This window comes from Bacillus cereus group sp. BfR-BA-01355 (assembly GCF_022663675.1).
Classification (GTDB): Bacteria; Bacillota; Bacilli; order Bacillales; family Bacillaceae_G; genus Bacillus_A; species Bacillus_A thuringiensis_S.
The window spans coordinates 1-57,671 of sequence record NZ_JAKUFY010000028.1 but is presented as its reverse complement, the minus strand read 5'-3'; the positions used below and the strand labels follow the sequence as shown (position 1 = coordinate 57,671).

The following is a 57,671-nucleotide window of genomic DNA, read 5'->3' as shown; positions in this document are numbered from 1 at the left end:
ATACAAACCTTTTACATTCAAAATTCGGAATTACACTATAAGTATGTAAACCTTGTTATTTTAGCAAGGCTTTTCAATTTTCAGCAGGGATTTTTTGCAATTTGTTGTATTTCATAGTTATATAGAAATATAACTACATGTTTAGAAAGGAAATGATTATGACAGAACTTAAAGATCGATTACAAGTAGCTGATATAGAAAAATGGGATTTAACAGACATTTACCATACAATTGAAGATTGGGAAAGTGATTTTCATAAAATTGAAGTATTAACGAAGGAATTACACGAGTTTAATGGCAATATTCACGATGGTAATAGTTTATTAGCTTATTTAACGAAGAGTGAAGAAATTTCTAGCATAATATCTTTAATGTTCGCTTATGCACGATTACAATCTGACCTTGATACACGCGATACTGACGCGCAATCTCTTGTCGATAAAGTATCACAATTACACGTGAAAGTAAGTGCAGCTAAATCTTTCTTTTCCCCCTTCTTACTTAGCATAGACGAAAGCACATTACATTCTTACATAGAAGAAACAGAAGGCTTACAATATTATAAAGAAGACTTGTTTGAATTATACCGTTATAAAAAACACGTATTGAATAAGGACCAAGAAGAAATTTTATCACAGATGGGTGAAGCTCTTTCTTCTCCACAGCACACATTTGGTATGTTAAACAATGCAGATATATTATTTGGTGAAGTGACGACTGACGATGGAGAAAAAGTGAACTTAACACGCGGAATGTATGCAAAGTTAATAGAAGATACGAATCGTGAAAAGCGTAAAGAAGCTTATAAAGCATATTACAAACCATATGTTCAGTTAAAGAATTCCATCGCATCTACTTTATCCGCTGCTATTAAAAATAATGTTACTGTTTCGAAGCTAAGAAACTATCCATCAGCGCTAGAGAAATCATTATTTGGCGATATGGTTCCGAAAGAAGTATATGAAAACTTAATTGATACAACGAAAAAAAACATTCAAACATTACATACATACAATGAAATTCGAAAAGAAAAATTAAACGTAGATGAACTAAGACAATACGACTTAGGCGTCGATTTAGTAGAAGGTGCAAAACAAGACATCCCATATAGTGAAGCATTTGACATTATGATTGCATCACTAGCTCCTTTAGGAGAAGAATATATTGAGACATTAAAAAGTTTTAAAGATAAACGATATATAGACGTAAGAGAAACACCAGGAAAACGTTCTGGTGCTTATAACTTTGGTGTATACGGTGTTCATCCTTTCATTCTTTTAAATCATCACGATGATTTAAACAGCCTGTTCACTCTTACTCATGAATGCGGTCACGGTATGCATACGCACTATTCACATGGATACCAACCAAGAATTTCTGCACATTATTCTATCTTTGTCGCAGAAGTCGCTTCTACAGTAAATGAAGTGTTATTAATTCACTATTTATTAAAAGAAGCAAAAGAAACGAACGTGCGTAATCATTTAGTTAACCATTTTATTGAGAAATTTAAAGGTACTTTCTTTACACAAATTATGTTTGCAGAATTTGAAAAAATTACACATGAAATGGCTGAACAAGGTAAACCATTAAATGCACAAGTATTCAGTGAAATTTATGAAAAGCTATTTAAAGAATATAACGGTGATTCACTTGTATTTGATGAAGAAGTAAAATACGGATGGGCTAGAATCCCTCATTTCTACCGCCCGTTTTACGTATACAAATATGCAACTGGATTCGCATCTGCCATTCAAATCGCTGATAAACTATTAAGTGGTGATCCGAATGCTCAGAAAAATTATATTGAATTCCTGAAAGGTGGAAGTTCTGATTATCCACTAAACCTATTGAAAAAAGCTGGTGTTGATTTAACTACGCCAGAACCGATTGAAAGTGCATTGAAACAATTCACTCAACTTGTTGAGGAGTTTTCAGCATTATAAAAAGCATGCAGAGTATATGCTCTGCATGCTTTTTCATTTGAATTACTCTATTCTATATGCTGCTGCGTCACACAGTGAATCATACCACCATACGCATACAATTCATTCACATAAATACCGACAATTCTTCTTCCTGGAAACTGACCTTCAATAATTTGCAGCCCTAACTTGTCATGTTCATCACCATATACAGGAACTAATACGACTTCATTACCAATGTAAAAATTTAAGTACGATCCTTTACAATCTGCTTCTTTTACCACGTGTCTTGTTACTGGTACTGGAATGAGCTGAAATGGCTTTCCATCTATATTTTTCGCTTGCCGCAATTCTTGATAATGCTTTTCGTACGCCTCCAAAAGGTATGGCTCTCCTTCATCGAAAGGATCATATTCGTATAGTATCGTATTTTCATTTACAAACCGTGCCGCGCCATCAATATGATAATCCGTATCTTCATCATAATTATCCTCTCCGCGTATACCAGTTATCCATATGAAATTTGTTACTCCTAAATATTTCGTTAACTCCATTTCAATTTCTTTCTGACTTAGTGTGGGATTTCGATTTTCATTTATAATAGACGTTTTCGCCGCCATTAAGGTCCCGTTTCCGTTTATCTCAATTCCCCCACCTTCTAGACAGACACTAGATTCAACTTTTGGAATATGATACATTTCACTTATTTTATTCGGAATATTAGCATCGTTTTCGTACGGATATTTATCTCCCCAACCATTAAATATCCAGTGCGTTAGGCAGCGGTTCCCTTCCTTATCTGTTACAAAGATTGGTCCGTTATCTCTTATCCAAATATCATCAATTTCTTGAATTAAGAAATCAATTTTATCCATATTTACATTAGCTACAATTAACTTCGATTGGACATGTATTTTCTCTTCTTCATCACATACAACAATATAGACATTTTCTCCATAATGAAGCTCCTTTGCCATCGATGTCCAAATATCATCTAACTTAGCTCTGTAACCTTCACCTCTATGTGTTTTATCATGTGGCCATTGGAGCCATGTACCTTCATGCTTCTCCCATTCCGCAGGCATATAAAACAAACTATTTTCTATATTTCTCATACGTGTTCACCCCTTATATGAATGTACGTACAGTCTATACTTTGACATCGTGTTAAGGTCAACAGGAATATCTTCATTTACTTGTAGCAACTTTATAAGGTGACTCTTTATTTCTCCTTTTTATTATGATAAATTGCTTTCGTACATAGAATAAGGATTGACATAATGTTAATGTCAATCCTTATTCTCATTCTATTTTCGTAACTAAAAAACAAATTTGTGTCACATACTCTTCTGCTAAACAATCACATTCAGGCCCCTTTATATAAACCTCATATGGCGAATTAACTAATACACACCCATTTTTTTCAACCCATTCTTCTAACGCTATATAAGCGTAACCAATATAGTCGTAACTTCCATAATGCATAGTAGTAACGATTTGATGTGGACTTAGTTTTTTCATTTCATACTCTTGTGCTACGTCTTCATCATTCCCCTGCATAACCGGGATTCTTAATTCAATATCACTGTTACTTGGAATATATTCTTCATCATAAAAGACTGCAGATGGTGAACCGACTATTTGAAAATTATTTTTTTGTACCTCTTCATATAAGTCATAAAAATAATCATCCATATCATCCATATCTATTTTTACTCTTTGAATAATTATCGTTACTTCATTCCTCATTCCCATTAATATATCGTAATTTCTATGACGAGCAATATTTAGACTACTATTCACCTTTACCATTTCATTCATTTCTGAAATAACCTGTAAATTTTGCTTCACTTCCTGAGACAACTCGATAATTTGTGATTGTATATGTTGAACAAACGAATCTTGATCCGATGACTGCAAAACAATTTTAATTTTTGGAAGAGGAAATTTATACTCCCTTAGCTTTTTGATTTTCAACGCTACTTCCAGCTGTCCTTGTTCATAATACCTATACCCATTAACCGGATTCACATATGCCGGTTTTAATATCTCCTCTTTGTCATAATGTCTTAACATCCGCGTACTCATTTTACAAATCCGAGAAAACTCAGCGATGGTATACATATCAATACTCCTTGAATACATTTTCTTTTCATTACTTATTTATTAAAACCAATCAAAAATCTTCTTATTTTCGAAGGTAACAAATGACTTGGACAATACCACGTTAAACAATTCATCGCGCCTCCCATTGTTGATATTTCTCCTACATGAATTTGAATAACTTGTTTCTCCGTATACTGTTGAATATATCGTAAAACTTCCTCGTCTTTAGCTAGTCCAAACTTAGGAACATACAGAGCATCACATGATTCTAACATATTTATATACAATCCTTTTGCCGATGCTATCTCTTGATCATATTGTCCTTTCTCTGTATATGATGAAGGAACAACTATAAATGCAGCTTCTGGCATTTGTTCTTGAATAATCTCTTGAACACTATATCTAAATTCATGATCCCCTAAAAAATCACTAATAAACATTGTATGTTCATCAATAAATTTAACCATTCCGTCTGCGTGTGCTAGTACATCCCCTTCTTCAGCAGGAATAATAATAACTCGGCTCACATCTAAATCCCATTCTAACTGCTCAATAATTTCCTCTTCTGTCCAATCATCGTTATCATCAAATATGCGTTCTGTTAATATTACAGTATCTTTTTTATTCCAAATAAGATTACCACCATCTAATATTAATGGAGATTTTACATATTCAAAGTCATTCTTTTTCAACCATTTATTAAATTGTTGATCTAAATATCGCCCTTGATCATCTGGCAAATAATTTGGTCGATATTTAAATTTAACTAGATGATTTGTGGCAACCGGTGCAACATCTCTTAGCCAAATATCATCATACTCAAAACAGCTCGTATGAAAGTCTTGTTCTTCAACAGATAAAGATATAAGTTGATCTGCCATTGATTTCTTTTCATTTAAACATTCATTAAAGTAAATCAAGTCTTCATAAAATGGTTGATAATATTCATTCGATTCGTCTGGTATTGCAGTAAAAATAATCCCATTATGTTTTTGTTCCATATTATTTACCTCGCTTTTTAATAGTAGTTACATAACTGATTTCACAAAGCCAACTATTCCTCAATTCATTTCTCTTTTCATTACAACTCATGAACCGCGTATATTTCATGAATGGATTATAGCATGGAGAAATATTATATATTTATATAAAAAATATAAAGCTGACGTTAAGCCTTAAATTGACTCTTGACAAGTTTTTTAAATAACCTATTTTAAAACAACAATAAATGATTAAATGATTTTTTTATCAAGATTCAAACCCATTACTTCTAATAGATCGTTTTGATTATATAAATTCACTAAATGCGCTTCTACTCCTATACAAATTCCTTCTAGCGGAAGATCATTTTGATCCTGACCAAAGGGATCTTCAATTTCAACCCCTATTGCTTCAATACCTATGAATGCAAAACTTATAAATGTAAACTATTTTGATTATTGTAATGAACCATATTTACAAAAACCTCTTTCTCTATTAACCTTTTATTCTTTTAAATCACGAAAGTATACAATTAAATAATAGAATCATAAACCCTATCATTATGAGGCTGGTTAAGATTATTTCTTTCAATACCGTTACTCCTTTTTTGCAAAAAGATAAAATATCTTATTTAATTCAACAACAAATGTTCACTATTCTAAATCCCGACGCATCATTTTAGAATTCGCAATGAACAACGCACTAATTAATACAAAGATTGCACAGGCATATAACAATAAATCTAACGGACTATCGTGATCTATAATGATGAGACGCACAATAGCTGTTATACCTATATATATAAAATATCGTAATGGAAAATGAAAATTCATTTGAAAATACTTTATAATCATTACGATGAATTCAAAGTACAAAAAGAATATAACGATACTATCAATTAAATGATAACTAGATTCATTATTATCCAATTTCAGTTCTTGTATAAACTGAATGACTTCTTTCATAAGAAATACACTTAGAACAACCCCTAAGCAAATTAAAGCTACATTTAAAATGTACTGTAAAACGATAGGGAAATACGAAAACACTATTTTAAAATTCTTTAACACAAACATTTTTCTCCTTTACCATATAAAACGAAAAGCGAACATACACTACAATTCAATTATCATTATATTTAATTTTTATTTTTACAAATAATAAGGAACGACAAAATAGGTAAAGATAAGATTTCACCTATTTTGTCTATATAGCAGCACAACGAAATTACAATTAATTACTTCAATGCAATTGGTTGTTGTTGTGTCACACAATGAATCATGCCACCATTTTTATAAAGCTCTCTCACATCAATGCCAACTACTTTACGATCCGGGTATAACTTCTGAATCGTATCGTTTGCGATTTTATCATTCGGATCATTATAATTAGGCACTAATACAACTGTATTCCCAATATAATAATTGATATACGATCCCTTATAATCGAGAGTTTTTCCATTTTCTAAAGCAACTTTTTCTTTACTAAGCGGCAAGTATTCATACTTATATTTCTGTCCTGAAGCATTTTTGGCATCTAACAATGTATTCATATCTTTATTAGATAAACCCCATTCGGCTAGGTCATCTTCTTTCATCGTTACAATGGTAGAGTTATTATGGAATTTAGCAAATCCATCAATATGAAAGTCCGTAATATCTAAATTAGGTACTCCGTCTAACCAAATAAAGTTTGATACCCCAAGGTCACTTATATATTTTTCAATTTCCTTTTCTGATAAATTAGGATTTCTATTTTTATTCGTTACTGCACTTCGAGTTAATAAAGCAGTTCCATTGCTGTCTAACTCAATTGCACCACCTTCAAGGACAAATTTCCCCCAATCAATTCTTTCAATTCCTGATTGTTTACTGACATTCTCTCGTATTCGAGCATCATTTTTGTAAGGCGTTTTCTTTCCCCATCCATTAAATGCCGGGTCTAATATTTTTAAATTTTTATTATTGTCATAAACAAAAATCGGTCCACTATCTCTTGCCCATACATCATCAGCAGGCGCGATAAAGAAATCAATCTTCTCCATATTTAACCCTTCATCTGTTAAAAGCTTATTGATTCTCTTCTTTTCTTCCTGGTCATATGCAACAATGTGGACTTTCTCTCCCTCAGTTAAAGCACTTGCCATCTTAACCCAAATAGGTTCAACTTCCTGCTTATACTCTTCACCATATGTGTATTCATGTGGCCATTGCAGCCATGTACCTTCATGTTTATCTTTTTCATCTGGCATCGTATATTTCCCAGCATTTTTCTGTACCTCTACTTTTTCTCCTTCTTTCCCTTTAACATTTTCATTGTTACCCTCAAAAGAGCATCCACTAATAATCGTTGTAGATAATGTAGCTATTAAACAAAACTTTATTGCTTTTTTCATTTTTTCAACCTCCTGTTCTTGTCTCCAATAATGTAAAGCTTCACATAGTGTGAAGCTCAAGCTTTTTTATCAATGTAAAAATTACCAATTATTCTTTACATTACTTAGCATTTAACTACCTATTTTGGTTTATTCAAATGCCAATCACCTTTCTTACCTATTTATCCCGCTATTTGTGGGCAGTAAGTAAAACTTTACAAAATAAAAAAATCGGTATTGATAATTACATATCAATACCGATTTTTTATAATTATTTTCCTTCTATTAAATCATTCGCCATTTTCCTAAATTCTTGATTAAATGCATCATTCATACCATTTTGGACGTTAGAAAATAATATGACAAACGTTCGTTTATCCCAGTTAAAATTATTAAAAGTGTTCCAGCCAGCTAATACACCGTGGTTATGATAATAATCTGGGTAAATATAGAAACTAAATCCATATTTTCTTGCAGGTGATGCAGAAAACATATCTGATACACTTTGTTTAGAAAGTAGTTTACCATCCATAATAGCTTCATCTAACTTTTTCATATCTTCAACAGTCGTATACATTTCACCACAACCATACAGCCAGTTCATTTTTAAGCGAGGCGTGGCTATTAACTTATTATCTTTTTTCGTATACCCTTCTGCTAAGAAAATATCCTCTGGAAGTGTTGCGCCCATTCCAGATTCATGCATTTCAACAGGAGTCAAAATATTTTCTTTCACATATTCAGCAAGTGGTTTATTCGATATTTTTTCTACAATATATGCAAGCACCATATAATTATAATCTGTATATTTCCATCCTGTCCCTGCTGGAAATTGTAACGTTTGTGCCCCAATCCACGTTACTAATTTTAACCGTGATGCTGCGTCAACACTACCTTGTCCCTGTTCTGGTAATCCAGACGTATGTGTTAACAAATTTCGTAACGTAATGTTTTTATCTGCCGGAAACGATGGGATATATTTATTTACATTGTCTTCAATGTTCAACTTCCCTTTTTCTTTTAGTTGCATAATAGATATTGCAACAACTGTTTTCGTAATAGACCCAATGCGATATTTCGTTCTTGGAGTTGTTAATACTTGATCTTTCACATTCGCATAACCGTACCCTTTTCGTAAAATGACATGATCTTTACTTGCTACAAGAACACTCCCATTAAATCCTTTATCTTTTAAGTACTGATCTAGTTTTCCAGCTGCAATTTCATAACGCTTTTTCGCATTCGCATCAACTTCCTGCTTAACATCTTTTTGCTTACTATTTACATTTGAAAATGCCTTTACATCATATTTTTTTCCTTTATTTGCATGTATTAGTGTAACAACACTTCCACAAAAAACAGCAAAAATAAAGAAAACGATTAACCATTTCTTTAACATACTAGGAACCCTCTTTTATCTAGTTTCACTTAACGTACATCCATTCTATTTTATATCTTTTAATTATCAAGTATATTATAATATTATTTAATATTCACTATGTTAAAACTAGATTCCTTTTTCTCATTTTCAATTTTGACTACTCTCTATTGTATTTCTTTCTAGCAAAATTTCCAACATACAATCGGATGCATTACACTATAATTTCAAATTCTTTTGTAACATTTGTTACATACTAAAAAGAATGGAGATGTAATATGAAAAACACCGATAAACGCAACCGTTTAGATGATAAGATGTTTCATTATCGGATAATAAAAAACAACATGATATTAATTGAATATTACGGAAAACAAATTATGATATTAAAAGGAAATGATGCTGAAAAATTTTTAAATAAAATAAATCATGCAAATAACGATAAAGAAAAACAGCTAATTATGGCTAAAATTACAGGTAATTTCAAAAGAGGTAATGAACGAAATTGAAAACGAATCTCATTTACATTTTGATTATACAACAAATAAAAAAAGAAATGTCGCTCATTCAACATTTCTTTAGACTTTCTTCACAAAAAATTTACATTGCTAACATTCCTTTATTTTCTATAATTCCTATATAAGCTAACCGCTGAAATAGTTAGTAATACAACTATGCATAACCACGCATACGTATATCCCTTCTTATCTACAATATAACCAAATAAAGCAGGTGCAACAATAATGGAAATTTGATTTAATGTAAGTGCAAAACTCACTGTCATCCCTACCGATTCTTCACTTGCTGATTCTGCAACTTCAGTTATAAAAAGACTAAACCATCCAATCGAAAAGAACCCTAACAATGCACTTACACCATACAATACATTCGTTATTGTATGTATGCTCATTACTAATATTAGAATGAAGAGAATAGAAATACAAACAGTTATAAATAAAGGGGTGCGCCGATTTCCCTTATAAAACAAATCACTAGTAGCTGCTAATATAACCCTACCAACCATTCCAGAAAAGAACATAACGGAAAATACTTTTCCAGCTAAAATTGGCGTGATTGATTGTTCCAATACTAAAAATTTTATAAAGTGTGCAACTAACACCATTTGCAATGAAATCATACAAATGCCAGTTATATAAATTGCATACAACTCTTTTTTACACATCACTTCTTTTAACTGCATCCAAAAAGAAAGTTTAATACGTTCTTGTTTAACTTTCTCTTGAATATATGGTTCCTTATAAAATATAAAAAATAAAAACCCTCCAATTATACAAATGCATGCAATACTATTTACCGCATAAGCCATATTATATTTTATTGTAAGAAACGGGATCAATACTCCCGCTAACGTGCCACCAATCGGTATACCAGCTTGTCTAATCCCCATTGCTAACCCGCGATTTTCTTTTGGGAACCACTTTATTATCACCTTACTTCCTCCTGGCTGCGAAACACTATAAAACGTTCCTACTAATAAAAGTACAAAGAGTAACCCATTAAATTCATTGACCATATTAGTCAGTAAAAATGAACCTCCTAGTAAAAATGAGCTTATCGAAATTAACAACTTTTCATTGTATTGATCAAGTAGCCGCCCGACAAAAAGCATACAAAATAGCGGTCCTATATTTACAACACTTACTAGCAATCCACTCTCCGTATTCGTAAGTGCATATTCTTCTTTCCAAAATAAAGCAAACGCTCCAACACCATACGTTATAAGTGTCGCTGTTGTTTGAGCAACTGTCGCAAAAATTAACATAACCCACTTATAAGTACTATTCACCCTTTCTTCCATTAACACAATAATCCCTCCATCCCCCTTTCATTGTATGAAAGTTCTGATATCATATAAAATAAAGATTTATCATGTAATCCATCAAAAAAAATGATACCTTTTATGGAGGGATGATACTTGGATATAAAAGATTTAACTGTATTTTACGAAGTTGCGAAAGAAAAAAACATATCTCACGCAGCGAAAAATTTAAACTATGTACAGTCTGGCGTAACAATGCGTATGAAACAACTAGAAAACGAATTAGGTGTGCCTTTATTTTACCGAAACGGAAAAGGTGTAACTTTAACTTCTAACGGTGAGATTTTATTAACATACGCCAAACAAATTATCCACTTAATAGATCAATCTGTTAAAGCAGTTCAAAGTAATGGGATCGAACCAAGAGGCACTTTAAAAATTGGATGTACAGAATCTACAACCGCTGTAAGACTTCCATCTATATTAACAGCCTATTATGAGAAATACCCAAAAGTCGAATTGATTTTAGAATCAAATACGACGGAACAATTGATTAGGCTTGTATTAGAACGAAAACTGGACGGAGCGTTTATAGCTGGCTCTACTCAGCATACTGAACTTCATACAAATATATTTCGTGAAGAAGAATTAGTTCTCATTAGCAAAAATCCTTTATCTTCCTTTAAAGACATCGGAGACATGAATTTACTTGCATTTAGTCGCGGGTGCTATTATAGAAATTTATTAGAAGATTGGCTTCAAGAAGAAGGAATTTCACCTAAGCGAGTATTAGAGTTCGGAACAATTGAGGCGATACTCGCATGTGTAAAATCAGGTATGGGCATAGCAATTATGATGAAGTCTATTTTAAATGATCATAAACATGACATATCATTCAACCCTTTACCAAATAGCTTCAAAAAAGTTCCTACTACTTTTATTACTAGAAAAGATATATATCACTCTGCTGCATTACAAAAATTTATGGAGATGACTCACAATGCGTGAAAAGAAAATACGTGGTATGAAACGAAAAACAAACACTTTAATAAAGCGAATTGAGGAACATACAAAAACGTTCCCTTCTATTTTCTATAACGATGAATATTGGAATATGCTATTGCCAGTTTCGCAAACTTTTATCGACTCTCGTAAAACACCTAGAAAAGTAAAGCGATTATGTATTCAAACCTTATTAAATCAAGCAAATCATTTAATAAATATGAAACCGAGCGATACACATACATATCGAGTTGTTGTTTTAATTTCTATAAATAATTTGTGGGGTTCGCAAATCATTATATTTAAAAATGAGGACTACTTTCATAATTTTTTTAATAGAAATAGTGAATTTCAAAAATGGATTCTTCTTTCAAATGAAATTGATTTTTGGGAGAAATCGGAAATTTCAGTTTGCCATTCCTTCGAAACGCTTCGCTTTCAAGAAATTATTTATGATGAAGATGAATGCTATGAAAAAGAGATTCTGTTTATCGGGGAGTTAAATTAAAAAGGGTGTACCTAAAACACTGGTATACCCTTTTTCACTTATTTCCCCTTCAATACACTATGTAATCGATCCGGATAATTTGTAAACATTCCTGTAGCACCCCATTTGATTAACAGTCTCATATCTGGTTTCTCATTAATTGTATAAGGATGAATTAACAGTCCATTTTTCCTAGCTATTTTCATATATGATTCATCAATAATTAGTTCTCCGTTATCATTACGTAAGTTTGGTCCAATACCAGCTGCATACTTTTTAATTTCTTGAAAATCATCATTCGTTACACTTTTCGGTTCATGTGTAATGCCAGACCATTCAACAATTTCATTGTTTTCATTTGGATAATACCAAAGCAATTGAACTAACGGAATATTTTCATTCATACTATGAATCTTTTTCAAACTATCTTTACTAAATGATTGAATCATAACACGGCTAGATGACATGTTTTGACCTACTAAATTATATTTATTTAACAATGCTAACAATTTCTCTTCCATTCCTGGATACACATCTGGTGATTTTGTTTCAATGTAATACTTCATGCTTCTTCCATACTTTTGGAAGATTTCTTCAAGAGTCGGAACTTTTTGCCCAACATACTCTTGCTTAGCCTTTTCTGGATACGCTTTATTAAACCACGTTCCTGCATCTAAACTCTTTATTTCGCTTAACGTTTTATCACGTACTTCGCCTGTTCCATTTGTAGTGCGATCAACTGCTGTATCATGCATTGCAATTAATTGGCCATCCTTTGTTAATTGAATATCTAACTCTAAATAATCCGCTTTCATTTTTTTCACTAAATCATAAGAAGCAAAAGTATGCTCAGGTGCATGTCCACTTGCTCCGCGATGTGCAATATTTAAAAACTTATTCGTATTCCATTCATGCTTCCCTTCTGCTTTCGCATGAACAGCTCCCCCAGCAAAGATACTTCCCGTCATAAAGAAAATAACTAAAACGCTAATAATCTTTCTCATCCTTCTAACCCTTCCTACGTTGCAAATTTCAACAAGCTAATGAGATTTACACGAAATAGAAGACACACTTTCATTATTTTTATAAACCTATATTAAAATTCCAATCTTACAAATATACTTTATCTATATTATTAATATAGAAAACTAGTATTATCCTATTTAATTCCTATAGTCCTCCTTTTCATATGTAACTCTCTATTTTGTACGATTCATTCAATAAAAAAAGCCATAAATTATTTAGAATACACTCCTGTATCCCTAAATAAATTTATGGCTTTTCTCAAATATCTCCGGCCTCTATTAACTTGTCGAATTTAATCATATCAAACCTATTGAAATTTGTGAATATTTTTTTCAGTACAGTGAAGCACATAAAACAATATTTCTGTAGTTACTTAAAAATCACATAATAAATTTCTCATTACCTCTTCCAATACTATATCTGGATTTACTACCGTTTTTTCCGAACGCCATCCGATAAAGCCATCTGGTCTAATTAATACAGCACCTCCATTCTCTATACCATATAATTTGCTAAAAATATCTTCTGGAACAACAAAGTCTCCACTTAAGCCAACACGATACCCTTTTATATTTATTCCTAATTTAGCTGAAACAGCATGTGCTGCCTCAGCCCAAGAACTATTTTCTACTCCTATAAGTAATACAAAACTGTTACCGAATAAGTCTAATGTAGAAACTTTCTTTCCTTCATACGTTCCCCATAAATGCGGCGCTCGCGTTCCAAGTCTCCCGTTCAACTCTATGCTATCCATTCTATGTGGAGTGACTGAATTATCTATAATCGCCTCTGAACAATACTGATATCCAACTGTAACAGCTAAAACATCCATATTATTCAAACTGCCTTCCTCTCTATTCGCAGCACGAAACAGTAAACTACTTGCATAAGCTGTCGTTAATTTTGCAACAGAGTGTCTCTCTTCATGATATGTTTCTAACAATTTTGGTTTTGCCTTCCCTTTTATAACAGCCGCTAATTTCCAAGCTAAGTTATGCGCATCTTGTATTCCTGTATTTGAACCAAATCCTCCTGTTGGCGGCATAATATGTGCTGAATCTCCAACTAAAAAGGTTCGATTCCCTTGAAATTTCACCGCTGTACTTTCGGCCGCTTCCCACGGTAAAACACTTAATATTTTTGATTCAACATTTGTACTTCCAATTGCTATTTGAATAATTTGTTTACAACGTTCTATAGTGAAGTCCTCTAGCCCCTCTCCTTTTAATGGATCGTAGGCTACATGATAAATCCATTTTTTTACGTTATCAACTGGGATAAGTGCACCAAGAACCTCCGGATGAAGTACCATCGAAAAACCGAATGCGTCTCCTTGTATAAACTCTCTTAAATCAGCTTCAAAATAAATATTCATATAATAGCCACCAATGGTTCCACGCCCCTCAGTTTTAATCCCTAACTGCTCACGTATTTTACTTTTCGCTCCATCCGCTGCAATTACATAGTCACAATGTATGACACTTTCTTTTTCTGTTTCACGATTTCGAATCTTTGCTTTTGCCCCGTTTTCATTTTGTTCAAATGAAACTAATTCATGATAAAAAGATAGTTGCCCGCCTAGCGTTTTTGCTTCTTGTAACATCATCTCTTCTAAAATAATTTGATAACATGCAGTTTGTTTTGATGGACTAATCTTTTCTATTTTTTGAAGTAACTCTTCATCGTTTCTGTATTGCGTCGCTCTCATTTGTTCCAATTCTTCTTTATTCGCCTCAGCTATTGTATGAACCGCTATTCTTCCTCGGCAGTTCTCTAATGCTTTACCTGCCAATTTAATTCTTTGTTCCAAGCCTAATTCTCGAAATAACTCCATTGTACGTAAAGTAAGACCGCCTGCTTTCGGATGAATGGCAGTAGACGGATGCCTTTCAATAAGTAAGTACTCAATGTTATGTTTTGCAAGAAATAACGCAGACGCTAACCCAGATAATCCCCCTCCAACAATTAAAACTGGTACATAATTCGATTTCATATATTTACCCTCCACATCATTGTTCTGAGCTCAGTGACATAAATATAATCAAAAAAAACATTAAAATATAGACTTATATTTCATTTTGAATTATCATATAGATAGATTACGCCCCAAAATCCCTTTTACCTTTTCATACATCTATAATCCACCTGAATTGTGTCTGTATGAAAGTGTAAAACAAAAGAACGTACTTTACGTTGAACTATGTTCTATCGTAAAAATCAAAAATAATACAAACATTATAAACGGTCGTAACCTTATGGATTATACAAGGTTACGACCGCTTATTTTATTGTTACATCATTTTTTGTTTTTAAAACTTCATCTATTGTGTTATGTAGTCCTTCCAATCCCTTTTCTATCTCCCTATAATTTTCAAAAATAAAAAATTCATTCGTCTCGATTTTCTTTCCCAATATTGCACCTCATACAACAATCATGTAGCATTACCGTATCGAAGTAATGGTTCGTTATCTTAAACCTTTCGACTAATTAGCAGGAGGCAAAGTGATTGAAATGAATAAACAAGAACAATTAAATATTATAAAAAAAGATTTTATTGATTCTCAAAAAGTATTATTGGCAATTGGTGATGAAACACGTCAAGCTATTTTATTAGTGCTAATGGAAACGGAATGTCAAACAGGATTACGTGTAGGAGAAATCACGAAGCAAACACACCTTTCCCGTCCAGCAGTATCACATCACCTTAAGATTTTACGAGAAGCTGGCATTATTTTAATGAGAAAAGAAGGTACAAAGAATTTTTATTATATTGATATACGTACAAAATTAGGTTTATTAAAAAATCTTGTATTAGATATTGAGAAGCTATTGCAAAACTTTTATTAAAACTTGGAGGTATAAGAAATGAAAGCAATGATAATTGATAGATATGGAAAAGTCCCAATGCGTATGGCAGAGGTACCTACTCCTGAAATAAAAGAGTATGAGGTGCTCGCAGAAATTCATGCAGCTAGTATTAACCCAATTGATTTTAAAATACGCGACGGAAAAGTAAAAATGTTACTGAAATATGAAATGCCCCTAATCCTTGGTAATGACTTTGCCGGTGTCATCACGAAGGTTGGATCAAAAGTAACTCGTTTTAAAGTTGGTGATGAAATATATGCTCGTCCAAGAAAAAATAAGATTGGTACTTTCGCGGAGTATATAGCCATTCATGAAGATGATATAGCTTTAAAGCCGAAAAATTTAAGTTTTGAGGAAGCTGCTTCGATTCCACTTGTTGGCTTAACATCATATCAAGCATTACATGACATCATGCAATTACAAAAAGGACAAAAGATTTTAATTCACGCTGGATCCGGTGGTGTTGGTACTTTCGCAATTCAGTTAGCAAAAATAATGGGTGCTACTGTTACAACGACTGCTAGTGAAGCTGGTGCAAATTTAGTAACGTCTCTTGGCGCAGATGAAATTATTAATTACAAAACAGAAAAATTTGAAGATATACTAAAAAATTATGATGCGGTATTTGATACAATCGGCGGTGCAACACTTGAAAAATCATTCAATATTATAAAAAGCAGAGGAAACATTGTTTCCGTTTCAGGTATGCCGAATGCTCGCTTCGGTAAAGAATTTGGTTCAGGATTCTTTAAAACTCTCTTATTTTCATTAGCCAGCAAAAAACTTACTGCACTTGAAAAAAAGCATAATGCTCAATATTCATTTTTATTTATGAAGCCAAGCGGGGATCAATTACGTACTATTGCAAACTATATTGAAGCCGGAAAAATCAAACCGGTAATCGATCGAGTCTTCCCTTTTGAAGATGCGCAAAAAGCAATGGAATATTCAGAGTCTGGAAGAGCAAAAGGAAAAATAATTGTAAAAATTAAATAATAATAAAACCTCCATTTTCTTAAAATGGAGGTTTTAAATTTGCTGTTAAATAGACATAGTGCAATGAAGTCCTTACAATAGATTGCAAGGGGAAATATTATATTATACTTTTAGTTAACTTTACAAAGAATACATACGTACAAATACATAACTTAAAATACAAAAAGGAGGAGATACAATGACTAAAAATAATGAAACAGGTTGGAATTTAGATAATAGTTATACGACTTTACCACAATCATTTTATACAGAAATCCCCCCTACTCCCGTAAGTTCACCGGAGTTAGTTAAACTAAACCATTCATTAGCGATATCTCTTGGCTTGACCCCTGAAGAACTGAAAAAGGAAGCTGAAATTGCTATTTTCGCTGGTAATGCACTCCCAGAAGGAGCTCATCCATTAGCTCAAGCATATGCTGGCCATCAATTCGGACATTTTAATATGTTAGGCGACGGTCGTGCTCTTTTAATTGGCGAACAAATTACTCCTTCAGGTGAGCGTTTCGATATTCAACTGAAAGGTTCTGGCCCTACTCCCTATTCACGCCGAGGAGATGGCCGTGCTGCACTCGGTCCGATGCTACGTGAATATATCATTAGTGAGGCAATGTATGCACTTGATATTCCGACTACTCGCAGTTTAGCAGTTGTCACAACTGGTGAAGCAACATATCGTGAAACAAAGTTACCTGGAGCAATTTTAACTAGAGTAGCTAGTAGTCATATACGCGTCGGTACATTTCAATATGCTGCAGCTCGTGGTTCAATAGAGGACCTGAAATCACTAGCTGACTATACGATAAAAAGGCATTACCCAGAAATTGAAGCTCATGAAAACCGATATACTGCATTACTACAAGAAGTCATTAAAAGACAAGCCAGTCTTATCGCAAAATGGCAACTTGTTGGATTTATCCACGGTGTAATGAACACTGACAATATAACGATTAGTGGCGAAACAATTGATTACGGTCCTTGTGCATTTATGGACAATTACAATCAAGGAACCGTATTTAGCTCTATTGACACACAAGGTCGTTATGCATATGGAAATCAACCATATATGGCCGCATGGGACCTCGCTCGATTAGCAGAATCTTTAATACCAATTCTGCACGAAGATGAAGAAGAAGCATTAAAGATCGCCCAAGACGAAATTTCGAAATTTAGCGTACAGTATGAAAACCATTGGTTCCTTGGAATGAAAAAGAAATTAGGACTATTTAGTACCGAAGAACAAGATCAACCACTTATTGAGCAACTTTTAAAAATGATGGAGAAATATAAAGCAGATTATACAAATACATTCCGTTCATTAACTCTTGATGCTATTGAAAATACAGCTCTATTTGAAAGTCCTGAATATAAAGATTGGTACAAACTGTGGCAATCTCGATTAAAAAGACAAGAACAATTGAAAGAAAACGCCTACGAAATGATGAAAAATAATAACCCATCAATCATCCCAAGGAACCACCGTGTAGAAGAAGCACTAGAAGCAGCTGTTACAAATGACGACTATAGCGTAATGGAGAAACTTCTTGAAGCTTTATCAAACCCTTATGCGTATTCTACAGATCAAGAAGAATACTGCATTCCGCCTGCACCGACGAATCGCCCTTATCGTACTTTTTGTGGGACTTGATTAAAAATTTGTTTTTATTTTAACCCAAAATTTATTAAGTTAACTATTAATCACAAACTTAAAAGTTGCTTTCAATATTGAAAGCAACACATTTAGTATCCAACCTTAAACAAGTCACAAATTATAATTTGTGACTTGTTTAATTACCCACGTTCAATAGAAGATTTGTTTTGCAGGCATCGTTGTATCTTCAGAGACAGCATATGGATTTTCATTAGGTTTTATAATTATAAACATTCTACCATATCCACTGTGAGCTAATTGATTGCAAAGACCTTCTACCATAAAACCCCATAACTCCAGCTGCTATTCCCATTATAGATAATCCAAGTTTTTTCTTTATTTTAATGCTTCTTTTTCAAATATTCTCTTTTTTATTTCATAACTCATAAAAAAATACTTTTCTGCTTTTTCTATATTACCTACCTTATGAAACTCTAATGCCAGACTTTCGGTATATTCGTGAATATACTCCGATAAATTTTTTCTTTCAAAGTAAGAAAAACCTTCAAGAATAATTTTTTCTATTTTTTCTACCTCTAAATGCTGACAAAATCCCTTTAGAATTAAAAAGTGATATCTATATTCATCATTTTTTAATTCCTCACAAACCTTCAATCCACTTTCAATTAATTCCTTCGCTTTTTCTATTTCACCTAATTTATAATATTCTCTTGCCTCTAAAAAGATTGCCTTATAATGAGTAGGCATTTTTTTAGAAACCTCAGATAAGTGTCTAATTGCTAAAACTGAAAGATTTTGACTCGCATACAATAAACCTAAATTATGTCTGATTCTTAATACTAACATTTCAGCATCATTTTTTTGTAAAATGTTTATTGCTGACGCAATATATTCCTCACCTTTATCATGCTGCTTTAATTCCGAAAAAGATAATCCTAATATATTTTCGCACAGCGCTATGTTCACTTCATACCCTGCTTGTTTAACAAAGATATCTCTTGCCTTTGAAGCGTATTCAATAGCTGAATATGCGTAATGCAAGTGGTATTTTAATATAGCAACTCTATAATTAAACTCTGCATATTCAATTTCATCTGAAATATGCTCTAATAACCCTTCAGCTTTTTCAAAATAGTTGCTAGCTTCACTATAATTAGTAAGAATTGTATAATGAATGGCTTTGAATAAATAATAATAATAATTAGAATATTCATCATTCGGTTTAGGCAATGCATCTATTTTATCAAAAGCTTTTTTCAAATTACCTAAACCATCTATTAGCACTTTATATCGAAATTCTAACAGATAATAGTGAAATGAAACCTTTACATCTGATTCGATAATATAAAGCTTTTTATCGATCTCTTCTTTTAATTTTTTTGCTTCACTTATACGTTGAGCTCTAATATCTCGATACCAATCATTCAGCATCTTATTAATTAATTCATTGCCAGTGATTTGTATATTCATCAAATCCACTCTCCTTCTTTTAATTATCATAAAAATAACATAATTCGATTATTTGTATCTATCTATATATATATTTCTCAACAATTGAACAAAATTCATTCACTGAATTTTGTTCAATATTTTAATAGACCCGCTGTAAATATGAATACTTTTTCTTATAACCTCTGAATATGAGTATCCTTAAAATCCGTCTCATATTTCAATCCATATCCAAACATTCGATCCATTCCAATATGTGCTGTCCATATTAAGCCAATCATTATAACGGTATCTATCTTAAAATAGACACCTATTAGAACAATTAATATGGATATGATATATGTGTGACATACATTATATATTTTCGCACCAACGTGATTATTAATCCCATATGCTAACATTGATAGATCCGGCGCTAAAAGGAATACAAAAAATATAATCCAACTAAACTCATAGATCGAATACATATAAATCGCGGCTAAAAATACAACCATTCCTTCAAAATGTACAATACGTTTTTGCATTATTTATCATTCCTATTTTTCTATATTTATTAATACATTTTCATCGCTAAAAGTATTCTTTTCATTTTTTGCATTTTTTGACCAGATGGTTGCTAATATTGGCCCTGCAATGTTATGCCATACTGCCGCTAATACACTTGGGAGTGCAGCCGCCGGTCCAAAATGCGCTGTCGCCAGTGCAACACCTAAACCTGAATTTTGCATTCCTACTTCTATTGAAATAGCCCTTCTTGTCCCTTCGTCTAGTCCAAGTACGAACGCAGTTATATATCCGAGCAAAAAACCGAAAGCATTATGGAGCATCACCGCAATAAAGATAAGAAGTCCTGAAGAAGTAACGCTACTTACATTTGCTGAAACAACTGCAGAAACAATTATGATAATTGCTACAACTGATATTAAAGGAATAACAGTCATTCCTTTATTAACGATATGAGGGAAAAACTTTTTCACTACTAGTCCTAAAATAATAGGCACAATAATGACTTGTACGATAGAAAGAAACATGGACATAGCATTTACTGGCATCCATTGCCCTGCAAGTAATAGTAGAATGAGCGGTGTAGCAATTGGTGCTAGTAACGTTGATACTGAAGTCATTGCAATAGACAACGCTAAGTTCCCTTTTGCTAAATAAACCATAACATTTGATGCAGTGCCACCCGGTACTGAACCGAGCAACACTAACCCAGCTGCTAATTCCGCTGGCAGATTCATAACGTAGGCTAGTACGTATGCGACAAGTGGCATAATAATAAACTGAGCACATACACCGATAATAACTGCTAATGGTTTTGTAGCTATGATTTTGAAATCAACAGCCTTCAATGTTAATCCCATCCCAAACATGACAACCCCAAGTAAAATCGTTATGTAACTAGTTAACCCGAGAAATGGCGCGGGAATGAAATATGCAATAGCTGCAATACAAATAACCCAAAATGCAAAATACTTTCCAGCTATATTACTTATCGCTTCTAGTACTTTCACCCGATCAGCCCCTATCTTTTAATTGAAACACCTTATTCGGATTCAAAATATTTTGCGGATCAAGAGCTTTCTTTATTTTCTCCATTACACATAATGCCGCCCCATGTTCTTCTTCTTGATACTTTCGTTTTCCGATTCCAACGCCATGTTCTCCTGTACATGTTCCTCCTCGTTTAAGAGCATACAGAACGATACTTTCGTTTATTTCGTCTGCCTTCTTTACTTCCTCTTTATCATTTGTGTCAATCATTAAGAGTACATGGAAATTCCCATCTCCAACATGACCTAGAATACCGCCAATAAGCCCTACTTTATCTAATACCTCTTTCGCATGTTGAATCGCGCCAGCTAATTCCGAAATTGGCACACATACGTCTGTACTCATTAGCTTTTTACCAGGATAACTATGCACGTAAGAGTACGCTAAGTTATGCCTTGCATCCCACAGTTTATTTCTTGCTGCTGTTTCCGTCTCAAACGCAATTTCTTTACATTTATGATCAAGAACGATTTCTTTCGTAAATTCAATATCTTGCTTTAACCCTGCTTCATTGCCGTGAAACTCTAAAAATAGTGTCGGTTCTTCTCTGTAACTTGTTTCATTGTAATGATTTACTTGTTTCATAGATAATTCATCAACGAGTTCAATTCTCGCGATTGGAATACCTGCTTGTAATATGTTAATTACAGCTTCTACTGCATCATTTATAGTTGGAAACGATGCCCTCGCAGCCATAACATGTTCTGGTATACCGTATACTTTTAAAGTTAACTCCGTGAAACATCCAAGTGTTCCTTCTGATCCTACGAAAATACCATTTAAATGATAACCTGATGATGACTTCGCCGCTAAATTCCCGGTATGTATTACCCCTCCATCCGCAAGAACGACTTCTAAATCTCGAACTTGATCACGCATTACACCATACTTTACTGCTGTCGTTCCGCTCGCGTTTGTAGCAGCCATTCCTCCTAACGTTGCATCAGCTCCTGGGTCTACACTAAAAAATAATCCATACTTTTTCAATTCTTTATTAAGCTGAGAGCGCGTCACCCCTGGCTGTACTCTCACAAGAAAATCCTTTTCTCTTATTTCAAGTATTTTGTTCATAAGAGAAAAGTCCATTGTAATTCCTTTTTCGTAAGGAATTACATGTCCCTCTAAACTGGACCCTACTCCAAATGGAACGACAGCTGTTCCGTGCTGAATCGCTATTTTCATTATCGCGCTAACTTCTTCGGTCGTTTTTGGAAAAACAACTACATCAGGTAAACTACTAGTATGATAAGATTCATCTTTACTATGTAACTCTCGTACTGTCATATTTATTACTACTCGATCTTCAGGAAGTATGCCTTTTAATTCATTTACTACATGTTCAATTGTTATTTCCATAATCAACTCTCCTTTTTAATTTTAAAACAAGTATACCATCTTTATACAAAATAATTAGAAAAATAAGATTATTAAACCTGAACATACAAAAAAGAACCTGCAGCACACGCTACAAGTTCTTTTTCACTACATTTTAAACGATTTCTTTATTAACAACATAAACCAAATTAAAGTAACTGCCATCAACGAATGAGAAAATCCTACAATATAAGTTAACCCTTTAAAGTCAGCTCCATTTAACTGAAGAAGCCCTCTCGCTGCTAGCGAACCTAACATTAATGTTAATGCAATGTTATGTAAAACAAACCACTTATTAAACCCTTGCACTTCATGAAACGCGAATACTTTTGCTAATCCTAAAGCAATTAAAAAGAAGAAAAAGCCAAGTACAAGTGTATGTGTATGCAAAAGATTTAACAAAGTAGATCCTAAAATCCCTTTATACTTACCATACTCCCTAGCGAAAATCCCTGATAATAAACCGATAATCAAATACGTAAACGATGCATTATATAATTTCTTCATTATGTACCTCCTTGAGTAGAATGTGTAGTGTGTCATATTTAGCAATAATGATAGTTATATAGTAAAAATTCCTAGTTACCTAGGAGTCATTGTATAAGCATCTCACTCTTTACAATCAATCCTAATTATAAAATATCTCTCTATACAAAACAAACGAACTTTATGTGAACAACCCCCCATTAAAATATGTTGCACTTTTGTTTTACACAATCCATACTAATTGTTATAACTTTTTAAAGGTGGTGTAATCATTGATAGTTCTTAAAACAGAACGTCTTAATCTTCGTTGGTTTGATATAAAAGACGCTCCTTTTATTCTTGAGTTAGTAAACGATCCTGCATGGATTCAGTTTATCGGTGACAAAGGAGTTAGAAACTTAGAAGATGCAAAAAATTATATTGTAAACGGTCCCATCGATATGTATAACAAACTCGGATTTGGCCTTTACTTAGTAGAACGAAAAGAAGATCTCACTCCACTTGGTATGTGTGGCCTTATTAAAAGAGATTCATTAGAAGACGTTGATATCGGATTTGCCTTTTTAGAAACATTCCGTTCAAAAGGATATGGCTACGAGTCAGCTTCTGCAATAATCGAATACGGTGTACAAAAGCTCGGCATGAATCGAATTGTAGCAATTACTTCTATAGATAACATCGCCTCAGGAAAGCTTTTAGAAAAAGTAGGATTACGATTTGAGAAGATTATTTCAGGGTCTGGAGAAGATTTAAAATTATTTGGGTATAACGCATAGTAAAGAAGGTCGCCGTGAATGGCGACCTTCTTTACTATTGTAATAATATTTTCCTACACATTGAGATTGCTTGTTGTATAAGGAAGCCTTTCTTTTTTCCATGCAAGAAATCCTCCCTTTAAATTCACTACTTCCTTTATACCAGCTCTTTGTAAAATACTAGCTGCTATAGCGGAACGTAATCCGGTTCGACATTGCAAAACTATTGGACAATCTTTCGGTATATAATCTAGTTGTTCAAATAGATTACCTAAAGTGATATGTATTGCATCATGAAGGTGTCCTTCCTCCCACTCTTTTTTACTACGCACATCGATAACCTTAACGCTTCCACCTTTTATATGCGGATATAATTCAATCGATGTTTTTTCTTTGTAACTTTCAAATCTATCAAGTCTTTGTATTACTTTTAAGGGTGCAAAAGCAATAATATTATCTAACCCAATAGATTCAAATTCTCTAATAATTGCCTCCACTTTAACCTTTTCCTCATCTAGAATTATTAACGTTTCTGTTTTATAATCTAATAACCATCCACACCAAGTTGTGAAAGAATTGTTATAAGGTATGTTAATTGACTTCTCGATATGACCTGCAGCAAAACTCTCTACATCCCTTATATCAACTATTTGATGAACGCTCTTCAAAATTTCTTGAAGTTCTTCTACTGTATTAATAGCATTACTTTTTCTCTTCTTACGAATTGGCGGACCATACTTATTTAAATTCTTCATTAATGAAAAATACTTTGGAGGCTCTGGCTGTCCCGTCAATAAAGTTGATATAAAATCACTTTCTTCATTACACTGAAATGCCCAATTGAACATCTTTTCATAACCTAATGTAGAAGTTGGAATTGCTCCTAATGCTTTTCCACATGCGCTTCCCGCACCATGTGATGGCCATATTTGCAAATAATCAGGAAGTATTTTTATTTTTTGTATAGAATCAAATAATTGTTTCGCTCCTATTTTTGCAGTATCTTTCATACCGACTGCAGTTTCTAATAAATCCGGTCTTCCTATATCTCCTACAAATATAAAATCACCTGTGAATATCCCTATCGGTTTATCATTCGTATAATTATTTTGACTTGTATCAGTCACTAAAAAAGAAATACTTTCAGGCGTATGCCCTGGGGTGTGAATTACATTAAATTTTATATGACCTACTTTAAACTCTGTGCCCTCTCTAACCAATTTGTATCGACCTTCATTAAGATATTGATATTTCCAATCACAATCTCCTTCATCAGATACATATAAATTTGCATGATAAAGATTGGAAAGTTCTCTAGACCCAGAAAGAAAATCAGCATGAATATGAGTCTCAGCCGCAGCAATTACTTCCATTCCCTCTTTCTTAGCAAATTCTATATATTGTTCTATATAGCGACCTGGATCAATTACAATTGCTACGCCTTCCTTCTGACAACCGACTAAATAGGAAGCATGTGCTAATTTTTCATCATAAAAATATTTTAAAAGCATAGCTATTCCCTCCAAATAGGTATTTCAAATTGCTTTTCAATTTTTATAACCACTTTCTATCTTCCCCTATAGGATCCCTTTCAACATAAAATTCCAATACATATATGGCAACATAAATCTTTTAAGTAAAAACATACTATACCTTTCTTTCGCTTGATTAAACGGAAACGTTTCTTGAGGCTCATGTTTATAGTTAAATTCAGCGAGTATAAGACTTTTATATCCTGTAATAATTGGACAAGATGTATACCCATCATATTTAGCCTGCAAATCTCTTCCACTAAGTACGTCCATAATATTTTGTTTTAAGACAGGTATTTGTTTTCGAATTGCCGCTCCAGTTTTAGAAGTAGGTAAATTAGTACAATCTCCAAGTCCGAAAATATTTTTATACTTTACATGCTGCAAAGTATAAGGGTTTATATCTACCCATCCCTGATAATCACTTATTTCACTCTCTTTAATAAAATTTGGTGGCCCCATTGGTGGAACAACATGTATCATACTATATGGTATGGTTTCTCTTTTCAGCGTTTGCGTATCTTCAAAAATTGCTTCTCTCTTTTCGGCGATAATTTCTACTAAGTTTTTATTATAATTCGTTATAATTTGCTTTCTTTCTAGTACTTGTTCTAAAGTATTTGCATATCGTGGAACCTGAAATATGTCAGTGTTTGCAGAATAAAACATTACTTCACTTCTGTTTCTTACACCACTATTACAAAAATACTCCTCTGCTAAATACATAATTTTTTGTGGAGCACCACCGCATTTAATAGGAGTATTAGGGTGGGTAAAAAGCGCATTTCCTCCTTTAAATTTTTCGATTTCTCTCCAAGTAGAATCAACATATGTATAAGAATAATTGCTACATACCCCATTAGTCCCAATAGATTCTTTTAAGCCCTTAATACCTTCCCAATTTATTTGTATACCAGCTGCTACAATAAGAATTTCATACTCAAGCAGCAGTCCGTCATCTAACAGTATCTTATTTTCATCCGGAAATAACTTAACAACACTTTTAGGGATCCACGTTGCCCCTTTTGGAATAAGCGATTCTTGATCACGCATTGTACTTTCCTTTGAAACAATTCCTCCCCCCACTAAACTCCATAGTGGCTGAAAATAATGTTTTTTTGACGGATCAATAATCGCTATACTTTCTTTCAATAGGGGGATATTTCTTAATAAATGTGCAGTAGAAGATAGTCCTGCAGTCCCAGCACCAACGACAATAATTTTATAACTATCTCTGGTCTTCATTATCCTCTTCCTATCTAAATTTAATTTTTAAATTAACTAATTTGTGGCCGTATTTTCATCGTAGTAAAATTATTATACGTTAAAAACATCACATTTTTATCTTATTAAAATGAAAATTCTGTTAATTTTACCATCAACATTACTTTATGCGTAAATTCCTTATGTTACTTCTTTAATTTGTTTCAAACACTACAAACTTTATATTTTTCAATATTATACTGTATTCTAGCTACATTTAATTACATCACATGCCAATAGACATTGGATTATAAGTCACTTGAAACAAACTACATAGAAACATCCAGTGTCCACATATACAATAATAGGATGGTTTTATATTAATTAATCACTTATATAATTTTTCCTTACAGTTTATCCTTGTCTCAATACTCTCTCAAAGTATCCTTTGTCACTTATAAGAACCGGAATATTCAATTTAGCAATGCGAAAAGTTTGTTTTCAAATATTTTTGTTTATATAAATTTACAAATGAAATTATGGTTATTTAGTTTATATGTATGCAAATCCATCCTGTTGAGCTATTACTCTTTTAAAAACCTCATATGTATTATTTTTATTTAATTTTGTTTACACCCTTAAAAAAAACGAGCATATGATAGTATATACTAATCCGAAAGCCCTATAGTCTACTTTCTAAGAGCACTGATTTGTGTTCTTTTTTTTAATGAAGATTATGTTCAATTTTTGTTACATTATTAAAACTTCCATTTGTTACTCTGAAAAATTCCTCACTTTATAATTCCTATTCACAGTATTTTGACCTTGGAATAGCTAATTACTATATCATAGAATATCTTTTTCATTAAACCTTCTGACCATATTGTATTTATTAAACCTTTGTATTGTAGGATTTAATAGTTATCTCATTGATCATAAAGAGATAAAACCAGAAAGTGATTTCTATTAGTCCAAGCACTTCATGTTACTCCCACATACACTATAAAATGTTTGGACTTTATTACTTCAATTAAAACTTAAAGTTAGGAGGATTTATTATGGCAGATTGTACAGGTTTAGCTTGTTTTCTATTCTCTTCGTGGCCAACGGGAACAGTTGTTACAATTACTACTAGATCAGGTCAAATTATTGGACCTGCTACTTTTTCACTGTTCTTTCCGAATATATGTGCAGTAGTATTGGAAGAAGAAGATGTGATAACCCCTTCATCTACCAATACTACATTCATAAGTTGTGAAGATATAGAAAGTGTTACTTTAACCACTCTTTAAAATGATTCATATTTTTCTAGCTTAATCCATATTTAAGACATTCTAATGAATGTCTTTTTTCATGAAAAATCTAATCAGTATCCCCTGAGATGTAACATTCTATTGACCTATTATTTCAATAAATTGCTTTAATTTAAATTTTTTCTCTTCTAAAGGTTACTTGTCTACACATCGTTCTACAAAACTTCATATGATATAGTATATTGTTTAAAGGAGGAATAAATTTGTTCTTATGCAATTTATTTGGTTGTTCAGGTGGAGTATGTAGTATTTTTAAAAATTTACAGCCAGGCGAAGTCGTTACTGTGACTGGTAAATCTGGGAATATTATTGGACCTGCTATTTTTACAAATTTTAACCCTAATACTTGTATCGTCACATTAGAAGAGGAAAATTCAGTTACTCCTCCTACTACAAGTATTACTAAAATTAGTTGTAAAGAAATAGAAAGTGTTACGTTTATCTCATAATATATTTTAAACCTAAAGCAGGGGTTGAAATATGAAACTCTTATACATTACTTCTGGTTACTCAAAAATTTATCAATATCTAGATCAAAGCATACAAGGAACACTTATAGATCAAAATTTCGAATGGTTAGCGATACAACCGAGTGAATTAATACAACAATTGGATTTCATTACAACAACTTTTCATCCCGATATTGTATTCACCTTATTAGGTAATCATCTACCACAAAAAGCAATTCAATATTTTAAAAAATGGAACATTAAATTAGCTGTCTGGTTAACTGAGGATCCATTTTATATAGATACTTCTCTTCTTCTATTAAATAACTTTGATTTTATATTTACTATTGATAGCGAAGCACTTAAATATTACACAGCTTTAGGATATACCAATGTATATCACTTACCATTAGCGGCTAATATAGACGTATTTAAACCTAGTCTAAAAAATATAAAATATAAAAGTGAAGTATTATTCATTGGCTATCCTTATCCAAACCGAGTAAAATTAATACATTTCCTTTTAGAAAATACCCCCTATCACTATACTATTATTGGCCGACATTGGAGAAATAAGTTATTAAAAAAATGGAAAAATCACCGAAGAATTAAAATTATAGAAGAATGGATTCCACCTCAAGAAGTTGCGCTCTATTATAACAACGCTAGTCTTATTTTAAATCCTCATCGTAGTCATCTATTTCCACAAAATAAAAATAAAAATAAAGTAAAAAATAATACTATTAATAATCGTACGTTTGATATTGCCGCTTGCCAAGGCTTTCAAATTATTGAAGAAAAGTCTGATCTTTTATCGTTCTTCAATAAAGATGAAATTATATCCTATAACAGCTTTGAAGACTGTTTAAATAAAGTATCTCTTTATTTGGATGACACGATTTCAAAAAGATTAATGGTTGAAAAAATTCATACAAAAGTGATAACACAGCATACTTTTCATAAGAGAATCCACTTTATAACAACTATTTTACAGTCACAGCTTTATTAAAATAGAAATCCCCTTGTGCATATAGATGCACAAGGGGATTTCTTCAAATTAATCTATAACATATTCTTAACTTTTATTTCACTTGAAACATGTATTTTTTATAATTTTTATGCACCGATAAGATAAGCCCGATCATTATCATATTTGAAAACAGTGAATTTCCTCCATATGATAAAAAAGGAAGTGCAATTCCTTTTACTGGCATTATACCAATATTTTCGAAGATTCGAAGTGTTAGAACACTAATTGCCCCGCACATAGTAATGTACCAAACAGATTCTCTGCTGAATATGCAATTATAGTTACTCGATATATAAGAAGTAACAAGACCAATACAACGAGAGCCGCTATTATAAATCCACCTTCTTCAGCGATGGTAGCAAAAATAAAATCAGTATGCTTTTCAGGAATATATACACTTCCTTGACCAAATCCTTTTCCATGTAATTCGCCACTTCCAACAGCTAAAAGAGATTGTTGCGTTTGATACCCTTGATCTGTATTTTCAGCTGGATTCAGCCAACCTATAATGCGTGATTGTTGGTGAGGTTTTAACCTAGTAACTAATTCTTTAAAGAAAAAATCTGGATATCTTACGTATGTAAATATTAATGTAGATAGTAGAGTTACCGGAATGAATGTACAAAATGCAATTAATTTCTTTTGAATCCCTGATATGAATAAATACAATAGATGCTGCGTATAAGAACACCATCCCTGTATCTGGCTGGCTATATACCAGAGCAATAGGAGGAATTGAGACTAACATAATTTTTCCAACCAACAGGAAATCAGTTTTATATGTCCGAATCATATATTTAGCGTTATGATTCATTACTAAATTTGCGACAAATATAATTAGTGCAATTTTGAAAAACTCCGATGGTTGAATTTGAACAATAACAGGAAATTGAAACCATCTTTTTGCTCCCAATTTAACGGGAGTAAATGTTGATTCTGGTAGTATTTTTAATATAACAATTGATGCAAATCCAATAATATACATTGGACAAGATAAATTTTGCCATTGATCCCACTCAATACTTGCAACTAATATTAACAGTACAAAACCAATTAAATAGTTCCTACCTTGCTGAAATGCAAAGTTTGTGCTTCCATACTGGCCAGTTTGTTAACTACTATTTTATGTTTCATCGTCACATTATAATGAAATAGTCATATATTTTCTTGAATTTTAAAAACCTAATTCACTTTTCAATATCTCATTTCTTCCTTAAAGAGGTCTTTTTATAGATGCTCTTCTTAAGTTTTTCAGCATAAAACTAAACATTCCGTCAATACTAAAGATAGGCGAAAGCCAGAACTCATTTAAACGTCCCTGTAGTTCTTCTCTTTTCTTTATTAAGCAGCTAGCTTTCACTAGCTGCTCTTTTATTTACATATATCATAAGGATTTGAATATATTATGTTTGAAAGTACGCTGTTTTATCAAAAGGTGATCCGGTGACAATTTCTTTTTTATTTCTACAAAATAAATTTTTTACTAGATACCTTTTCGTATAATATATGCAAGCTTGTTAACACTATAAATGTAACTTTAGGTTACATATCTATTACTTTCAGGGCCTAATTTTCTTTTGTGCAACAAGTGTTTAGCTAGCTTCGCTGGCCACTTTGTTGTACCGAATGAACTTTTTATTTCTCAACACCTAACATATGGTATCGATATTCCAATAATGGTAATATGAAGGTACCTTCAGTTGTTAAATATTATGCCCTTTTTAAAGGCCCTGTTTTTAAACAGGGCCTTTAAAATTTATTCTCTACTTAAATAGTATTTTTGTTATAAATCTTTCTATAAACACTCTCATTTCCTCGATATCAAATTAAATCCCATGAAACAGGCGTCCCTTTTTCGATATCCTTATTCGCTTTTTTCCCAATAATTTTGGATATGTGTTTTGGTAATAAGCCATTCCCTGGTCTAATAGCTTTAACATTTTCATTTGTAAAGAATTCTCCCGCTTTTATGTTTTCTACTACATATAATGATCTTCTAAATTTTAAAGAATCTTTTTCTATATCAGTCGGTCCATAATATACATTCCCCAAAGATTCCCATGCTTTTTCAGTTTCGCTTACTAATAATTTAAATTCAGCTGGTTCCATTGAAAATTTAGCGTCAACTCCTCCATCCAACCTCGAGAGCGTTAAATGTTTCTCAATTACTGTGGCCCCAAAGGCAACACTCGCTACAGATACTCCTACACCCAGTGTATGATCAGATAAACCCACCTGACATTTAAATAACTCTTTCATATGAGGTATGGTAACTATATTTGTAGATTTTGGAGACGCAGGATACGTACTCGTACATTTTAATAGAATTAGTTCTTTACACCCTTCTTCTCTCGCAGCCCTTACTGTTTCATCTAGTTCGGCAATTGAAGCCATACCTGTCGAAATAATTATTGGTTTTCCTGTTGCGGCTACTTTACGTATGAGGGGGATATCAGTATTTTCAAAAGATGCAATTTTATAACATGAAACATTTAATGTCTCTAGAAAGTCTACAGCTGTTTCATCAAAAGGCGTACTAAATGGTATCATCCCTAACTCTATACAGCGATCAAAAATTGGTTTATGCCACTCCCATGGTGTATATGCTTCTTTGTATAAATGATAAAGTGATTTGCCTTTCCATAAACTTTTCGTATCGTGAATTGAAAAATCACCATTTTCTATATTTAAAGTCATTGTATCTGGTGTATATGTTTGAATTTTAAATCCTTGTGCCCCGGCCTCCGCAGCTGCCTCTACAATTTTCAACGCTCTATCTAATGATTGATTATGATTTCCTGACATTTCTGCAATAATAAATGGTGGCAAACTATTGCCAATCTCTCTACCTCCGATATATACATTACTCATTTTTTTCACCTTCAAGTTCTATTTTTATAGCTTCTTTTCTTTCCTCCCATTGTTCACGGGACAAGGTCATTGTAATGACATCTATATAATCATTGTCCCTATAAATATAATCTTCATATCTTCCATCTTCTTGGAAACCAAGTTTCTGATGAAAATTTAAACTAATACAGTTTGATTCTATTATTTCTGCATATACTTTGTGTATGTCTTTAATTTCAAAAATAAAATTTAATGCTAATAAACCTAATACAGTTCCGGCACGTCTTACACTTTGTTTTTCACCTATATAAAATCCCCAATAACAAGTTCGATTCATTTCATCTATTTTTGTAAAATTAACAAATCCAATTGGTTTTTCTTTATATATTAATATTCTTGCAACCTTTGTTTCATCCATTACGAGTTTTTCATACCACTTTAAATGTTCGTCTATTGTTATTTGATGATCTTCATACATAACTGAACGTATTTCTTTTGCATTCCGCCAATTTAAAATAAGTTCTAAATCTTTCTTTTCTAACCTTTCCAATTGAAAATCCTCAATTTCTAACATACTATCCTCCTAAAATATTTTTTGCTATTTCATTTGAATTACTGGCACACTGTATAGAAAGAGCTTTATTAGACATTTCTTTCACTATTTTAGAATTTGATAAAAGTTTGTTTAGACATTCCATAATTGCTTTATCCGAAACACTTTCAGCTGTACCAATATTCCATGTAGCTCCAACCTTTGCTACAGCTTTGGTTACTTCAATTTGATTTTGGGCAGTTGTAATTGTAATAGAAGGTAATCCAAGAAAGCAGCGTTCCCATGTGGTTGTTCCTCCAGCTCCTATCCCTAAATCCGCTCGTACGAGAAGCTCTTCCATATTTTCTATTTGACAATAATATGAAGCGTTAGAAACACTCTTACAATAAGTTTGAATCTCCTCTTTATGCGGATTTTGGCTTCCTACCACAACGTCTATTTTTAAGTTATCTTGATTTATATTTTGTAAGGCTCTTAATGTTTTTAATGTTTCATTTGTTACATCATGCCCACCAAAAAAAATAAAAATCCTCTCAATTTCTCCTGTTCTTTTTCGTGAAAATTTCTTAGCAGCATGAAACTCTGGCCGTAATATAGCATATTTAGGCCCCAATTTTACTAATGAGTGCTCTGGTATTAAATCTTTATAGCGATCATTAGGGTTATCGTATAAATTTTGGTCTAGTAACAAATCACAGTCGTGCATTCGATTTGCAAGATCATCGATTACCATGATTTTCCTTACAGTTTTTCTTAAAGCAGACTCCCACCTATTATCTAATCCATAATGATCAACGATTAACCAATCACACTTGGGAAGTTGCGACAAAATATCATTGGTCTGCTGTGCATCAACAAACCAATGATATTTGAGCCAATTTAAATAACTCCCGTGTTCTGAACTTAAGAAATTTGTATTTTCACCATCTCCATCTAATACAAACACACAAAATCCCTTATTTAAAATATATTGATGTAAATCACCTTCTAGCTTACGACAAATGAAATATACTTGAGCACCTTTATTCCGTAACTCGTGGGCCAGTGTTAAACAACGCATAATATGACCGGTACCTATTTCAATAGATGCGTCGGCGCGAAAGGCAATTTTTTTCTCAAGCAAGATACTCCCTCCTCACTAAAAGCACTACAATTTATTAATTTATAATATCGTTTCTCTATTTAACTCATCTACTAATGATTGTTGATTTGCCCATTTCAATTTTACATGACTATTAATTTCAATAAGTTCAGGGTTTCGAAGGATGTAATCTTTTATTTGATGAAAGAATAAAGGTTTAGATTTTACATTCAGACCTCTATAAAGTTCATTGAACATATCTAAATCTGGTTGTTCATCTAATGTTAACCTCCAAGTAGGATAACAAACTGCTGGAGGAAGTTTCACTACATTGATACGAAATAAATGTGGATTATTAATAAAATAAAACGGAAGGTATTCTGCATAAGTTAAAGGTTTTGGGATTTGTAGTAATCGTTCGATTGCCTCTAATGTAAAAATATCACCTGCTGTTCCAACAGGTAACGTACTTAACTCTGCCTGTGTATAGTCTGCACCACTTTTCAAATGTTCATCTAGTAAAAAAGTATTTATTTCAGGTGACACAGCTGGGCAATCCCCTGTAATCCGTATGACAATATTTGCATTTTCTTGTTTTGCAGCTTGGAACATGCGATCAGCGGTATTTTCTGGATCACCTCTAAAAATCTTAACTTTCCCGTCTAAATTAAATTTTTCCAAAGGGTCATCTTGTGCAATATCTGAAGTAGCAAGTATGACCTGGTGTTTTCCTGGAATAGCTAATGTATTTATAAGACATCGTTCAATGGAAGAAACTCCGTGTATTGGCAATATTGCCTTTAAAGGTAACCTAGTAGATTTTAAGCGGCAAAGTACAATTATTACTACCTTTGGAGGTTCAATAACCTCTTTTGTTATTGGGGTACCTGCAGACAAATTATATACAGCTACCTGAGGTAATAATTCCTCTGCTTCAAGCTCGGTCAGCGCATTTTCTACAACATTTAATTCCATTGTTACTTTATTAGCTGTAATAATCTCTCCTTTTTTAATGTCACCTTTTGTAACTGCTCTTAACAATTTTTGGTTTTGCAATTTTAATAACACCCCTTTCATTTAATTTTTAGCAACTCTATAAAACGAAAGAACTTTTCTCACAGCTTGTATTACATCCCACACATCAGCTTCTGTCATTTTAGGAAATAGAGGCAGCGTAATAATTTCCTCATATACATTTTCTGCTTGCGGACAAATACCTTTTCCATAACCTATTTTTTGATAAAACGGTTGCAAATGTACGGGTATATAGTGCACATTCACACCGATATTTTCTCTTTGTAATGCCTCGTAAACTTCTTTTCGATTACATTTTAATAATTTAGTATTTAAACGAATAATATAAAGGTGCCAGCTTGAATCGGTTTGAGGCAATTGCTTTGGTATGATGATTTCAGATAAACAACTAAATTCTTTATTATAAATGTCTACATATTTCTTTCGAATTTTAATAAAAGAGTCTAATTTATTTAACTGTGATAAGCCAAGAGCAGCTTGTATATCCGTTATTCTATAGTTGTAACCTAAGAATTGCATTTCATAATACCAAGGCCCATGATTTTCAAGAAGATTTCGAGGATTCTTTTCAATTCCGTGCGTACGGAATTGAAAAAGTTTTTCGTAAAACAGAGGATTATTTGTGGTAATTACCCCCCCCTCTCCGGTAGTAATATGTTTCACCGGATGAAAGCTAAACATTGTCATATCACCAATTGAACCAATCTTTTTATTTTTATATGTGGCTCCTAATGCGTGGGCTGCATCTTCAATGATAATCAAATTGTTTTCTTTTGCTATTTTTTGTATTTCTTCTAACTCTACAGGCTGCCCAGTAAAGTGTACGGGAATAATAGCCTTTGTTTTGTTTGTAATCTTTTCCTCTATAGATTTAGGACTAATGTTATATGTTCCATTGTCAATATCAGCGAATACCGGCTTTCCCCCTTGGTATAAAATACAATTTGCACTTGCTACAAATGTCATCGGAGTTGTAATTACTTCATCTCCCTCAGTTATGCCTGCTGCATAGCAGGCAGCATGCAATGCAGCTGTACCATTTGAAAAGGAAACAGCGTATTTTGCTCCCACATATTTCGCTATAGCCTCTTCAAACTGTTGAACCATTGGTCCTGTTGTTAAAAAATCCCCTTTTAATACATCTACAACAGCCTGAATATCATATTCATCAATTTGTTGCTGGCCATATGGTAAATAAGTTTCTCTAACAGGCTTTCCTCCATGCATACCGAGGATTCCCCTTACCATTACTCTTTCTCCTTAGGATTAATTTTTAAAGATTTAATCCACTCTTCTGTTTTAATAACTCCATCTTCTAAAGAAACTTTTGGTTCCCAGTTTAATATTGTTTTTGCTTTTTCATAGTTACATAATAATTTTTGAATTTCACTTTGCGGATGGATATGAGTTACATGTTGAATGCTTACTTTATTTCCCGAAATCAATTCTGCTAATTTATTAATGGATATATCTTGCCCTGTTCCAGCGTTGATAATATGACCATTTGCTTTTGCAGAGTATCCTGCTGCCACAACAAAATCTGCACAATCTTCAACGTATAAAAGGTCTCTCGTTTGTTTTCCATCCCCATATATATTCAGTGGTACATTATCTAATTTATTATTTATAAAAATGGCAACAACCCCACCTTCCCCACCTGTTTTCTGGAATGGACCATACGTATTAAATGGGCGAATAACCACTACTGGTAGCTTATAAGCATAATAGTAAGATAAAACCATGTTTTCAGCAGCAATTTTTGATCCCGCATATGGAGAGGCTGGTTTAATTGGGTCTAATTCTGATATCCCTTGTATATTAGTAGCTTTATCATATACCATACAAGTACTCATAAAGACCATTTTGACATCATAATTAAGACATTGTTCTAGCAAATTAAAAGTACCTATTGTATCATTTTCAAAAGTTGCTCTAGCATCATCTATACTATCTTGAACATTGATACTCGCTGCTAAATGATAACAAAGGTCAAATGAATTATTTTCAAATAATTGAGCAACTAATTTTTTATCTTTAATATCTCCTTGAATGCATTGTTTTAAATTTAGATCGTGTGCAAACTCGGTAATATTTGCAGTAGTTGAATTTGCTAAGTTGTCTAATATCCATACTTCATGCTTATCCTGCAATAATCTCTTTACAACCCACCTACCAATAAAACCTGCACCACCAGTTACTAATATTTTCATATTTTCTCCCCTCCTGTTAATAGCTGCTGGTTTAATATTAAATTTCTAAGCTCTTCTTTTGAAATAGCATTTTGATTATCAGAACGGTAAAAGCCTGCCTTCGCCCTTTTTGCATTTTCATATTGAGTACCCTTTTTTAATGGGCTAGGAATGATAAACATATCTGGTAATTCAAAAGCCTGTAAAGATTCATCATGTGTCATAAGTTCTTCATACATTTTTTCACCCGGTTTTAAACCAATTTCTTCAATTTTAATATTCTCCTTGGACAATCCATATAACTTTGTAACTTCTTCTATCATCACTTCACTTAAATCGTTTAATGAAATAACTGGCATTTTTAATATAAAAGTTTCACCACCCTTTGCTATTTTCATTGCTTCAATTGTTAACATAGTTGCTTGGTTCAGTGTCATCATAAATCTACTCATACTAAGATCCGTTACAGTTATTTTTTGGTTTTCTTTAATTTGATTTTCAAATAAAGGAATGACAGAGCCTCTTGATCCCATCACATTTCCGAAGCGAACACTTGTAAATGTCGTTTCACTTGAACCTTTTGAATATTCCGCTGACGTAATCAATCTTTCAGCAGTCAATTTTGTTGCACCGTAATTATTTGTTGGTGAAATCGCTTTATCAGAACTTGTAAAAACTACCTTTTTTACTTTCTGAGCAATTGCCGCTTTTATTACATTTTGTGTTCCAAAAATATTGGTCAAAACTGCTTCAAACGGATTATATTCACAAAACGAAACATGCTTCATCGCGGCCACATGAAATACATAATCAATATTTTCCATCGCACTAAATACTCGATCATAATTACGAATATCCCCAATTAAATAACGAATATTTCGATTTTTATCCCTAAATTCTTCTTGTAATACAAATTGATTGTATTCACTTCTACTAAAAACTCTTACCACTTTTGGCTTTTCCTGTAGAACATTAGAAAGAATGCTTTTTCCAATTGTTCCTGTTCCACCAATAATTAAAACATTTTTATCTTTAAAAAACATGAAAATATATACCTCCTCATATTAAAAAATAATTTTAGCAAAAAACCTCTCTTCAACTTGTTTGTAATTCCATAGGCAATCCATTTGTTGAGAGATAAACTAGTTTGCCGGATATAGAAACATACGTTTCTATTGCAAGTTTAAAATACATATTAATCATTGAAAACTGAGGATATAATCTTTTACTTCAAATATTTATAAATGGTGACGATTTTAATCTTTTTCAATTTGAATTAAATCTATTAATCTTTTTGTGCATGCTTCTTGCGGATAGTTTTCATTAATAAATTTTCTTCTTAATTCTTTTGCTAAATTTGATTGTAAAGGATTATTTAGAACCTTTTTAATCGTGCTAGTCATATCCTCCATAGAATGATTTACAAGCCAATCTAATGTATCGTAATATTTATAATCCCTTTCCTCTAATAAAGATTTATAAACAACTACAGGTATATCTAATAACATTGCCTCTAATCCCACTGTTGAATTTGAGATAACCACAAGATTTGCATGTAAAATAACATCATATATGTTTACTTCATTTGTTATATATTTAACATTAGGATATAAGTTACTTAACTTAATATATTCTCCCACTAAATTACGCCCTTTTTCCCAAGGATGTGGCTTTATAATAACCGTAATATTTTTGTCTTCCACTAACTTTTCTGTCAATTCAGTATAAAATGAAGTTTTAAATGGCTGGGTTGCAATAAAAACCACTTTTGTAGAGGGGTCTATTTTTAATTTATTAAAAAGATTCTTTTTATCCATATATACTCTATCAAAGATCTCATCATATCTGGGGTGCCCTAGTATTTCGATTTGAGATTCACTGACCCCTTTTTGAAGGTACCAATCTTCTTCATATTTCCCATATACGACCTGTTTTGTTGCGAAAACCGGAAAGTATGCTTCTTCCCCCATTACTGCACCATGCTGCAGACAATAACTCGGTATACCCTCACTACTAGAAAGAAAAGTAAGAGCTCTACTTGTTATATCTTCCGTAGTACCGACAATCACACCAGAAATATCTTGTTCTTTAAAAATAAAATGAGCCATATTAAGTTTCTCAATCATGATAGGAAGGTCGCTTAGTAATTTTTTTTGAAAAAAGAGGTTTGAAAATAGTGGGTGCTTATTAAACTTTAAAAAGATTTCTTTAGCTTTTTCTATAAAAACATGTGCGGTATTAGCAGATTTATTTATATAATCTGGTGCACAAACTGTAGGAAGACCGTAGAGTTCGGTCTTTTTTGATCTAGTTAATATCTTTGTTTGATTTGGATTAAAGTGAGTAAAGTTACTTACTGAAAAACGGAGATAATCTGAATTTAGGAGGATTGCTCCATTTTGGTTTTTTCTTTTTATTTTTGATTGAAATACAGACATTATTTTTTCAAACTCTAACTGTAACTGTGTTTCTGCTATTGGCTCAATTGACAATTGCTTGTAAAAATTATTATCTTTCATTTTATTTTTTATATCTTCATCTAAATATTGATAAAAATTACTCAGTAATGGTAAAGGAATATTATAATGCTTTAACCTTGAAAAAATATTTATATACTCTAAATTTAATAGCCAGTAATTTTTCAAATAAATGTCACTCAATTTTTCACCCTCTTTTTCTTCTTAAGTCTTCCCTTAATTCTTTGCATGTTCTTTGTGGTGGTAATAATTGCACAAATTCATTTTTTTCTTCTGCAAATAACTGCGCATGTATTGAATGGGGAGTAATATAATTGATATCTAAAATTTCATCTAAGGGATAAAAATCCCAATAGTGATTTAATCTCCAAAAGAAGCGTGCATCTCCTATCCGGTAAAACTGAGGATCTTCATCCCAATAAGAATTCCACCTTTTTTCAAGAATTGGTAAAACAGATGCTCTATGCATAATAGAACAATGATCAATTGTACATGGAGCATTATTCGTAATTTTTTTTGCAGGTCTCTCAACCGTTTTAATAGGCATCTCTGTTTCATCTATATGAATCGTTTTTGATGCAGAATAAATAATTTGAACATCTTTATTCTCATCAAGATAACTAGACATCTTTTTAAGACGTTCTTCTTCATATTGATTATCATCTGTAATATAAGTTATATATTCTCCTTTAGCATGCTTAAGTGCCTCATTAATTAAAGCGGCATATCTTACTTTTTTTGTCCTTTCAGAAATATGAGCTACATTACTTTTATAAAAATGTACATTTTCATTATTTATGAATGGTTGAATCACCTTCTGGGTCATTTCATCTGAATCATCATCCATTATAAAAAGCTCGAAATCTTGAAAGGTTTGGTTTAATACACTTAATATAGATTTTTCAACAAACGCAGGCTTATTGTAACTTGTCATTATAACTGAAATTTTAGGCAAATCTCTCTCTCCTCCTTATCAATAAATACAAAAACAGTTACGTTATTATATAAATAGAAAGGACAAACCGTTCCGATAATTTTAAAAAAGGTTTCTTTATCTATAAAAAATTAATAGCAGTATTTATATTCACCCATGTCTCTTTTTTCTCCACTATAGTCCATACCATATCTATGAAAAAGTCATAAATTATTTAAGTATAAAAAAGAAAGTGTCGATAAAGCTTTAATTATTAGATTTCACTAGAAAAACACATTCAATATTCTCAATAGAGGTGAAGACTTTGCAACCCCAAATATCAATTATCCTTACTAGTTATAATAAGCCATCATTAATTAATCAAGTTATTGAAAGTGTTCTAATGCAAACTTATAAAGAATGGGAACTTTTTATTATGGATGATAACTCCTGTCCAGAAACTATAAATGTCATAAAAAATTATCTAGAGGATCCTCGAATTACTTATACGAATAGTTTTATACAAGATGATGAACGATATAAAACTACAAGATATGCAACACTTATCAATGAGGCACTACCATTAACTTGTGGGGATTATATTTGCTATTTAACAGATGATACTATATACCTTCCAAACAGATTAGCTGAAATGTTGTCTTTCTTAGAAAAACATCCTGAAATTGATGTAGTCTACTCTTCCCAATACGTAAAATATGTTGATTATAACCTACAACCTACAAATGAATTTGTGAGAGAAGCTTCGGAAATTTTATATACAGCTGCTAATGTTGTAGATCATTGTTCAATTATGCATACTAGAAGAATATTATTAAAAGTCTATGAAAAGTACTGTGGATATTGGGATACAAATCCTTTATATTGGTTTGCTGGAGATGCAATGTTTTGGAAACGCCTAAATACATTTCAACCTTTTTATCCCATTAACAAAGTGCTCGATATTACTTTTAAAACACCATTCTCTTTCCAAAACCTATATGCTAACCTCCCTTCAAAAGATTTAAATGGTATTTTATTTAGTAATTCACAAGGTAAAGTATTTTTAATTGATAACTTTAAACGCAGGCTTATTTCGAAAGATATGCTTTCTTACTTCAAATATAATCAAAATGAAATTGTCTTAATTCCCGATCCATTTATCTACAAATATACAGAAGGGCCCCCCATAACCCTTACAGAGTCAATTCCAAATCTACGGGTTGTGCAAAGTGAAAAAGGAGAGTTATTTTATATAGAAAATAATCAAAAACGTCCATTTATTGACACCATTGCATTTCGCAAATTTAAATTTTCAGTTCAAGAAATTATTAAAGTTTCACAACGTAGTTTAAATCAATTTTCAGATGGACCACCTATTTATCCAAATTTATCTCGTCACGCGGTTTTACCAGAAGGAAAAGTATTTATCTACCATCACAATTATTTCATCATGACAGATTATATGCTTCATCCCATAGATAAAGATATATTGCAAAAACTATATTTATTAAAGAACTGTATACCGATTTCAAAGACCAATTTATCCTACTTTAAGATGGGCCCTCCTATTTCAACATACCCCTCTTACCTAGCTGAAAAATACTTAGAATAGTACCAAGAAAGAGTATTATCAATAAAACAATAGAAGAAGGTTCTGAACTAAGTACTATGCTTGCCTATAGTATTGAATTAAACGAACTGTTAGAAAATGAACTAAATAAAAGTCCATATTGTTCTACTAGCATCTCCTAATAGGGTGATAGAATTTATTTAGATGATCAAAGATTCTTCTTAACTTGTAAAATAAATTATCATAAAAAGAGGACGCAAATAAAAATGCGTCCTCTTTTTATATCAAATCAAACTAATCCATTAAAATCCTTTTCATGAATCCGAATAAGTAATGTTTTTAAGAAAAACAAGATCTAACATCTTAGCTGTTACACTAAATAGATTTACATAATTCACAACTATGACAAGTATTACATATCGCTTAAGTTTCGTTACCTTTTTCTGTATATAATGATAAAAAAATTGTGAACTTTTATCGCATTATGCAAGACATTTAATATCAAATATATTACTTTTACTATGAATTAAATGTGTTTATAGGACTTTTCTAGATAAACAAGGTGCTAAATTAATTCTTAAGAAGTCATTACTATTTCATTTATCTAAAAATTGAAAAAATATGTGTAGATAGATATCATCTTAAATACATATATAATTAACTTTAATTTTCTGACAAGATTTCACATAATTCTTAAACTAATTTTTTACGTGCATTATGAAAAAAATTGCACCGTGTCAGTCTTTAAAAGATTATATATCATAACTTTAAGAGAGGAAGAAAAACTATGAAGATGAAAAGAAAAATCATTATGACAACAGCACTTGCCGCTACGTTAGCTACAGGTGCACTACCTACTACCTCGGTGTTTGCTGCAGAAAAAGAGGCTCCTATTCAACACAAAGAGGCACAATCGAGTATTCAACCTTTGGCACAAAATAATTTGGAAACAGCCGTTCAAGCTGCCTTAAATGGTCCAGAAGTCAAAAAAATTAAAGTATTTGAACATGAATTTAATGTAAAAGAAATAGAAGTAGTAAACCTAGGTGCAGGAAAAAAATATGTTAAGGGGCAAATTTCTCATCATTTAAGTTTTCGTCCAGATGATCAATTTTATTATGAGTTTACAGTACAAGATGGAAAGGTACTAGATAAACCTGTATTTAATATTGATAGAGGTGGTTGGACACCATTTGCCGCTCCACTTTTATCAATTCTTGCTGCGTATAATGGAATTCCAGTTAATCCAAATGATTTAAATACACTTGGTCAGCAAATTGGTAAAGTTATAGATGGAAGCTGGGAACATGCAGCCCAATCAATTGCAACTGTAGTTAGTCTAAGTTTTAATGAGTAGAATTTTTCAATTTTTATTAGCAGTGTAGAGATCCGCTTTTTGTAATCAGCCTTGTTATAAGAGATTCTAAAACAGCTATTAATAAATTTTTACCACTCAATCACATTATCTTGATTTGTTTACCACCTTATTATTCATTATATGTCACAAAATAGAAGTCTTTTTTAGGACTTCTGTTTTGTTTGTATTCAATGCAATAAACAGTTGTTTTTTTGGGAGGCTATACTTCGATTTTTCAATAATCCATTTGGCTATTAGAGACAATTTATAATAACAAATTATTAAAGTCTCAAATAACTTACTCCCCCTATTGTTAATTATTTTCAAATACAAAAATTTATTATCTTAAGAATGAAAAACAATAAATATAGTAAAAAATCATCTAACAATTGTTTAAAGGTCAGGAGAGAAAAAATGAACAAAATAAAAATGAGAAATTTCTTTAAAATTAGTATCCTTACTTGTATTACACTAGCAAGTTTAAGTACACCATCTACTATTTTAGCTAATAGTCATCCAGGTTACTCCTATGAATCCAATATAGGGTATCAAAATCCATCGTGGATGGCGAAAATAGAAGATTCAACAAAAATAAGTGAAATATCTATTCCAGGGACTCACGGTACAATGGCTTTACATGGAGCAAGTTTTATTGATGAAAATTTGACAAGAAATCAAACTATGAGTTTATCCCAACAATTAAATTCCGGAATTCGATATGTAGATATGCGTGTTAAACGTGTAAAAGATTCTTTTGCAATGTATCATGGTGTTGTAAATCAAAAAGCTGTGTTTGAAGATGTATTGAAAGAGACCATTCAATTTTTAAAAGCTCATCCAACAGAAACAATATTAATGCGCTTAAAAGAAGAAACTACTCCTGAAAATGGATCTCTATCATTTGAGGAGATATTTTTAAAATACAAAAACGTTAATGCTTCATATTTTTGGGATCCTAATTCCGTACAAACTTCAGATAGAAATAATCCTACTTTAGGAGATACCCGCGGGAAAATTGTAATCTTACAAAACTTTACATCCACTCAATTGTACGGGATTGATTACGAAGGTTTGAATATACAAGATAAATTTGAAATTGGAAGCGGACCAAACGAAATATACACAAAATGGATTGCGATAAAAAACCATCTACAAAATACAAATACTAACTTTAATAATGGAAAAATTTACCTCAATCATTTTAGTGGTACGGGGGGCGCAGCCGCATTTTTAAATAATGTATATCCTTGGTTTGTTGCAAGCGGAAAAGAAGGCAGAAATACTGACAGTAGTCCTAAATTGATTCAAACGAATTCCACTAATGCGTGGAGTGATTTCCCTCGCGATAGAAACGGACAAGTATACTATGGGGGGATGAATATACTTGGGACCGAACTCTTACAACAAGGCGCAATTAAACATTCTGGTATCATCGCAGCTGATTTTCCTGGTCCAGGTTTAATTGATAGTATCATTAAATTAAATGGTATACATTCAAATGAAAAAGAAATATTAATTTCGCAAATAGCATCTGAATCTAGTCCTTTATCAGGGCAACAAAATCGATCCAGCCAAAACTTTAAAATTGATAGTTTACCTGTAGGTACAAAAGAATTAAAATGGGTTATTGAGCCTTCAGAAAAAGATTATCCTTCTACTATTTCTTTCAATGTAATGATTGATGTTTCCCTGGGAATAGATTCCACTCGTTGGAAAAATATTTCACATGAATCTACGACTGAAGCTTACACAAATACTAAATATTATATTGCAAGTCCAATTGGTGCCACTAGCAAATTCACAGTGAAAATTTACGCTATTACAAATTAGAAAAAAAGAATCCCAATGGAATTCCATTGGGATTCTTTTTTTAATTTCATTTCGTAAACATTAGGATAGCGATTAAATTTTATCCCGCGTTAACGGGCGCCCGTAAAAGCCCGATTGGTGAGGGCTGATAATCAGTGGGGGATGAACAAAACCTCCACTGATTACAGTTTCACTTTATTAACATATCATTTAATCCATTAGATAATTATATTTGGAACAGCCCTTAATTTTTAAAGAGCAATCCAAAATTGTAAACTATCTTTTTCAGCTTATCATTTATTCAAAACTGGCTTCCAAAGCGATAAAGCAAAAATCCAATTTGAGTCGCCATTTCCTTGATGATTTTGAACCGCTTCGTACACTTTCCCCTCATGTACTACTCTATCACCTTTAGTATATGCTTTTCTTGCATCCCATTTTTCATATGCGGAATTCTCTGACTTTGTTGTTACATTCAAAACATCACTTCTACTAGATTCATTTCCAGCTAAATCAACCGCCGTCACTACATAATTATACGATGTATTAGCCTTCAAATCTTTATCCATAAAGGATGTATTAGCCGCTGTTCCAATTTTATTCATAACCCCAGCGCTTTCTCTATATACAATATAATGGTCAACACCTACATTATCTTCTGACGGACTCCACATTAAATCAACAGTTGTCGATGTTGTACCCATACTATGTAATCCTTTTGGTTGAGTTGGAGCCTCCATATCGGGGATTGTATGTGTTGTCTTAACCTTCAGTTTTTCACTTTCTTTTGATATGTTTCCAGCAGAGTCTAATGCCTTTATTGTATAAGTATATTCCGTATCTGCTTTTAATTTTTTATCAATAAAAGTTGTACCTGGTACCGTATCAATTACTTCTCCATTACGTAACACTTGATATTCTTTTACACCTATATTATCAGTGGAAGCCTTCCATGTTATTTCAACACTATTGGCAGAAACTTTAGAGGCATTTAATTCAGTTGGTTGACTTGGAGCTACTGTATCAGGAGTTTCATTATTTACTAAATTTACATCAACTACATTATAAAAAGCATTTGACGTATCTGCTACATCCCATACAGCTAAAATAACATGATAACCATTACGATCAGTTGGTACATTAATTGTATGTGTTAAATTATTTGATGCAGCCGAACCGTCATGTTTCACAGTTCCAATTGGTTCTAATTCAGCACGTGTTAATGGTTTGTTAGGATCCCATCCCTTTTTTGTAATGTAATAATGCCATTTACTTGTAGAATGTGCTGCTGTATATTTCCATGTAAATGTATTTACTCCACCTTTAATTGTGTTTTTGAACCAACGATTTGATGTTTGTTGGTCAAGAATACCTCCAAACAACCCTCCTGCCGAAGCGATTTTCCCATCAATCGGTCCACTATCTGGAAATCCTTTAGGTGCTTCTAGACTTTGAGGTTCGTACATTACATTTCCACAATTTAAATTTAATACCCCATAATTCTGACTACATAAAGCAGCACGACTACTCGGCTTTTCAACAAACCCATGTGCATACGCACTTTGAGGAGCCATTGTGATTGCCGTCATGCCTGCAGCCAAAACACAAGCACCAATCCCCTTTTTACTTGTTCTTAATCTTTCCAATTTAGATGTTAATTTCAATTTCATTTTTGTCCCCCCAATATATTGCTTTCGCTAATATAATAGCAATATAAGGATAAACGAACAAATCATCAATTAATATATTAATATCTCTCATAAATTGGTACATTTATTATTATTTTTAATCTCCTATAAAAATAAAGTAAATACAATTACGCAATTTTGTAACATTATGTATTAAAAGAAGAATAAAAACTCCGTTTAATTTCACAAAAAATTCAAATATTAAAACAAAAAAATTCCTCATATAGGAAAAATAAATTTTTTATATTACAAAAAGCAAAAAAGTCTGGAAGAAACCGATTATATCCGTTTCTTCCAGACTTTTTTGCTTTTATACCACTCACAAATCCTTTAACCTTAAACATATACACTTGAGGTTAAAACACATATAATACCCCTACTAATTCAAACTAACGCTTAATTACTCATAAAATAGCTTAAGGTATCTAGCTTAACTGTATTTTCTTTATTAATAGCTATTTTCTATCCTGTATTTCCTTACTTTAAACAGATTATCAAGAGATTGTTAACGTTTAAGAAAAGAGAAAAGATTTAAAATCCCATTTTTAATTATCACATTTTAACAATTTATTATGTTATTTTTAGCTAATAAGGCACAGAAACAAAGGATGAACTTCAGTGTGCTTGAGAACGATTTTAGGGTGAAACGTTTAAAGGGTATTTTAGTACTGAGTTTTTATTAAATGTTCCTGTACCTAATATTTAAATTAACGTATGTCAAAATATTTTACAATACGAGTATTAAACGTTACATATTTTTATATAAAATGATACATTTCATCAACACACCTCTTCTGATCTTTATGATAAATATAGAAAATTCAGCTCTTTAGGATTTAATTTTAGAATTCTCATAAAAGTATATAATAGATTAGACACATAATTGTCACAAATTAATAGTTTATCTACTTTATGATTACCTATGAAAACTTTATTACCACTTCAATATTTACTGCTAAACTAAAGCACTCTATACCTACAATTTCTTAAAACCCTTTTAAATAATCTTTCAAAAGAGTCGATAGTTTTATATTTTTTATTTTTTTATTGTACATTTGTACATTTGATGTTAGGATTATGCCTATTAAAATTGAATCCTAACGATTCTTCTTTATAATCTCCATGTTTTAATTGTTAAATAAAAATATAGATTCTGATATATATTTAAAATCAGAACGAAAATGTCGTTATTTTACAATGATGTCGTGGAATACCTTTAGAATGGAAAGATATATGCAACAACGTGTTAAGGGGTTACAGGGGGAACAAAAATGAGAGACTTTTTTGATGATAAGTATAAAAATATTGAATTGAAAAGGAGGTTAATAAATTTAATAAGTGAAATTAGCGAATTCAAAGGAAAATTAGCTGCTTATCAGGAACAAAACAAGGACATATTTAATAGCTTAGAAAAAACTATACCACTACATTACATAAAAAATTTCACAACTATTTACGAGGATATAAAAGTTCCTAATAAAAGATTAAAAGAACTTATTTTAGATGATATCGTACCTCAAAATATTTCGGAAGATGCTATTTTTTGCTATTATCAAACACTTTCTTTTGTACATAAAAACTCCTGTACTTTATTAATCAATCCAGCAACTATACAGGAATTACATTTTCAACTAATACATTACATTACCTCTGACAGTGCCAAATGGCGTGAAAAACCTTTTATTATTCCAGGAATTCCAGAACATGGAATGCACTTGAATAGTTACCGCATTCTTCCACATGAACTTATTCCACAGTTTATGGAGCAATTATGTGATCAATACAACTCATTAAATACTAGTAAGGGGCTTCATTCACTTTTATTAATAGCTCGTTTTATATTAAATTTTTATTGCATAGTCCCTTTCAATCAAGGTAATAACAGGTTGGCATTTATGTTAATGCAATTGCTGTTAATTAAGAGTGGACATACATTTGTAAAATATGTATGTTTGGATAAATATATTAAGAAACATGAATCTGATTATTACAATTCGATTTATAAATCTTCGGTGAATTGGTACTGCGAGGAACATAATAATAGCTTTTGGTTAAAAACGTTTTTAACCATTATATTAGAGGCTTACAAAGATCTTCATAACACAGTTCTAGATTCTATATGTAAACATACTAAAGTTGAGAGAATTCAGGATTTTATACTTAAACAAAAACAACCCTTTACTAAAGAAAGTATTCGTAACACTTATCCAGACATTGCAGAGAGTACAATCAGTAAGGCTTTAAATTCCTTGCAACTGTTTGGCCATATTAAGCTAGTTACAAAAGGAAGAAATGCAAAGTGGATTAAAATTTGACCATACTTTCAAGACACCTGAGGTTCAAAAATTCAATAATAACTTTATCATTGAATTTCATTTTAATTTTAAGCTATTATTACTTTTTTAGTTATTTCTAATTCCAACAAAACAGTTTATAGGAAAAGGTCCGCTTCCCTCCGCCTTTTCCTATAATAAAATTAAATATAAACATAGAATAATTGTCGAAAAAAGTCGCATTTTAATATTTTTTCTTTATTTTCTGGTTGTAAACGTTTCACTTTCATGTTACCATCTTAATCAAACAATAGATGGTAACATGAAAGTATTTCTTTCCCTTAGAAACATATAAACGTACGGTAATATCAAGAAAATAAGGCCAAAGAAATATTTGATACCTACCAAAATAATTAATAGGAATTTTGTTGCGCTATTTTTTCTGATAATTAAGAAAATGCATTTTGTCCCTAAACAAAATTTGTTAGTGCGCAAAATTCAAATACACTAGAACACCCAAATAAATGAAAAATGAATTCTTCCTACAAAATTTAGCTGATTAACATAAAGACATCTAAATTACTACCTTTATCGCCATCTATTGTTGACAACATATTTACCAACTAAAAAAGAACCTAATGTATTAAAGACATATAGAGCCCGTTAGGACTTTATAATGAAAGCCTGTATCTTCGATTACTAAGTAATTTTCGATACAGGCTCCTTTTTATTTATTCGCCAACTTTCCAAGTAAAATGGCAGTGTCTTTTTTTAGTTTTTTGTTTTCTTCATCCAATTCAACTATTCTTCTTTTTAGGGACTCAATTAATTTGTCCTTTGAGTTTTCGCTGAACGTCTGTTTTTTCGTGATAACCTTTAACTTCTGATTTTGTTTCTTTATTGCGTCATCGATTGGCTTTATAAGCTCTTCTCGATAAGAATATAAGAATGTTTTACTGACGCCTGCCTTACGGCATATTTCGGCTTTTGAGATGGGATTGTTTATAGGGTCATCAAGGATTGCTAACTCATTTAAAACAACTAAAACAGCCTGTTTCTTCAATTCACTTTCCTTCTTCTTTGTTTCAACCATTTTTGAAGTATTTGGGTTCATATTAGCCATCAATGAACGCCTCCTGTGTAAAAGTGTTTCGCTGCGTCGAATGTATCACCTTTTTCAATGATTTCTAATGCAGTTTGATAGAACTGGACTACCTTATCAAATTCCTCAATCTTTTCAGTGAGTCCAATTTGTTTAGCTTGATTTAGATGTGTTGTAAAAGCGTCTATGGTATCAATAACGGCGCTCTTATGCCTTGGGAGTATCTTTTTCTTGATACACGTTTTACAAGCCACTTGATGGGGACAGGAAGGCATTTTATATGGATGCTCACAACACCCGTCACCTTGGTCGAAAATTGCGATAATCTTATTTTTGACCCATTTATTATCACCAAAGATTTCTTCTTGTTCAGGTAGATTATTCTTAATTACTGTGGCATCAGATTTAAGAAGTTTATCTTTAAATTCCTTCTTCAATCTCTGTTGGTAAATTTTAATATATTTTTCAGTCATAGTTATCGAAGCGTGCCCTAGGAAATTTTTTACAGCGTAAATATCTACTCCTGCATCTATCATTTCAGTAGCTACCGTATGCCTAAACTGGTGTGGTGTTATTTGATAAATATCTCCAGATTCTGCTCCGAAGTTTGATAATGGAATTTGATTACATATTTTAGGCAATATGTTCTGATATACGTAGTTATAACTGATAACTTCTGTCACAGGTTTATTTTTCGTGTCATAAGCAATTATTTCTCTGAATAAATATTTTTTGTTATCGGAAGTAGTCGGCAACTCTTTTACGCGCTCTTTTTGGCGTAAAATCGCACGCTCCACCATATTTCTTCCTTCAGTGTCTTTTAAATGCGCTAACGGTACAACCAAGTCTTTTTTGATTTTTGCAATACGATGGTCAAGAAAGAGCTGAGGGTCGCCATCTAAATCATATTTCAAACAATCAATATCGCTTCCATCTGCAATTAGGTGAGCCATGTCCTCAAATCGTCTTCCTGTATATCTTAAAATGATGATTAAATCCCAACAGGTTGGAGATACAATAGGCGTGTCCATACCGTCTTCCAGCAGTGGGATAATCGTATTCTCGAAATAAATATCTAGCTGTATCTTGATATACGGAGGAATAGGTTTAGGTAGGGTTTCGCTTTGTTTTGGCGTATCATAGGTAATCAATAAAGCATCTGTTTTTGGTCCATCGGACCATTTATTTGCATACATATATTGAAACATATTACGAGTATCCCTTATTGCTCTTACTGCTTCATGCTCAGATAGTGAATGTATGTCAGGCAACAACTTTTCGATATGTTTCTGTCTATCTAACTCTTTGAAAGATTTTATATTTGGGAATTTCTCATGTAATATTCTAAAAAATGGTCTCATCTTTTTTAGATGTTCACAGAATGTAGCTGGTTCCCAATTCCCTAGCATATTTACAAAATATCTTTTTACGGTTTTCCGCAAGTGAATATTTTCTACCCCGGTAAATTTAACAATATAACCTGCTGGGTTGCGATGTTTTGGATAATCCTTAAATAATCGTCTCATATCCCACACATCTTCTTTCAGATAATCTTCCCGCTCTTTTGGATTCTTGATGTATTCAACTACATGATGAGCAGGGTAGTCTTCTTCGTAGTATCTTACCTGAACACCCATGCTTTCTAATAGCTCAGTAAACCGTTCATCTCTTGTGGCTTTATACCAAGTAACAGGGGTTTTATATCCTGCTAAAGTAGATAATTCATCATACTTTTTATCCCGATTTCCAGGCTTCTGTAATACTTCGAAGAAATTTTTCTGCGCCTTCGTCATCCAAGAAGTGTCAATGACTTCAACAGGAAAAGGAGAGACGGCTGCCTTTGCTCCTAAACTCTTCGAGTTATTTACTTTTGATGAATATGCCGCTTCACTTTTTGCCATTTTCTCTCTCCTTACGTTTCTCTTCTCTATACTCACTCATTCGTTGGTATTCTTTTTTATGGTCTTCTGCATTTAAATGAGCGTATATTTGCATAGTGGTTGCAACATCTTTGTGACCAACCCTTTCGGAAATAAATTTCCAGTTTATCGGTTCACCTTTGCTAATGTATTCTCTAGCTAATTCAGTAACGTGCGTATGTCTGAGTTTATGAGTGTTTAACTTAATCCCCGTTTTCTTGTTGTAAAAGTTAAGGGTAGAAGTAAGCGTTGATTTCTTCATCGGCTTTCCATTATCCATAGGGGTATTACTATTAACCACAACGAACAGGAAATCAGTAACGGGTTCACTATTCACCCAATCGCTACTAATATATCTATCTATCAAAACCATAAGGTCAGGAGGGAGATGAACAAACCTGTCCCTGCCATACCCTGCCTTTGCCCTTGAGCCATTTTCGTTGTCTAGCCTGAAACGAATATGTATGCCTTGCCCGCCATAATCAATGTCCTCAAGCTTTACTCCTAGAAGCTCACCAGACCTTATCCCTCCTTCTTTAAGAGATAAGAGAATGATTTTATCTCGTAAGAGATTGACTGCCTCCAGATATGTCTTAAAATCCTTTTGGTCAATGGTCTTAGGAATAACATGGGGAACTTTTGATTTTAGAGTGTTCTTTTGAACAGTCCTGCTTCTTCGAGTATGGGATAACATATCTTTATCTCTCATCGCATTTGTAACCATGACATTGCGATACACAACAGGATTGTCTTTAATCCTTCCACTAGCTTTGAGCCACAGAAATAAAGAACTTACTCTATCTACGATAGCATTGATAGTAGAAACTTTAAGGTCATCTTCTACATATTCATAATCTAACATTTCTACATTTTCATAAAATCTATACGGGTTCTTGAGCCATAATTTGAAGTTAGTTAGAACATCAGGTTTACCATCTAGGTCCAAAATATCCAACCCTTTTATCTTCAAATACACAATGAAATACCATAAGTTGTAGCAGTATGTTTTTATCGTATTAGGAGATACTTCTCGTTCAGCTCTAGCTTGTATCATATTGAGATATTCTTTTGTCAAGGGTATAAAGTTCAAGTTTTCATCCATAAGATAGTACATTGTCCCATTATCTGTTTGTGCTTCTCTAATGGATACAACCTCATGCCATTTATCCTTTATTGTTTTTTCCTTACGGGATATTGTCATTTAGCTACCAACTCCTTTAAATACACTTAAAGTCAAGGTCCTCGAACTACCGTTCTGCGGATACGCCTCCCGCTGTGGGCTACGTCCCTTTTAATAGAATGAATATTCTGTATTTTATACTCTGAATGTATCATAACTTATCTATCATTACCATATATTATTAATTCTTAATCTAAGATAAAAAAAGATAGCAGGAATATTCAATCCTTACTATCTTTACTCTTAATATTTATATGTCTTTAATATCAAGGGTTCTTTTTATTATAATCATTCAAATTTCAATTCTATCTTAATACTTAAATTTCCACACAAATTACATCTGCTTTTTGCTCTCAATTATTGAATTAATAATATAGCACATCAAATTTATTAATTCTTATCTCCAATTAGTTTAAATTAGTGAATAAAATTCAATCATATAAAAATAATAAATACAACTAATCGTTATATATTAAAGAGGTGTCAATTTTGTCCTTAAATGAAGAGACCTTAGAAACTAAGACAGATAAAACCATTGAAAAGATTCAAACAAGTAACTTAAAACAACTTAAAAATACACTAGATAATATCTTTGATATTAGTGCAGATTTAATTGAACATCCTTTGCAATTAAAAACAAACACGAATATTTTACTATATTATTTTGAAGGCCTTACAGATGGTGTTGCATTAAAAACCAATGTTGTTACACCATTATTACAAGAAGTAAATGAAGACAGTCAAATATTTAATTCTAATATTATTGCTACTCATACCAAAATAGTATATACATGGAATGAAATTAAAGAAGGGTTACTTGAGGGGCAATGTGTACTGTTTATGGAGGGAGAAAAGCGGTCACTTCTAATAAACACAAAAGGCTGGGCAGAAAGGGCGATTCAAGAGCCAATTTCAGAAGTTACTATTAAAGGATCCCATGATGGATTTATTGAAAATGCCACAAAAAATATAGGTCTTATTCGTCGATATATTCCTTCTACAGAGTTAAAGATCAAAAAGCTGACGATTGGAGAACGAGCCACTTCTATAGTCTATTTAATTTACTTAGGTGATGTAGCAAACGCAGATGTAGTCCAAGAAATAGAAACTAGAATCTGTAAAATCAAAACAGATGCGGTATTAAGTATTGGAGAGCTATCTAATTATACAAAAGATCAAAATTGGACTCCTTTTCCACAGGCTTATTTAAGCGAACGCCCAGACGCCATTTCAAATCATATACTTGATGGGAAAGTAGCAGTGTTAATGGATAGATCACCTGGTGCAATGGTTGTTCCTATGAATTTGATTGGATTTTTTCAAACCCCAGATGACTATAATATTCATTGGCTCATCGCATCATTTTTTCGCTTATTACGATTTGCAGGATTTATTATAGCTATTTTTTTACCCGCATTTTATATTGCTATAGTCTCTTTTCACTTTGAAATTATTCCTATAGACTTATACACTTCTATTGCAACATCAAGAGTCAAAGTCCCTTTCTCCCCCTTATTGGAAGCTTTTATAATGGAAATTACACTAGAAATGCTACGTGAAGCTGGCATTCGCTTACCACAACCAATTGGACAAACTATTGGAATCGTTGGAGGGATTGTAATTGGACAGGCGGCTGTTCAAGCTGGTCTTGTTAGTAACGTTATGGTTATTATCGTATCTATTACAGCCATTGCTTCATTTATTGTTTCTAATTATGATTTATCAAGTTCTATACGCCTTATCCGTTTTCCAATGATGTTATTGGCTTACTTTTATGGGATTGTAGGTATTGTTAGTGGATTAATGCTTTTATTTGCTCATTTTGTTTCACTAACTTCCTATGGTTCACCATATGGAATGCCAATCGCACCATTTCGTCTCCAAGAGTTAAAAGATTCTTTTGTAAGATTTCCTATTTCGATGATTACCACCCGCTCGAGTACAGGACAGCCGAAACAAAGAAAGAAAAAAGAAGGTGGTTAACATGGGAAATCTTAAGTTCCAAAAAGTAACTTTATTCGAATTTATTATTTTCATTCATTCGCTTCAACTTGCATCTGGTATGTTAATTATGCCAAGCCCCCTTGCTACTAATGCTGGCACAGATGGCTGGATTTCGATCATTCTCGGATGGATAGTTACTTCTATAATCGGGGTATTTATTATATTAATGTTACAAAAAAATCCTAACAAAAATTTCTCACAAATCTTAAAAACATACTTTGGTAAATGGATAGGGACAATTCTTTTTCTTGCATATGCCTTTTATCTATTTTTTGCTGGATTTAATACTTTATTAAAGGCAACCGATATTGTAAAAGTGTGGATATTCCCTTCCACTCCTGCTTATCAAATCACCATATTATTACTATTACCTTTTATTATTTTAACCCTGAGTGGGTTAAGGGCTCTTACTAGTTATTCTATGCTTGTTTTCTTCTTCACTACTTGGATGCCACTATTTCTTCTTTTTTCACTAAAGACTAACTACAATCCTTTACACCTACTACCTATATTTAAAGAAGGATTATACCCTATTGTAAAGGCAACAAAAGAAACCATTACTCCTTATGCTGGCCTAGAAATTGCATATTATATATATCCATTCTTACAAAAAAAGCAAAAAGCCATAAAAGGACTACTAATAGCGAATACTGGAACCATGTTTTTCTATCTATATGTTACTATTCTTTCTTATATATACTTTAGTCCAGAGGGGATAAAAGACGTAATCTGGCCAGTATTTCATCTGTTAAAAGGGGTTCGTTTTTCTTTCATGGAACGATTAGAAATTATATATATCGCTTACTATTTAATTGTATTTTCCACTACGATATATCCGTATTTATTTTTCAGTTTTGAATCTGTGGCCATTTCACTTCAAAAAAACGCCCGCAATTGGGCGCTGCTTGCTTTTATGTTATTTATAGTTGGCCTATTTATTTTCCTAAATCCCGATGTGGATCAATATTTGTTTATATATTCTCTTATGGATATCTTAAATGTCGTTTTCTTTATTCTATTACCAATCTTATTTTTCGCTTACAGTATTCTTTTTACTTGGATTACTAGGAGGAAACAACTTTGATTCGAAAATGGATATGGATTGTAATTTGTTGTGTATATATAATTGGTTGTAGTCAGAGAATTCCTCTTGAGAAGGTTTCATTAATCCTGTTAATTGGCTTGGATAGAACCCCTAATGGAGACATAAAAGTTGGAACAAGCATACCACTCTTTCATCATAAACAGCAAAAAAGTACTATAGAACATTGGACACAAGCATCAACTGTATATACTGGATTCAGTAAGATAGATACGAAGTTAACGGGCTTTATGACAGCTTCCAAAGCTGAAATCATTTTAATTGGAAAAAAATTAGCGCAAGAAGCAAATTGGTTGCAGGAGCTTGATTCTTCTTACCGTGACCCTTACGCTACCATTAATGCTAAAGTAGTACTTGTAGATGGACCTGCAGAACAAATTTTTACAATTCATAAGCCTAGTAAACCATCACTTTCATCTTATATAAATGGTGTAATCGAATCGTCAATTCAAAATAACCAATCCGTCTCTTCTACAATTCAACAATTAATGAGAGAACAAAATGAAGAAGGAATGACGCAAACTGTTCCAATTATCAAAAAAACAAAGAATGAAATCGATACAGTAGGAATTGCATTTTTAAATCGAAAAGGGAAATATTTAACTCATATCCCTAAAAAAGATGTTAAATTTTTCAATCTTATAAATAAGCAAAAAAGTAGCGGGCGAATGATACTACACCTTGCGCTTCCTCCTAAAAAGTCCAACAAAAAAACAAACACTTCCATATTCGTACAGAACGCGACAAGGAAGGTAGTTGTTAATTTTCAAAACGGAAAGTTTGTATTTAATCTCGATATTTACGCTAATGTAGCTTTAATAGAAAAAACCAATCCGAATTCAATTAAAGGGCACTATGATAATAAAAAAAATATAAATAATTTAAAAAATG

49 protein-coding genes and 2 pseudogenes (1 of these 51 running past the window's edge) are annotated in these 57,671 nt (G+C 32.3%); 19 read left to right on the top strand and 32 right to left on the bottom strand.

What is annotated here, in order from left to right; translation table 11 throughout:
* Positions 1-41, top strand: partial view of an arylamine N-acetyltransferase family protein gene (locus MR167_RS12140; protein ID WP_000129187.1) — the final stretch only. Its footprint begins 751 nt before the window's first position; the window shows 41 of its 792 coding nt (coding positions 752-792); its start codon lies off the left edge, out of view; its stop codon occupies positions 39-41.
* A 117-nt stretch (positions 42-158) separates the two neighbouring features.
* Entirely contained in the window at positions 159-1,946 is a 1,788-nt protein-coding gene (gene pepF, locus MR167_RS12135) for an oligoendopeptidase F (RefSeq protein WP_029442916.1), read from the top strand.
* 47 nt (positions 1,947-1,993) lie between these two features.
* Here pepF and MR167_RS12130 read toward each other — a convergent pair whose 3' ends face one another.
* From MR167_RS12130 to MR167_RS12100, 7 genes and pseudogenes are all read right to left on the bottom strand, one after another.
* Entirely contained in the window at positions 1,994-3,040 is a 1,047-nt protein-coding gene (locus tag MR167_RS12130) for an agmatine deiminase family protein (RefSeq protein WP_242314740.1), read from the bottom strand.
* A 187-nt stretch (positions 3,041-3,227) separates the two neighbouring features.
* A complete protein-coding gene (locus MR167_RS12125) occupies positions 3,228-4,049 on the bottom strand; it encodes a MerR family transcriptional regulator (protein ID WP_242314738.1) in 822 nt (273 codons plus the stop codon).
* Positions 4,050-4,084: 35 nt separating this feature from the next.
* Positions 4,085-5,032, bottom strand: a complete 948-nt coding sequence (locus MR167_RS12120) for an agmatine deiminase family protein (RefSeq protein WP_086412957.1) — start codon at positions 5,030-5,032, stop codon at positions 4,085-4,087.
* Positions 5,033-5,263: 231 nt separating this feature from the next.
* Positions 5,264-5,455, bottom strand: a pseudogene (locus tag MR167_RS12115) (bestrophin family protein); the annotation flags it as partial.
* 210 nt (positions 5,456-5,665) lie between these two features.
* Positions 5,666-6,082, bottom strand: a complete 417-nt coding sequence (gene psiE, locus MR167_RS12110) for a phosphate-starvation-inducible protein PsiE (RefSeq protein ID WP_242314736.1) — start codon at positions 6,080-6,082, stop codon at positions 5,666-5,668.
* Between the two features lie 167 nt (positions 6,083-6,249).
* Entirely contained in the window at positions 6,250-7,407 is a 1,158-nt protein-coding gene (locus MR167_RS12105) for an agmatine deiminase family protein (protein ID WP_242314734.1), read from the bottom strand.
* A 250-nt stretch (positions 7,408-7,657) separates the two neighbouring features.
* Positions 7,658-8,785 carry a serine hydrolase domain-containing protein gene (locus tag MR167_RS12100; RefSeq protein WP_017763463.1) on the bottom strand — a complete coding sequence of 376 codons (1,128 nt, stop codon included), beginning with the start codon at positions 8,783-8,785 and terminating at the stop codon, positions 7,658-7,660.
* A 257-nt stretch (positions 8,786-9,042) separates the two neighbouring features.
* Between MR167_RS12100 and MR167_RS12095 the strand changes: the two genes are divergently transcribed.
* A complete protein-coding gene (locus MR167_RS12095) occupies positions 9,043-9,273 on the top strand; it encodes a hypothetical protein (RefSeq protein ID WP_000798785.1) in 231 nt (76 codons plus the stop codon).
* A 110-nt stretch (positions 9,274-9,383) separates the two neighbouring features.
* On the opposite strand, the gene MR167_RS12090 is transcribed toward MR167_RS12095, so the two are convergent.
* Complete coding sequence (locus MR167_RS12090; protein WP_015945864.1) at positions 9,384-10,583, bottom strand: MFS transporter; 1,200 nt, start codon at positions 10,581-10,583, stop codon at positions 9,384-9,386.
* Between the two features lie 117 nt (positions 10,584-10,700).
* On the opposite strand from MR167_RS12090, the gene MR167_RS12085 reads away from it, so the two are divergent.
* A complete protein-coding gene (locus MR167_RS12085) occupies positions 10,701-11,552 on the top strand; it encodes a LysR family transcriptional regulator (protein WP_000351677.1) in 852 nt (283 codons plus the stop codon).
* Positions 11,545-12,054: a DUF3916 domain-containing protein gene (locus MR167_RS12080; protein WP_242314732.1), complete on the top strand. Its 510-nt coding sequence runs from the start codon at positions 11,545-11,547 to the stop codon at positions 12,052-12,054. Before MR167_RS12085 ends, MR167_RS12080 begins: the two co-directional genes overlap by 8 nt.
* Positions 12,055-12,092: 38 nt before the next feature.
* Here the strand turns inward: MR167_RS12080 and MR167_RS12075 are convergent, their stop codons facing one another.
* Both MR167_RS12075 and MR167_RS12070 read right to left on the bottom strand, forming a co-directional pair.
* Positions 12,093-13,037, bottom strand: coding sequence for a glycerophosphodiester phosphodiesterase (locus MR167_RS12075; protein WP_001226347.1), 945 nt, complete (start codon positions 13,035-13,037; stop codon positions 12,093-12,095).
* A gap of 395 nt (positions 13,038-13,432) precedes the next feature.
* Positions 13,433-15,052 (bottom strand): FAD-dependent oxidoreductase, encoded by a 1,620-nt coding sequence (locus tag MR167_RS12070; protein ID WP_242314730.1) that lies wholly within the window; start codon positions 15,050-15,052, stop codon positions 13,433-13,435.
* 510 nt (positions 15,053-15,562) lie between these two features.
* On the opposite strand from MR167_RS12070, the gene MR167_RS12065 reads away from it, so the two are divergent.
* The 3 genes from MR167_RS12065 to MR167_RS12055 all read left to right on the top strand — a co-directional run bounded on the left by MR167_RS12065 (position 15,563) and on the right by MR167_RS12055 (position 18,569).
* Positions 15,563-15,907, top strand: coding sequence for an ArsR/SmtB family transcription factor (locus tag MR167_RS12065; protein WP_000571870.1), 345 nt, complete (start codon positions 15,563-15,565; stop codon positions 15,905-15,907).
* 18 nt (positions 15,908-15,925) lie between these two features.
* Positions 15,926-16,924 carry an NADP-dependent oxidoreductase gene (locus MR167_RS12060; protein WP_079245796.1) on the top strand — a complete coding sequence of 333 codons (999 nt, stop codon included), beginning with the start codon at positions 15,926-15,928 and terminating at the stop codon, positions 16,922-16,924.
* 178 nt (positions 16,925-17,102) lie between these two features.
* Positions 17,103-18,569, top strand: a complete 1,467-nt coding sequence (locus MR167_RS12055) for a protein adenylyltransferase SelO (protein ID WP_106103460.1) — start codon at positions 17,103-17,105, stop codon at positions 18,567-18,569.
* Between the two features lie 153 nt (positions 18,570-18,722).
* On the opposite strand, the gene MR167_RS32950 is transcribed toward MR167_RS12055, so the two are convergent.
* From MR167_RS32950 to MR167_RS12030, 6 genes are all read right to left on the bottom strand, one after another.
* Positions 18,723-18,854, bottom strand: coding sequence for a hypothetical protein (locus tag MR167_RS32950; protein ID WP_106103459.1), 132 nt, complete (start codon positions 18,852-18,854; stop codon positions 18,723-18,725).
* Positions 18,855-18,908: 54 nt separating this feature from the next.
* Positions 18,909-20,003: a response regulator aspartate phosphatase gene (locus MR167_RS12050; RefSeq protein WP_001025501.1), complete on the bottom strand. Its 1,095-nt coding sequence runs from the start codon at positions 20,001-20,003 to the stop codon at positions 18,909-18,911.
* A 155-nt stretch (positions 20,004-20,158) separates the two neighbouring features.
* The gene (locus tag MR167_RS12045; RefSeq protein WP_001172057.1) at positions 20,159-20,506 is read right to left on the bottom strand and encodes a DUF4260 domain-containing protein; all 348 of its coding nucleotides are present in this window, start codon (positions 20,504-20,506) and stop codon (positions 20,159-20,161) included.
* A 12-nt stretch (positions 20,507-20,518) separates the two neighbouring features.
* Complete coding sequence (locus MR167_RS12040; protein WP_000865817.1) at positions 20,519-21,496, bottom strand: bile acid:sodium symporter family protein; 978 nt, start codon at positions 21,494-21,496, stop codon at positions 20,519-20,521.
* 4 nt (positions 21,497-21,500) lie between these two features.
* Entirely contained in the window at positions 21,501-22,892 is a 1,392-nt protein-coding gene (locus MR167_RS12035) for an FAD-binding oxidoreductase (RefSeq protein ID WP_000406576.1), read from the bottom strand.
* Between the two features lie 126 nt (positions 22,893-23,018).
* Complete coding sequence (locus MR167_RS12030; protein ID WP_000737896.1) at positions 23,019-23,417, bottom strand: DUF2871 family protein; 399 nt, start codon at positions 23,415-23,417, stop codon at positions 23,019-23,021.
* A 251-nt stretch (positions 23,418-23,668) separates the two neighbouring features.
* Here MR167_RS12030 and MR167_RS12025 point away from each other — a divergent pair, with 251 nt between their 5' ends.
* Positions 23,669-24,172: a GNAT family N-acetyltransferase gene (locus tag MR167_RS12025; protein WP_000636433.1), complete on the top strand. Its 504-nt coding sequence runs from the start codon at positions 23,669-23,671 to the stop codon at positions 24,170-24,172.
* A gap of 53 nt (positions 24,173-24,225) precedes the next feature.
* On the opposite strand, the gene MR167_RS12020 is transcribed toward MR167_RS12025, so the two are convergent.
* Together MR167_RS12020 and MR167_RS12015 are read right to left on the bottom strand one after the other, a co-directional pair.
* Entirely contained in the window at positions 24,226-25,662 is a 1,437-nt protein-coding gene (locus MR167_RS12020) for an MBL fold metallo-hydrolase (protein ID WP_000925301.1), read from the bottom strand.
* Between the two features lie 66 nt (positions 25,663-25,728).
* Positions 25,729-26,928 carry an FAD/NAD(P)-binding oxidoreductase gene (locus MR167_RS12015; RefSeq protein ID WP_000857326.1) on the bottom strand — a complete coding sequence of 400 codons (1,200 nt, stop codon included), beginning with the start codon at positions 26,926-26,928 and terminating at the stop codon, positions 25,729-25,731.
* A gap of 1,016 nt (positions 26,929-27,944) precedes the next feature.
* On the opposite strand from MR167_RS12015, the gene MR167_RS12010 reads away from it, so the two are divergent.
* From MR167_RS12010 to MR167_RS12000, 3 genes are all read left to right on the top strand, one after another.
* Positions 27,945-28,178 (top strand): hypothetical protein, encoded by a 234-nt coding sequence (locus tag MR167_RS12010; RefSeq protein ID WP_000752669.1) that lies wholly within the window; start codon positions 27,945-27,947, stop codon positions 28,176-28,178.
* Positions 28,179-28,402: 224 nt separating this feature from the next.
* Entirely contained in the window at positions 28,403-28,648 is a 246-nt protein-coding gene (locus tag MR167_RS12005; protein ID WP_000477970.1) for a hypothetical protein, read from the top strand.
* 31 nt (positions 28,649-28,679) lie between these two features.
* A complete protein-coding gene (locus tag MR167_RS12000; RefSeq protein ID WP_242314728.1) occupies positions 28,680-29,657 on the top strand; it encodes a CgeB family protein in 978 nt (325 codons plus the stop codon).
* Between the two features lie 73 nt (positions 29,658-29,730).
* On the opposite strand, the pseudogene MR167_RS11995 reads toward MR167_RS12000, so the two are convergent.
* The 10 genes and pseudogenes from MR167_RS11995 to MR167_RS11950 form a co-directional block, all read right to left on the bottom strand.
* Positions 29,731-30,789, bottom strand: a pseudogene (locus MR167_RS11995) (FtsW/RodA/SpoVE family cell cycle protein); the annotation flags it as partial.
* 710 nt (positions 30,790-31,499) lie between these two features.
* Positions 31,500-32,549 carry a pseudaminic acid synthase gene (gene pseI / locus MR167_RS11990; RefSeq protein ID WP_000073381.1) on the bottom strand — a complete coding sequence of 350 codons (1,050 nt, stop codon included), beginning with the start codon at positions 32,547-32,549 and terminating at the stop codon, positions 31,500-31,502.
* The gene (gene pseH / locus MR167_RS11985; protein ID WP_242314726.1) at positions 32,542-33,102 is read right to left on the bottom strand and encodes a UDP-4-amino-4,6-dideoxy-N-acetyl-beta-L-altrosamine N-acetyltransferase; all 561 of its coding nucleotides are present in this window, start codon (positions 33,100-33,102) and stop codon (positions 32,542-32,544) included. Before pseH ends, pseI begins: the two co-directional genes overlap by 8 nt.
* A gap of 1 nt (position 33,103) precedes the next feature.
* On the bottom strand, positions 33,104-34,204 hold the full coding sequence (pseG, locus tag MR167_RS11980; protein WP_000890380.1) for a UDP-2,4-diacetamido-2,4,6-trideoxy-beta-L-altropyranose hydrolase: 1,101 nt from the start codon (positions 34,202-34,204) through the stop codon (positions 33,104-33,106).
* A 39-nt stretch (positions 34,205-34,243) separates the two neighbouring features.
* Positions 34,244-35,239 (bottom strand): cytidylyltransferase domain-containing protein, encoded by a 996-nt coding sequence (locus MR167_RS11975; RefSeq protein WP_242314724.1) that lies wholly within the window; start codon positions 35,237-35,239, stop codon positions 34,244-34,246.
* On the bottom strand, positions 35,240-36,445 hold the full coding sequence (gene pseC / locus MR167_RS11970) for a UDP-4-amino-4,6-dideoxy-N-acetyl-beta-L-altrosamine transaminase (RefSeq protein WP_242314722.1): 1,206 nt from the start codon (positions 36,443-36,445) through the stop codon (positions 35,240-35,242). It abuts the gene before it with no gap.
* Positions 36,445-37,407 carry a dTDP-glucose 4,6-dehydratase gene (locus MR167_RS11965; protein WP_000699376.1) on the bottom strand — a complete coding sequence of 321 codons (963 nt, stop codon included), beginning with the start codon at positions 37,405-37,407 and terminating at the stop codon, positions 36,445-36,447. The genes pseC and MR167_RS11965 overlap by 1 nt, the downstream gene beginning before the upstream one ends.
* Complete coding sequence (locus tag MR167_RS11960) at positions 37,404-38,429, bottom strand: SDR family NAD(P)-dependent oxidoreductase (protein ID WP_242314721.1); 1,026 nt, start codon at positions 38,427-38,429, stop codon at positions 37,404-37,406. Before MR167_RS11960 ends, MR167_RS11965 begins: the two co-directional genes overlap by 4 nt.
* A 213-nt stretch (positions 38,430-38,642) precedes the next feature.
* The gene (locus MR167_RS11955; RefSeq protein ID WP_242314719.1) at positions 38,643-40,046 is read right to left on the bottom strand and encodes a CDP-glycerol glycerophosphotransferase family protein; all 1,404 of its coding nucleotides are present in this window, start codon (positions 40,044-40,046) and stop codon (positions 38,643-38,645) included.
* A 4-nt stretch (positions 40,047-40,050) separates the two neighbouring features.
* Positions 40,051-40,818 (bottom strand): glycosyltransferase family 2 protein, encoded by a 768-nt coding sequence (locus tag MR167_RS11950; protein ID WP_001124407.1) that lies wholly within the window; start codon positions 40,816-40,818, stop codon positions 40,051-40,053.
* Between the two features lie 283 nt (positions 40,819-41,101).
* Here MR167_RS11950 and MR167_RS11945 point away from each other — a divergent pair, with 283 nt between their 5' ends.
* The 3 genes from MR167_RS11945 to MR167_RS11935 all read left to right on the top strand — a co-directional run bounded on the left by MR167_RS11945 (position 41,102) and on the right by MR167_RS11935 (position 45,533).
* Positions 41,102-42,388, top strand: coding sequence for a glycosyltransferase family 2 protein (locus MR167_RS11945; RefSeq protein ID WP_001183018.1), 1,287 nt, complete (start codon positions 41,102-41,104; stop codon positions 42,386-42,388).
* Between the two features lie 745 nt (positions 42,389-43,133).
* Positions 43,134-43,703 carry a hypothetical protein gene (locus MR167_RS11940; protein WP_000782791.1) on the top strand — a complete coding sequence of 190 codons (570 nt, stop codon included), beginning with the start codon at positions 43,134-43,136 and terminating at the stop codon, positions 43,701-43,703.
* A 414-nt stretch (positions 43,704-44,117) separates the two neighbouring features.
* A complete protein-coding gene (locus MR167_RS11935) occupies positions 44,118-45,533 on the top strand; it encodes a phosphatidylinositol-specific phospholipase C (RefSeq protein ID WP_242314717.1) in 1,416 nt (471 codons plus the stop codon).
* Positions 45,534-45,805: 272 nt separating this feature from the next.
* On the opposite strand, the gene MR167_RS11930 is transcribed toward MR167_RS11935, so the two are convergent.
* On the bottom strand, positions 45,806-47,182 hold the full coding sequence (locus MR167_RS11930; RefSeq protein ID WP_000769024.1) for a lytic polysaccharide monooxygenase: 1,377 nt from the start codon (positions 47,180-47,182) through the stop codon (positions 45,806-45,808).
* Positions 47,183-48,471: 1,289 nt separating this feature from the next.
* Here MR167_RS11930 and MR167_RS11925 point away from each other — a divergent pair.
* On the top strand, positions 48,472-49,515 hold the full coding sequence (locus MR167_RS11925) for a Fic family protein (RefSeq protein ID WP_001204206.1): 1,044 nt from the start codon (positions 48,472-48,474) through the stop codon (positions 49,513-49,515).
* A 685-nt stretch (positions 49,516-50,200) separates the two neighbouring features.
* Here MR167_RS11925 and MR167_RS11920 read toward each other — a convergent pair.
* Genes MR167_RS11920 through MR167_RS11910 form a run of 3 tightly spaced genes read right to left on the bottom strand, consistent with a single transcriptional unit; the run spans position 50,201 to position 53,695 of the window.
* The gene (locus tag MR167_RS11920; protein WP_097938931.1) at positions 50,201-50,596 is read right to left on the bottom strand and encodes a DUF6262 family protein; all 396 of its coding nucleotides are present in this window, start codon (positions 50,594-50,596) and stop codon (positions 50,201-50,203) included.
* Positions 50,596-52,476 (bottom strand): tyrosine-type recombinase/integrase, encoded by a 1,881-nt coding sequence (locus MR167_RS11915; RefSeq protein WP_033698662.1) that lies wholly within the window; start codon positions 52,474-52,476, stop codon positions 50,596-50,598. Before MR167_RS11915 ends, MR167_RS11920 begins: the two co-directional genes overlap by 1 nt.
* Complete coding sequence (locus MR167_RS11910) at positions 52,463-53,695, bottom strand: tyrosine-type recombinase/integrase (protein ID WP_033698661.1); 1,233 nt, start codon at positions 53,693-53,695, stop codon at positions 52,463-52,465. Before MR167_RS11910 ends, MR167_RS11915 begins: the two co-directional genes overlap by 14 nt.
* Positions 53,696-54,163: 468 nt before the next feature.
* On the opposite strand from MR167_RS11910, the gene MR167_RS11905 reads away from it, so the two are divergent.
* From MR167_RS11905 to MR167_RS11895, 3 genes are all read left to right on the top strand, one after another.
* Positions 54,164-55,657, top strand: coding sequence for a spore germination protein (locus MR167_RS11905; protein ID WP_000055704.1), 1,494 nt, complete (start codon positions 54,164-54,166; stop codon positions 55,655-55,657).
* A 1-nt stretch (position 55,658) separates the two neighbouring features.
* Positions 55,659-56,762: a GerAB/ArcD/ProY family transporter gene (locus MR167_RS11900; RefSeq protein WP_000527367.1), complete on the top strand. Its 1,104-nt coding sequence runs from the start codon at positions 55,659-55,661 to the stop codon at positions 56,760-56,762.
* A partial coding sequence (locus MR167_RS11895; protein WP_242314715.1) for a Ger(x)C family spore germination protein occupies positions 56,759-57,671 on the top strand: 913 nt, incomplete at its 3' end. The genes MR167_RS11900 and MR167_RS11895, both read left to right, overlap by 4 nt.

Bases quoted from the DNA above. Each gene is read 5' to 3' on its own strand.
- pepF (WP_029442916.1), top strand. From the start codon at position 159: ATGACAGAACTTAAAGATCGATTACAAGTAGCTGATATAGAAAAATGG.
- MR167_RS12130 (WP_242314740.1), bottom strand. From the start codon at position 3,040: ATGAGAAATATAGAAAATAGTTTGTTTTATATGCCTGCGGAATGGGAG.
- MR167_RS12125 (WP_242314738.1), bottom strand. From the start codon at position 4,049: ATGTATACCATCGCTGAGTTTTCTCGGATTTGTAAAATGAGTACGCGG.
- MR167_RS12120 (WP_086412957.1), bottom strand. From the start codon at position 5,032: ATGGAACAAAAACATAATGGGATTATTTTTACTGCAATACCAGACGAA.
- MR167_RS12105 (WP_242314734.1), bottom strand. From the start codon at position 7,407: ATGAAAAAAGCAATAAAGTTTTGTTTAATAGCTACATTATCTACAACG.
- MR167_RS12100 (WP_017763463.1), bottom strand. From the start codon at position 8,785: ATGTTAAAGAAATGGTTAATCGTTTTCTTTATTTTTGCTGTTTTTTGT.
- MR167_RS12095 (WP_000798785.1), top strand. From the start codon at position 9,043: ATGAAAAACACCGATAAACGCAACCGTTTAGATGATAAGATGTTTCAT.
- MR167_RS12090 (WP_015945864.1), bottom strand. From the start codon at position 10,583: ATGGAAGAAAGGGTGAATAGTACTTATAAGTGGGTTATGTTAATTTTT.
- MR167_RS12080 (WP_242314732.1), top strand. From the start codon at position 11,545: ATGCGTGAAAAGAAAATACGTGGTATGAAACGAAAAACAAACACTTTA.
- MR167_RS12075 (WP_001226347.1), bottom strand. From the start codon at position 13,037: ATGAGAAAGATTATTAGCGTTTTAGTTATTTTCTTTATGACGGGAAGT.
- MR167_RS12070 (WP_242314730.1), bottom strand. From the start codon at position 15,052: ATGAAATCGAATTATGTACCAGTTTTAATTGTTGGAGGGGGATTATCT.
- MR167_RS12060 (WP_079245796.1), top strand. From the start codon at position 15,926: ATGAAAGCAATGATAATTGATAGATATGGAAAAGTCCCAATGCGTATG.
- MR167_RS12055 (WP_106103460.1), top strand. From the start codon at position 17,103: ATGACTAAAAATAATGAAACAGGTTGGAATTTAGATAATAGTTATACG.
- MR167_RS32950 (WP_106103459.1), bottom strand. From the start codon at position 18,854: ATGGTAGAAGGTCTTTGCAATCAATTAGCTCACAGTGGATATGGTAGA.
- MR167_RS12050 (WP_001025501.1), bottom strand. From the start codon at position 20,003: ATGAATATACAAATCACTGGCAATGAATTAATTAATAAGATGCTGAAT.
- MR167_RS12045 (WP_001172057.1), bottom strand. From the start codon at position 20,506: ATGCAAAAACGTATTGTACATTTTGAAGGAATGGTTGTATTTTTAGCC.
- MR167_RS12035 (WP_000406576.1), bottom strand. From the start codon at position 22,892: ATGGAAATAACAATTGAACATGTAGTAAATGAATTAAAAGGCATACTT.
- MR167_RS12030 (WP_000737896.1), bottom strand. From the start codon at position 23,417: ATGAAGAAATTATATAATGCATCGTTTACGTATTTGATTATCGGTTTA.
- MR167_RS12020 (WP_000925301.1), bottom strand. From the start codon at position 25,662: ATGCTTTTAAAATATTTTTATGATGAAAAATTAGCACATGCTTCCTAT.
- MR167_RS12015 (WP_000857326.1), bottom strand. From the start codon at position 26,928: ATGAAGACCAGAGATAGTTATAAAATTATTGTCGTTGGTGCTGGGACT.
- MR167_RS12010 (WP_000752669.1), top strand. From the start codon at position 27,945: ATGGCAGATTGTACAGGTTTAGCTTGTTTTCTATTCTCTTCGTGGCCA.
- MR167_RS12000 (WP_242314728.1), top strand. From the start codon at position 28,680: ATGAAACTCTTATACATTACTTCTGGTTACTCAAAAATTTATCAATAT.
- pseI (WP_000073381.1), bottom strand. From the start codon at position 32,549: ATGAGTAATGTATATATCGGAGGTAGAGAGATTGGCAATAGTTTGCCA.
- pseH (WP_242314726.1), bottom strand. From the start codon at position 33,102: ATGTTAGAAATTGAGGATTTTCAATTGGAAAGGTTAGAAAAGAAAGAT.
- MR167_RS11975 (WP_242314724.1), bottom strand. From the start codon at position 35,239: ATGAAAGGGGTGTTATTAAAATTGCAAAACCAAAAATTGTTAAGAGCA.
- pseC (WP_242314722.1), bottom strand. From the start codon at position 36,445: ATGGTAAGGGGAATCCTCGGTATGCATGGAGGAAAGCCTGTTAGAGAA.
- MR167_RS11965 (WP_000699376.1), bottom strand. From the start codon at position 37,407: ATGAAAATATTAGTAACTGGTGGTGCAGGTTTTATTGGTAGGTGGGTT.
- MR167_RS11960 (WP_242314721.1), bottom strand. From the start codon at position 38,429: ATGTTTTTTAAAGATAAAAATGTTTTAATTATTGGTGGAACAGGAACA.
- MR167_RS11940 (WP_000782791.1), top strand. From the start codon at position 43,134: ATGAAGATGAAAAGAAAAATCATTATGACAACAGCACTTGCCGCTACG.
- MR167_RS11935 (WP_242314717.1), top strand. From the start codon at position 44,118: ATGAACAAAATAAAAATGAGAAATTTCTTTAAAATTAGTATCCTTACT.
- MR167_RS11930 (WP_000769024.1), bottom strand. From the start codon at position 47,182: ATGAAATTGAAATTAACATCTAAATTGGAAAGATTAAGAACAAGTAAA.
- MR167_RS11925 (WP_001204206.1), top strand. From the start codon at position 48,472: ATGAGAGACTTTTTTGATGATAAGTATAAAAATATTGAATTGAAAAGG.
- MR167_RS11920 (WP_097938931.1), bottom strand. From the start codon at position 50,596: ATGGCTAATATGAACCCAAATACTTCAAAAATGGTTGAAACAAAGAAG.
- MR167_RS11915 (WP_033698662.1), bottom strand. From the start codon at position 52,476: ATGGCAAAAAGTGAAGCGGCATATTCATCAAAAGTAAATAACTCGAAG.
- MR167_RS11910 (WP_033698661.1), bottom strand. From the start codon at position 53,695: ATGACAATATCCCGTAAGGAAAAAACAATAAAGGATAAATGGCATGAG.
- MR167_RS11900 (WP_000527367.1), top strand. From the start codon at position 55,659: ATGGGAAATCTTAAGTTCCAAAAAGTAACTTTATTCGAATTTATTATT.